This window comes from Nonomuraea sp. AD125B, assembly GCF_041402765.1.
GTDB classification, from domain to species: domain Bacteria; phylum Actinomycetota; class Actinomycetes; order Streptosporangiales; family Streptosporangiaceae; genus Nonomuraea; species Nonomuraea bangladeshensis.
Genome location: NZ_JBGLOU010000005.1, coordinates 1 through 54,107, shown reverse-complemented (window position 1 = coordinate 54,107; position 54,107 = coordinate 1). Strand labels below are relative to the sequence as shown.

59 protein-coding genes, 2 tRNA genes and 1 pseudogene (1 of these 62 running past the window's edge) are annotated in these 54,107 nt (G+C 72.5%); 37 read left to right on the top strand and 25 right to left on the bottom strand.

Going from position 1 to position 54,107, the window contains the following annotated elements; all coding sequences use genetic code 11:
- On the top strand, nt 1-254 hold the final stretch of the coding sequence (gene selD, locus ACBR40_RS14795) for a selenide, water dikinase SelD (RefSeq protein ID WP_371249037.1). 817 nt of this gene lie to the left of the window's left edge; only the last 254 of its 1,071 coding nucleotides appear in the window; its start codon lies off the left edge, out of view; it ends in the stop codon at nt 252-254.
- A 3-nt stretch (nt 255-257) separates the two neighbouring features.
- Nucleotides 258-1,685 carry an L-seryl-tRNA(Sec) selenium transferase gene (gene selA / locus ACBR40_RS14790; RefSeq protein ID WP_371249036.1) on the top strand — a complete coding sequence of 476 codons (1,428 nt, stop codon included), beginning with the start codon at nt 258-260 and terminating at the stop codon, nt 1,683-1,685.
- Here selA and selB read toward each other — a convergent pair.
- Together selB and ACBR40_RS14780 are read right to left on the bottom strand one after the other, a co-directional pair.
- A complete protein-coding gene (selB, locus tag ACBR40_RS14785; RefSeq protein WP_371249035.1) occupies nt 1,669-3,426 on the bottom strand; it encodes a selenocysteine-specific translation elongation factor in 1,758 nt (585 codons plus the stop codon). The genes selA and selB overlap by 17 nt on opposite strands.
- A 24-nt stretch (nt 3,427-3,450) precedes the next feature.
- Nucleotides 3,451-3,543, bottom strand: a tRNA-OTHER gene (locus ACBR40_RS14780).
- Between the two features lie 201 nt (nt 3,544-3,744).
- On the opposite strand from ACBR40_RS14780, the gene ACBR40_RS14775 reads away from it, so the two are divergent.
- The 10 genes from ACBR40_RS14775 (at nt 3,745) to ACBR40_RS14730 (ending at nt 12,675) form a co-directional block, all read left to right on the top strand.
- A complete protein-coding gene (locus ACBR40_RS14775) occupies nt 3,745-4,185 on the top strand; it encodes a hypothetical protein (protein WP_091088510.1) in 441 nt (146 codons plus the stop codon).
- 54 nt (nt 4,186-4,239) lie between these two features.
- Entirely contained in the window at nt 4,240-4,971 is a 732-nt protein-coding gene (locus ACBR40_RS14770) for a DUF6073 family protein (RefSeq protein WP_371249034.1), read from the top strand.
- A gap of 20 nt (nt 4,972-4,991) precedes the next feature.
- Nucleotides 4,992-5,714, top strand: coding sequence for a hypothetical protein (locus ACBR40_RS14765; protein ID WP_371249033.1), 723 nt, complete (start codon nt 4,992-4,994; stop codon nt 5,712-5,714).
- 75 nt (nt 5,715-5,789) lie between these two features.
- On the top strand, nt 5,790-7,058 hold the full coding sequence (locus ACBR40_RS14760) for an ABC1 kinase family protein (RefSeq protein WP_371249032.1): 1,269 nt from the start codon (nt 5,790-5,792) through the stop codon (nt 7,056-7,058).
- Nucleotides 7,059-7,235: 177 nt separating this feature from the next.
- The gene (locus ACBR40_RS14755) at nt 7,236-8,546 is read left to right on the top strand and encodes an MFS transporter (protein ID WP_371249031.1); all 1,311 of its coding nucleotides are present in this window, start codon (nt 7,236-7,238) and stop codon (nt 8,544-8,546) included.
- Nucleotides 8,547-8,578: 32 nt separating this feature from the next.
- Nucleotides 8,579-9,796 (top strand): acyl-CoA dehydrogenase family protein, encoded by a 1,218-nt coding sequence (locus ACBR40_RS14750; protein WP_091088497.1) that lies wholly within the window; start codon nt 8,579-8,581, stop codon nt 9,794-9,796.
- Nucleotides 9,793-10,719 carry a phosphate/phosphite/phosphonate ABC transporter substrate-binding protein gene (locus ACBR40_RS14745; protein WP_371249030.1) on the top strand — a complete coding sequence of 309 codons (927 nt, stop codon included), beginning with the start codon at nt 9,793-9,795 and terminating at the stop codon, nt 10,717-10,719. The genes ACBR40_RS14750 and ACBR40_RS14745 overlap by 4 nt, the downstream gene beginning before the upstream one ends.
- Nucleotides 10,719-11,492 carry a phosphonate ABC transporter ATP-binding protein gene (locus tag ACBR40_RS14740; RefSeq protein ID WP_371249029.1) on the top strand — a complete coding sequence of 258 codons (774 nt, stop codon included), beginning with the start codon at nt 10,719-10,721 and terminating at the stop codon, nt 11,490-11,492. The genes ACBR40_RS14745 and ACBR40_RS14740 overlap by 1 nt, the downstream gene beginning before the upstream one ends.
- Nucleotides 11,480-12,328, top strand: a complete 849-nt coding sequence (phnE, locus tag ACBR40_RS14735) for a phosphonate ABC transporter, permease protein PhnE (protein ID WP_371249028.1) — start codon at nt 11,480-11,482, stop codon at nt 12,326-12,328. The genes ACBR40_RS14740 and phnE overlap by 13 nt, the downstream gene beginning before the upstream one ends.
- Nucleotides 12,325-12,675 (top strand): DsrE/DsrF/TusD sulfur relay family protein, encoded by a 351-nt coding sequence (locus tag ACBR40_RS14730; protein WP_091088489.1) that lies wholly within the window; start codon nt 12,325-12,327, stop codon nt 12,673-12,675. The genes phnE and ACBR40_RS14730 overlap by 4 nt, the downstream gene beginning before the upstream one ends.
- A 53-nt stretch (nt 12,676-12,728) precedes the next feature.
- Here ACBR40_RS14730 and ACBR40_RS14725 read toward each other — a convergent pair whose 3' ends face one another.
- A complete protein-coding gene (locus tag ACBR40_RS14725) occupies nt 12,729-14,000 on the bottom strand; it encodes an aminotransferase class V-fold PLP-dependent enzyme (protein ID WP_371249027.1) in 1,272 nt (423 codons plus the stop codon).
- Nucleotides 14,001-14,615: 615 nt separating this feature from the next.
- Between ACBR40_RS14725 and ACBR40_RS14720 the strand changes: the two genes are divergently transcribed.
- Together ACBR40_RS14720 and ACBR40_RS14715 are read left to right on the top strand one after the other, a co-directional pair.
- On the top strand, nt 14,616-15,170 hold the full coding sequence (locus ACBR40_RS14720) for a hypothetical protein (RefSeq protein WP_371249026.1): 555 nt from the start codon (nt 14,616-14,618) through the stop codon (nt 15,168-15,170).
- Between the two features lie 5 nt (nt 15,171-15,175).
- Nucleotides 15,176-15,682 (top strand): hypothetical protein, encoded by a 507-nt coding sequence (locus tag ACBR40_RS14715; protein ID WP_371249025.1) that lies wholly within the window; start codon nt 15,176-15,178, stop codon nt 15,680-15,682.
- Between the two features lie 56 nt (nt 15,683-15,738).
- Here ACBR40_RS14715 and ACBR40_RS14710 read toward each other — a convergent pair whose 3' ends face one another.
- Nucleotides 15,739-16,077 carry a YciI family protein gene (locus ACBR40_RS14710; protein ID WP_371249024.1) on the bottom strand — a complete coding sequence of 113 codons (339 nt, stop codon included), beginning with the start codon at nt 16,075-16,077 and terminating at the stop codon, nt 15,739-15,741.
- Nucleotides 16,078-16,208: 131 nt separating this feature from the next.
- On the opposite strand from ACBR40_RS14710, the gene ACBR40_RS14705 reads away from it, so the two are divergent.
- Nucleotides 16,209-16,862: a metalloregulator ArsR/SmtB family transcription factor gene (locus tag ACBR40_RS14705; protein WP_364446129.1), complete on the top strand. Its 654-nt coding sequence runs from the start codon at nt 16,209-16,211 to the stop codon at nt 16,860-16,862.
- A 571-nt stretch (nt 16,863-17,433) separates the two neighbouring features.
- Here the strand turns inward: ACBR40_RS14705 and ACBR40_RS14700 are convergent.
- Both ACBR40_RS14700 and ACBR40_RS14695 read right to left on the bottom strand, forming a co-directional pair.
- A tRNA-Ile gene (locus tag ACBR40_RS14700) sits at nt 17,434-17,507 on the bottom strand.
- A gap of 215 nt (nt 17,508-17,722) precedes the next feature.
- Nucleotides 17,723-18,655: a LysR family transcriptional regulator gene (locus ACBR40_RS14695; protein ID WP_371249023.1), complete on the bottom strand. Its 933-nt coding sequence runs from the start codon at nt 18,653-18,655 to the stop codon at nt 17,723-17,725.
- Between the two features lie 96 nt (nt 18,656-18,751).
- Here ACBR40_RS14695 and ACBR40_RS14690 point away from each other — a divergent pair, with 96 nt between their 5' ends.
- Both ACBR40_RS14690 and ACBR40_RS14685 read left to right on the top strand, forming a co-directional pair.
- On the top strand, nt 18,752-18,979 hold the full coding sequence (locus tag ACBR40_RS14690; protein ID WP_344214330.1) for a DUF6158 family protein: 228 nt from the start codon (nt 18,752-18,754) through the stop codon (nt 18,977-18,979).
- On the top strand, nt 18,976-19,212 hold the full coding sequence (locus tag ACBR40_RS14685; protein WP_344214332.1) for a hypothetical protein: 237 nt from the start codon (nt 18,976-18,978) through the stop codon (nt 19,210-19,212). Before ACBR40_RS14690 ends, ACBR40_RS14685 begins: the two co-directional genes overlap by 4 nt.
- 20 nt (nt 19,213-19,232) lie before the next feature.
- On the opposite strand, the gene ACBR40_RS14680 is transcribed toward ACBR40_RS14685, so the two are convergent.
- Together ACBR40_RS14680 and ACBR40_RS14675 are read right to left on the bottom strand one after the other, a co-directional pair.
- On the bottom strand, nt 19,233-19,394 hold the full coding sequence (locus ACBR40_RS14680) for a hypothetical protein (protein ID WP_177240431.1): 162 nt from the start codon (nt 19,392-19,394) through the stop codon (nt 19,233-19,235).
- Nucleotides 19,391-21,022, bottom strand: a complete 1,632-nt coding sequence (locus ACBR40_RS14675) for a sodium:solute symporter family protein (RefSeq protein ID WP_344214336.1) — start codon at nt 21,020-21,022, stop codon at nt 19,391-19,393. The genes ACBR40_RS14680 and ACBR40_RS14675 overlap by 4 nt, the downstream gene beginning before the upstream one ends.
- A gap of 86 nt (nt 21,023-21,108) precedes the next feature.
- Between ACBR40_RS14675 and ACBR40_RS14670 the strand changes: the two genes are divergently transcribed.
- Nucleotides 21,109-21,891, top strand: a complete 783-nt coding sequence (locus ACBR40_RS14670; protein ID WP_371249022.1) for a putative hydro-lyase — start codon at nt 21,109-21,111, stop codon at nt 21,889-21,891.
- A gap of 6 nt (nt 21,892-21,897) precedes the next feature.
- Here ACBR40_RS14670 and ACBR40_RS14665 read toward each other — a convergent pair whose 3' ends face one another.
- The gene (locus ACBR40_RS14665; protein WP_371249021.1) at nt 21,898-22,470 is read right to left on the bottom strand and encodes an AAA family ATPase; all 573 of its coding nucleotides are present in this window, start codon (nt 22,468-22,470) and stop codon (nt 21,898-21,900) included.
- 94 nt (nt 22,471-22,564) lie between these two features.
- Between ACBR40_RS14665 and secY the strand changes: the two genes are divergently transcribed.
- Nucleotides 22,565-23,884 (top strand): preprotein translocase subunit SecY, encoded by a 1,320-nt coding sequence (secY, locus tag ACBR40_RS14660; protein ID WP_371249020.1) that lies wholly within the window; start codon nt 22,565-22,567, stop codon nt 23,882-23,884.
- Here secY and ACBR40_RS14655 read toward each other — a convergent pair.
- Together ACBR40_RS14655 and ACBR40_RS14650 are read right to left on the bottom strand one after the other, a co-directional pair.
- A complete protein-coding gene (locus ACBR40_RS14655) occupies nt 23,865-24,545 on the bottom strand; it encodes a response regulator (protein WP_371249019.1) in 681 nt (226 codons plus the stop codon). The two genes, secY and ACBR40_RS14655, sit on opposite strands and share 20 nt — an antisense overlap.
- On the bottom strand, nt 24,542-25,474 hold the full coding sequence (locus tag ACBR40_RS14650) for a sensor histidine kinase (protein ID WP_371249018.1): 933 nt from the start codon (nt 25,472-25,474) through the stop codon (nt 24,542-24,544). The genes ACBR40_RS14655 and ACBR40_RS14650 overlap by 4 nt, the downstream gene beginning before the upstream one ends.
- An 83-nt stretch (nt 25,475-25,557) precedes the next feature.
- On the opposite strand from ACBR40_RS14650, the gene ACBR40_RS14645 reads away from it, so the two are divergent.
- Nucleotides 25,558-26,265, top strand: coding sequence for a class I SAM-dependent methyltransferase (locus tag ACBR40_RS14645; RefSeq protein ID WP_371249017.1), 708 nt, complete (start codon nt 25,558-25,560; stop codon nt 26,263-26,265).
- Between the two features lie 6 nt (nt 26,266-26,271).
- Here ACBR40_RS14645 and ACBR40_RS14640 read toward each other — a convergent pair whose 3' ends face one another.
- Nucleotides 26,272-27,180 carry an aryldialkylphosphatase gene (locus ACBR40_RS14640; RefSeq protein ID WP_344214349.1) on the bottom strand — a complete coding sequence of 303 codons (909 nt, stop codon included), beginning with the start codon at nt 27,178-27,180 and terminating at the stop codon, nt 26,272-26,274.
- A gap of 161 nt (nt 27,181-27,341) precedes the next feature.
- Between ACBR40_RS14640 and ACBR40_RS14635 the strand changes: the two genes are divergently transcribed.
- The gene (locus ACBR40_RS14635; protein ID WP_344214351.1) at nt 27,342-27,797 is read left to right on the top strand and encodes a TIGR02611 family protein; all 456 of its coding nucleotides are present in this window, start codon (nt 27,342-27,344) and stop codon (nt 27,795-27,797) included.
- 8 nt (nt 27,798-27,805) lie between these two features.
- Here the strand turns inward: ACBR40_RS14635 and ACBR40_RS14630 are convergent, their stop codons facing one another.
- Entirely contained in the window at nt 27,806-28,126 is a 321-nt protein-coding gene (locus ACBR40_RS14630; RefSeq protein WP_020544392.1) for a co-chaperone GroES, read from the bottom strand.
- Between the two features lie 49 nt (nt 28,127-28,175).
- Nucleotides 28,176-29,123, bottom strand: coding sequence for an endonuclease/exonuclease/phosphatase family protein (locus ACBR40_RS14625; RefSeq protein WP_371249016.1), 948 nt, complete (start codon nt 29,121-29,123; stop codon nt 28,176-28,178).
- Nucleotides 29,124-29,161: 38 nt separating this feature from the next.
- Between ACBR40_RS14625 and ACBR40_RS14620 the strand changes: the two genes are divergently transcribed.
- Nucleotides 29,162-30,415 (top strand): ArgE/DapE family deacylase, encoded by a 1,254-nt coding sequence (locus ACBR40_RS14620; protein ID WP_371249015.1) that lies wholly within the window; start codon nt 29,162-29,164, stop codon nt 30,413-30,415.
- Here ACBR40_RS14620 and ACBR40_RS14615 read toward each other — a convergent pair.
- The 4 genes from ACBR40_RS14615 to ACBR40_RS14600 form a co-directional block, all read right to left on the bottom strand.
- Nucleotides 30,366-31,421 carry an NAD(P)/FAD-dependent oxidoreductase gene (locus ACBR40_RS14615; RefSeq protein WP_371249014.1) on the bottom strand — a complete coding sequence of 352 codons (1,056 nt, stop codon included), beginning with the start codon at nt 31,419-31,421 and terminating at the stop codon, nt 30,366-30,368. The two genes, ACBR40_RS14620 and ACBR40_RS14615, sit on opposite strands and share 50 nt — an antisense overlap.
- Before the next feature lie 357 nt (nt 31,422-31,778).
- A complete protein-coding gene (locus tag ACBR40_RS14610) occupies nt 31,779-32,585 on the bottom strand; it encodes an ABC transporter ATP-binding protein (RefSeq protein ID WP_344214360.1) in 807 nt (268 codons plus the stop codon).
- A complete protein-coding gene (locus ACBR40_RS14605) occupies nt 32,585-33,592 on the bottom strand; it encodes an iron chelate uptake ABC transporter family permease subunit (protein WP_344214362.1) in 1,008 nt (335 codons plus the stop codon). Before ACBR40_RS14605 ends, ACBR40_RS14610 begins: the two co-directional genes overlap by 1 nt.
- Nucleotides 33,589-34,680 carry a FecCD family ABC transporter permease gene (locus ACBR40_RS14600; RefSeq protein WP_371249013.1) on the bottom strand — a complete coding sequence of 364 codons (1,092 nt, stop codon included), beginning with the start codon at nt 34,678-34,680 and terminating at the stop codon, nt 33,589-33,591. Before ACBR40_RS14600 ends, ACBR40_RS14605 begins: the two co-directional genes overlap by 4 nt.
- Nucleotides 34,681-34,767: 87 nt before the next feature.
- On the opposite strand from ACBR40_RS14600, the gene ACBR40_RS14595 reads away from it, so the two are divergent.
- A complete protein-coding gene (locus ACBR40_RS14595; protein WP_371249012.1) occupies nt 34,768-35,787 on the top strand; it encodes an ABC transporter substrate-binding protein in 1,020 nt (339 codons plus the stop codon).
- Here ACBR40_RS14595 and ACBR40_RS14590 read toward each other — a convergent pair.
- Together ACBR40_RS14590 and ACBR40_RS14585 are read right to left on the bottom strand one after the other, a co-directional pair.
- Nucleotides 35,784-38,210 carry a helicase-associated domain-containing protein gene (locus tag ACBR40_RS14590; protein ID WP_371249011.1) on the bottom strand — a complete coding sequence of 809 codons (2,427 nt, stop codon included), beginning with the start codon at nt 38,208-38,210 and terminating at the stop codon, nt 35,784-35,786. The two genes, ACBR40_RS14595 and ACBR40_RS14590, sit on opposite strands and share 4 nt — an antisense overlap.
- 78 nt (nt 38,211-38,288) lie before the next feature.
- Complete coding sequence (locus ACBR40_RS14585; protein ID WP_344214370.1) at nt 38,289-38,783, bottom strand: ATP-binding protein; 495 nt, start codon at nt 38,781-38,783, stop codon at nt 38,289-38,291.
- A 230-nt stretch (nt 38,784-39,013) separates the two neighbouring features.
- Here ACBR40_RS14585 and ACBR40_RS14580 point away from each other — a divergent pair, with 230 nt between their 5' ends.
- The 4 genes from ACBR40_RS14580 to ACBR40_RS14565 all read left to right on the top strand — a co-directional run bounded on the left by ACBR40_RS14580 (nt 39,014) and on the right by ACBR40_RS14565 (nt 41,223).
- Nucleotides 39,014-39,835: a helix-turn-helix transcriptional regulator gene (locus ACBR40_RS14580; RefSeq protein ID WP_344215043.1), complete on the top strand. Its 822-nt coding sequence runs from the start codon at nt 39,014-39,016 to the stop codon at nt 39,833-39,835.
- Complete coding sequence (locus tag ACBR40_RS14575) at nt 39,836-40,072, top strand: DUF397 domain-containing protein (protein WP_049559738.1); 237 nt, start codon at nt 39,836-39,838, stop codon at nt 40,070-40,072.
- Between the two features lie 103 nt (nt 40,073-40,175).
- Entirely contained in the window at nt 40,176-40,433 is a 258-nt protein-coding gene (locus ACBR40_RS14570) for a hypothetical protein (protein ID WP_127931727.1), read from the top strand.
- Nucleotides 40,434-40,476: 43 nt separating this feature from the next.
- Nucleotides 40,477-41,223: a hypothetical protein gene (locus ACBR40_RS14565; protein ID WP_344214376.1), complete on the top strand. Its 747-nt coding sequence runs from the start codon at nt 40,477-40,479 to the stop codon at nt 41,221-41,223.
- A gap of 24 nt (nt 41,224-41,247) precedes the next feature.
- Here ACBR40_RS14565 and ACBR40_RS14560 read toward each other — a convergent pair whose 3' ends face one another.
- Nucleotides 41,248-41,832, bottom strand: coding sequence for a histidine phosphatase family protein (locus ACBR40_RS14560; protein ID WP_344214378.1), 585 nt, complete (start codon nt 41,830-41,832; stop codon nt 41,248-41,250).
- Nucleotides 41,833-41,890: 58 nt separating this feature from the next.
- On the opposite strand from ACBR40_RS14560, the gene ACBR40_RS14555 reads away from it, so the two are divergent.
- The gene (locus tag ACBR40_RS14555; protein ID WP_371249010.1) at nt 41,891-42,859 is read left to right on the top strand and encodes a zinc-binding dehydrogenase; all 969 of its coding nucleotides are present in this window, start codon (nt 41,891-41,893) and stop codon (nt 42,857-42,859) included.
- A gap of 84 nt (nt 42,860-42,943) precedes the next feature.
- Here the strand turns inward: ACBR40_RS14555 and ACBR40_RS14550 are convergent, their stop codons facing one another.
- Nucleotides 42,944-43,855: a TIGR03621 family F420-dependent LLM class oxidoreductase gene (locus ACBR40_RS14550; protein WP_371249009.1), complete on the bottom strand. Its 912-nt coding sequence runs from the start codon at nt 43,853-43,855 to the stop codon at nt 42,944-42,946.
- A gap of 79 nt (nt 43,856-43,934) precedes the next feature.
- On the opposite strand from ACBR40_RS14550, the gene ACBR40_RS14545 reads away from it, so the two are divergent.
- The 9 genes from ACBR40_RS14545 (at nt 43,935) to ACBR40_RS14505 (ending at nt 52,210) form a co-directional block, all read left to right on the top strand.
- Entirely contained in the window at nt 43,935-44,702 is a 768-nt protein-coding gene (locus ACBR40_RS14545) for a phytanoyl-CoA dioxygenase family protein (RefSeq protein WP_371249008.1), read from the top strand.
- Nucleotides 44,687-45,643, top strand: a complete 957-nt coding sequence (locus tag ACBR40_RS14540) for a phosphotriesterase (RefSeq protein WP_371249007.1) — start codon at nt 44,687-44,689, stop codon at nt 45,641-45,643. The genes ACBR40_RS14545 and ACBR40_RS14540 overlap by 16 nt, the downstream gene beginning before the upstream one ends.
- Nucleotides 45,640-46,848 (top strand): cytochrome P450, encoded by a 1,209-nt coding sequence (locus ACBR40_RS14535; RefSeq protein ID WP_371249006.1) that lies wholly within the window; start codon nt 45,640-45,642, stop codon nt 46,846-46,848. The genes ACBR40_RS14540 and ACBR40_RS14535 overlap by 4 nt, the downstream gene beginning before the upstream one ends.
- A 32-nt stretch (nt 46,849-46,880) precedes the next feature.
- A complete protein-coding gene (locus ACBR40_RS14530; RefSeq protein WP_371249005.1) occupies nt 46,881-47,657 on the top strand; it encodes an SDR family NAD(P)-dependent oxidoreductase in 777 nt (258 codons plus the stop codon).
- 33 nt (nt 47,658-47,690) lie between these two features.
- Nucleotides 47,691-48,581: a Gfo/Idh/MocA family protein gene (locus ACBR40_RS14525; RefSeq protein ID WP_371249004.1), complete on the top strand. Its 891-nt coding sequence runs from the start codon at nt 47,691-47,693 to the stop codon at nt 48,579-48,581.
- Between the two features lie 206 nt (nt 48,582-48,787).
- Entirely contained in the window at nt 48,788-49,744 is a 957-nt protein-coding gene (locus ACBR40_RS14520; RefSeq protein WP_371249003.1) for an ABC transporter substrate-binding protein, read from the top strand.
- Between the two features lie 2 nt (nt 49,745-49,746).
- Nucleotides 49,747-50,781: a FecCD family ABC transporter permease gene (locus ACBR40_RS14515; protein ID WP_371249002.1), complete on the top strand. Its 1,035-nt coding sequence runs from the start codon at nt 49,747-49,749 to the stop codon at nt 50,779-50,781.
- Nucleotides 50,778-51,551, top strand: a complete 774-nt coding sequence (locus ACBR40_RS14510) for an ABC transporter ATP-binding protein (RefSeq protein WP_371249001.1) — start codon at nt 50,778-50,780, stop codon at nt 51,549-51,551. Before ACBR40_RS14515 ends, ACBR40_RS14510 begins: the two co-directional genes overlap by 4 nt.
- The gene (locus ACBR40_RS14505) at nt 51,548-52,210 is read left to right on the top strand and encodes an adenosylcobinamide amidohydrolase (protein WP_371249000.1); all 663 of its coding nucleotides are present in this window, start codon (nt 51,548-51,550) and stop codon (nt 52,208-52,210) included. The genes ACBR40_RS14510 and ACBR40_RS14505 overlap by 4 nt, the downstream gene beginning before the upstream one ends.
- Here ACBR40_RS14505 and ACBR40_RS14500 read toward each other — a convergent pair.
- The 3 genes and pseudogenes from ACBR40_RS14500 to ACBR40_RS14490 form a co-directional block, all read right to left on the bottom strand.
- On the bottom strand, nt 52,174-53,025 hold the full coding sequence (locus ACBR40_RS14500; RefSeq protein WP_371249329.1) for a hydantoinase B/oxoprolinase family protein: 852 nt from the start codon (nt 53,023-53,025) through the stop codon (nt 52,174-52,176). The genes ACBR40_RS14505 and ACBR40_RS14500 overlap by 37 nt on opposite strands.
- Nucleotides 52,935-53,855, bottom strand: a complete 921-nt coding sequence (locus tag ACBR40_RS14495; RefSeq protein ID WP_371248999.1) for a hydantoinase B/oxoprolinase family protein — start codon at nt 53,853-53,855, stop codon at nt 52,935-52,937. Before ACBR40_RS14495 ends, ACBR40_RS14500 begins: the two co-directional genes overlap by 91 nt.
- A pseudogene (locus tag ACBR40_RS14490) lies at nt 53,852-54,107 on the bottom strand (hydantoinase/oxoprolinase family protein); the annotation flags it as partial. The gene ACBR40_RS14495 and the pseudogene ACBR40_RS14490, both read right to left, overlap by 4 nt.

Genomic DNA, 54,107 nt, shown 5'->3' with positions numbered 1-54,107 from the left:
CGGGCCACGTGCCTGGGGGAACGCGGGCCAACATCGACTTCCTCCAGCCCTGGGTCACGATGAGCGTGGCGGTCGACGAGGAGGTGGCGGTGCTCCTGCACGACGCGCAGACCTCGGGCGGACTGCTCCTGGCGGTCCGCGACGAGACCGACGACGTCGTGGCCAAGCTCCAGGACCGCGGGGTCGCCGCCGCCGTCATCGGCCAGATCGTCGAGGGCGAACCCGGCACGATCGACGTCCGGGCCGGTGTGTGAGGCATGGACCCCACACACCAGGCCGGCCGCACCGGGCAGGCCGAGCGGGGCTCCCGGCGAACGGGCGGCGAGCCGGATCGCGCGGGTGATCCCCGGAGGGCGCTCCCCAAGGTGGACAGCCTCCTGGCCCATCCCCGACTCGTCGAGCGGCTCGGCGTCTGGGGGCGTCCGCTGCTGACCACGATGGCCCGCCGGGCGCTCGACGAAGCCCGCGCCTCGCTCGCCGGAGGAGGGCAGCCCCCGCCGCTGGACGCGCTCGCCGGCGCGGTGTCGGACGCGCTCGACCGCCTCACGAGCGGCCGCGTCCGCGCCGTCGTCAACGCCACCGGCGTCGTCCTGCACACCAACCTCGGCCGAGCCCCGCTCTCCGCCCAGGCACTGGAGGCGGTCAAGGCCGCCGCAGGGTACTCCACCGTCGAGTTCGACCTCACGACCGGTGAGCGCGGCAAACGCGGGAGCACGGTGAGCGCCCTCCTGAGGGAGCTCACCGGCGCGGAGGCCGCGCTCGCGGTCAACAACGCCGCGGCCGCCCTCATGCTCATCCTGGGCGCGTTCGCCCGAGACCGCGAGGTGATCGTGTCGCGCGGCGAACTGGTCGAGATCGGCGGCGAGTTCCGCATCCCCTCCATCCTCGAAGCCGCGGGCGCGAACCTGGTCGAGGTGGGCGCCACCAACAGGACCCACCTGGCCGACTACGCTTCGGCGATCGGGAAGCGAACGGCGCTCATCCTGGTCGTGCACCCGAGCAACTACCGGATCGAGGGCTTCACCGCCCAGCCCGCCCTCGCCGACCTCGTCGAGCTGGCCGGGGCCCACAGGCTGCCGCTCGTCCACGACCTCGGATCGGGGCTGCTGCGCGGCCGTCTCGGCGACGAGCCGGCGCTCGACGAGAGCCTCTCGGCCGGGGTGGACCTGGCCGTCTTCTCCGGCGACAAGCTCTTCGGCGGGCCTCAGGCGGGGCTCGTCGTCGGACGGGGCGAGCTTGTGGCGAGGCTCGCCCGGCATCCGATCGCGCGTGCCGTACGGATCGACAAGCTGACGCTCGCCGCGCTCGAGGCGACGCTGCTGACGCACCTGTCGGGCCGTCCGGACGACCTGCCGGTGCTGCGCATGCTCGCCGTACCGCTCGACGAGCTCCGCCGCAGGGCGGAGCGGCTGGCCACGGGGCTGGGGGAGCGGGCGAAGGTACGCGAGGGGACGGGCGTCGTCGGCGGCGGCAGCCTGCCGACCGAGCGGCTGCCGTCGGTCGTGGTGGAGATCACGCCCCTCGGGCTGACCGAGACGGCCGTGGTCAGCGGGCTGCGCGCCGCCGACCCGCCGGTCATCGTCAGAGCGGAACGCGGACGGGTGCTCGTAGACCTGCGGACGGTGCCGCCCGAGCAGGACGACCTGGTCCTGCGGAGCCTTCAGGAGATCATGAGCGCCCGGTGACACGGCGGGTGGCGGCGTCCACCCGCTCCGTGTGCCCCAGCTCGTCGAGGTGCTCCAGCAGCGGGATGACGACGCGGCGCGAGGTGTCGAGCGCGCTCCTCGCCTCGCTGGCGGTGAAGGGCTGGCGCAGCCCCGCGAGGATCTCGACCGCCTTTCGCTCCGTTTCGCGCGGCAGCACCACGCCTTCGGCGAGGCGGATGAGCATGCCCGCCCTGACCCCGGCGGCCACCGCCTTGCCGGTCAACCCGAGCTCGCCCAGCCGGGCGCTCTCGGGCGCGCGGAAGGGGTGCGTGGCGAGCTCGGCCCGCAGCCGGTCGACGGCGGCGAGCACGCCGGCGGGCAGCAGGGGAGCGGCGTCCTCGACGAGCACCCGGCCCCCGTCGATCCGCAGCGGCGCGCGGACGAGCGCCTCCACCAGCCGCTTGTCGGGCAGGCCGAGCGCCTGCCTGGCCACCTCCACGGACAGGCCGGGCCGCAGCGGATCGCGCTCGGCCCCGCTCCTGGCGAGCTGCTCGAGCTGGTCGCCCAGCGCGGCCCAGTGCGCAGGGTCGACGAGCCAGGTCCCCGCGACCAGGTCGCTCTCGGCGGACCGTCCCATGAGAGCGAGCTCTGCCTCGCGCAGGAAGCGGTGGCGGCGCACGAGGTTCTCACTCGTCGGTACGGCAGGCCACGAGCTCAGCTCACGGGCGGCGCGAGCGGCGGAGCCGCGCTTGACGAGGGAGGGAGGACGCACGTCCAGGACGGTGACGCCGGCGACGGCCCGCGACCCCGGATCCCGCAGGATCGCCCGGTCGCCCACGTGCAGCGGGACCGGGCGGGTCAGCGTCAGCCTGGCGATGTCCTCGCCCAGCCGCCGCAGACGGCCGACGATCGAGGCCGAGCCGATGTGCAGCACACACTCGCGGCCGATGGTCCCGTTCGAGGGCCTGAGCCTGATGTCGACGACCTGCGTCGCCGTCCACCGCTCAGGTGTCACGAGGGCCACGCCCCTGGAGACGTCGGAGAGCTCCACGCCTTTGAGGTTGAGCGCCACGCGCGCGACGCCGGTGACGGAGTCGACCTGGCGCTTCAGTGACTGCAAGCCGCGCACGCGCACCCGCCTGCCCGTACCGCCGAGCAGCAGCTCGTCGCCGACGGAGAGCGTCCCCTGCGGAAGCGTGCCGGTGACGACGGTGCCGAGTCCCTTGACGGTGAAGGCGCGGTCGATCCACAGCCGCACCGGCGCCTCGGGCGAGGGAACGGGCAGGGCGGCGGACAGCCGGTCGAGCGCGGCCACGAGGGCGTCGATGCCCTGACCGGTCACGCTGCTGACGGCGACCGCCTCGGCGTGCTGCAGGCTCGTCCCGTCGAGTTCGAGGCGGGCCTCCTCCTCGGCCAGTTCGGGGTCGGCGCGGTCGGCACGTGTGACGACCAGCAGGCCGTGCTCCACCCCGAGCGCGTCGATCACGGCCAGGTGCTCGGCCGACTGGGGCATCCAGCCCTCGTCGGCGGCGACGACCATCATCACCGCAGGGACCGGGCCGATCCCGGCCAGCATGTTGCCGACGAAGCGCTCGTGACCGGGGACGTCCACCAGGGCGAGCGAGCGGCCCGACGGAAGGGTCCGCCAGGCGAAGCCGAGATCGATGGTCAGCCCCCGGCGGCGCTCCTCGGCCCATCGGTCGGGTTCCATGCCGGTCAGGACCCTCACCAGGGTCGACTTGCCGTGGTCAACGTGGCCTGCGGTCGCGACGACGTGCATGCGTGCTTCCCATCGCTGAGCTGAGCGGAGGCGAACGGGAATCGAACCCGCCGGCGGCGTGAACGCCGCCCCATCGGTTTTGTAGACCGGGAGGGCCACCAGGCACCCAACGCCTCCACGCATGACGCTAGGGATATTGATAGCCGTCGGTCAAGCGTCGATTTCCCCATTAGGCGATGAACTGGCTATTCAAAAGCTCTTTGATTCACGCGAACGCAGAACAAGCCGTTTGTCTTGACTATATGAATTTAAAGCGCTCAACTGTGAACATCGACGCTGGATGGTGTCCTGATCCGCTGCCCAGGTTGGGAGAGAAACATGACCGTCGCAGATCGCGCTCTGACGACATCACCCGATGTCGGCCTCCTGCTCAAGGAGTACCGAGAGCAGTTCATCCCCGCCGCCGTCGACTACCTCGAAAGGAGGATCAGCGCCAACGAGCTCCGCCGCCGGTGGAAGCCCCACTACCTGGGCACCTTCCACGCCTACGACCTCACGGTGGAGCAGGCGTGGCGCGCCTCCAGCGGCTCGACCGGCCGGCTGGAGGCCGGAGGCCCCCCGGCCGACCCGGCCCACGAGATTCCGCTCGCTCACTTCCCGGTGAGCGTCGCGTACAACAACCTCGATCGCCTGATCGAGGTGCTGGCGATCGAACTCGGCGACCACACCGTGGACACGACGAGGCTTCGCGAGCGCACGGTGGACTTCGCGCACGTCATCGAGTCGCTCGATGTGCTCATGGCGTCACTCGACACCTGACGGGTGCCGCTACGGCAGACCGCACGAATCGCTCTCACTCGAAAGGTTTGAACTGTGAGCGAACCTTACGGATTCCTTCAGAAACTCCACGACAGGGGGCTCGCGACCGACTTCGACGCCGCGACCCTCTCGTCCGCGGAGGTCGTGAAGGGCCACGCGTCGGCCTGGGGAGGACCGGGGAATCTCTACCCGATCCGCCCCTATACGCTGACGCCCTCGGCCCTCGAGACCTTCATCGTCCGCGAGCGCATCCACGTGCGCATCGACGGCCTCGGTGAGGACATCGTCGACCTCCACGGCATGGCGATCTACCGTCGCCACGACCCGCACTCCGCGACCGAGATGGACTGGTCGAGCTCCACGATCACGGCGCAGTTCCTGTCGCTGCAGGTCACGGGGCACAGCGAACTCTTCGGCCAGGTCAAGGTCTCGAACACGCCCAGCAAGTCGGAGGGCGCGCGGGTCAAGCCCGCTCCGGACACGGGTGATGGGACCACGATGCCCATCAAGGACTGTATCACCATGATCTATCCTCGGTTCGAGGTGGAGCAGCTCGGCACGACCGTCGACACCGGCGACCAGGTGGTCCGTCTGGAGTCGCGGGTCGCGATGGTTCCCCCCATCGGCGACGTGTCGCGTACGTCGCGGTCGTACGCCCTGTACGACAGCGAAGGCCGTCAGCTCGGCGAGTTGCTCGCCGCTGACATCGAGATCGGGAACCTCCTGCACCACGTTCCCATCGCCAGCGCGGTGGTGCCCGCCGAGCTCGCCAGAATCCTGGCGTAAGCACCGAGACGATGAGTGACGTGCGCGTTGAAGAGCCGGCCCGCGCGAACTACCGAGCGGGCCGGCTCGGCTCCTACGCCTTCAGCGTGGAGGCCGCGATCGGCCAGAACCCGATGCGCTACCTCTTCGCCCGCCGGTTCCAGGACCGGGGATGGAGCGCCACAACCTCGATCTTCGTCATGAAGCCGGACGTGCTCTTCGGCACGTACGTGTGGATCGAGGAGCGCCTCGACCCGGCGGCGTGCCGGATCCACACCTATCTGCCGACGATGAAGCGCCCGATCCAGGTCATGGACCGGCTGATGTTCGACTGCCTGCCGCTCACGGACATCGGCTACCTCGACCTCATGGCCTGGCCCCACCCCGCGCTGCGGCGGGCCGAGGCCGACGCGTGCCCTCCGATCGACGGGCGCACCCGCGCCGAGCGCCGCTGCTTCGAAGGGGCGGGGGCTTTGGCGGGCGTGCACGTGACCGAACTGCTCACGCCTCGTCACGGCCTCGTGGTGACCAGGCTGGTGAGCCAGAAAGGGCAGGTGCTCAGGCGCTGGGACGCCCTCGAACTCGGCGCGGCTTCGGAGGACAGGCTGCCGCGCAGGGTCAGGGTCGAACGGTTGCAGAGCGGCCATCGGACGGATTTCGCCAGGACCAGCGGCATCGTGCCGCTCCCTGGCGACGCCTTCGACGCGCCGCCGGAACTGCTGCGCGACCTGGTGGAGGAAAGCCTGCGCGTCGGGGCCTCCTGAGCGTCGGCGGGCGGGGAGATCGCTGGACGGGGTCTCGTACGGGCGGGAGCCCGTGCACCGGAGGGAGTGAGCGGAGTGGCCGTGTTCCTACGGGTCTGTGTCCGCATGGTGCAGCTCATCGTGCTGAGCGCGCTCGCGGCCCCGTCGCTGCTGGCCGCAGCCCTGGCCGGCCGCCGGCCGCGTAACCGTCTCGCCGCCGGCGTCGCCCGCCTGCTCGAACGCTTCGGCGGCGCCTTCATCAAGGCGGGCCAGCTCCTGGCGACCAGGGCCGACCTGGTCGGAGTCCCCCTGGCCGAGGCGCTCGGCCGGCTGCACGACGAGGTGCGGCCGATGACCGAGGCGCAGGCGAGGGCGACGGTCGCCGCCTCGTTCGCCGAGGCGCCCGCCTTCATCGTGGCCGCGGTCTCGGCACCGCCGGTCGCGAGCGGCTCGATCGCCTGCGTCTACCAGGCTCGCATGGGGGAGAGGGACCTCGCCGTGAAGGTCCGCAGGCCGGGCATCGCCGCCGCCTTCGCGGCGGACATCGCCATCGTCACCTCCATGGCCAGGGCGCTCTCACGTCTTCCCTGGTTGAGACGGGTGCCGATGGCGGAGATCGCCGAACAGCTCGGCGCCTCCCTGATGGGCCAGCTCGACTTCGCCAAGGAACTGCGCCACCTCGGGCGGCTGCGCGACGACCTCGCGGACGTGACGGGGGTCGTCGTGCCCTCGGCGGTGGAGGAGCTGTCGGCGGGCGGCGTCATCACCATGGAGTTCGTGGACGGGCTCGACCGGCGAACGGCAGGCGAGCTGACGGACGGCGCGCGGCAGGCGTGCGTGGTCCGTCTCGTGGGCGCGGTCTACCGGCTGCTTTTCGTGACCGGCTTCATTCACGTCGACCTGCATCAGGGAAACGTCTATTTCCGCCGGGACGGATCGGTGGTCGTGCTCGACGCGGGATTCATGTTCCAGCTCGGCGAAACGACGAGAGAGCGCTTCACGCAGTTCTTCTCCGGGATGATTCGCGGTGACGGCGAATTCTGCGCGAATATTCTGTTGTCGACCGTCAGGCGGATGGAGCCCGACGCCGATCTGGAGTCGTTCCGCAAGGAGGCGGCGGCTCTGGTGGAGCGCAGCGCGGGCGCCGTGGCGGGCGACTTCGAGCTCGCCGCCTTCGCCGTCGAGCTCTTCGACCTGCAGCGCAGGAACCGGCTGTTCGCCGAGCCCGAGTTCGTGTTTCCGCTGCTCAGCCTGCTGTCGCTGGAGGGCGCCGTCAGGCGCTGGTATCCGTCGATGGACTTCCAGATCGAGGCCGCGCCGTACGTGATGCACGGGCTGCTGCTGGCAGATCCGGCCGTCACCTAGCGGAGGTTTCTGTCACGGACGGGGGATTGTCAGCCGGGGGTTGACAGGCCGACTATCTCCGGAGAATATGACTACATATTTCTCAAGTAAATGCGCTTCTGGTGATTGTTTAGGAATCAATATTTACGCTGGGAGTTTCGCATGACCGCGCCCGAATTTCCGCAGAATTCCCTCCAGATGCGCGGTCCTCTCGCCGTTCTCTGCCTGGCGGTCTTCGTCGTCATGGTCGACAGCACCATCGTCCAGGTGATGGTGCCCGACCTCGTGGCCATGGCCGGGGGCAGCCTCGAACAGGCCCTGTGGGCGGTCAACGGATTCGTCCTCGTCTACGCCTCTCTGCTTGTCACCGCCGGTCGGCTCGGCGGACGCTACGGGCCGCGCGCGCTCCTCCTCGCCGGCCTCGCCCTCTTCGGCCTCGCCTCGCTCGCCTGCGGCCTGGCCGCAGAACCGTGGCAGGTGATCGCCGCCAGGCTGGCGCAGGGCGCCGGCGGCGCGATGATCGTCCCGCAGAGCCTGACGATCATCGCCAACGCCTTCCCCCGCGACCGCAGGGGCATGGCGCTGGGCGTCGTCAGCACCACCATGGCGCTCGCGGCCGTCGTGGGACCGCTCGGCGGCGGCCTCATCGTCAGCACGTGGGGATGGCGCTGGGCCTTCCTGGCCAACGTGCCGATCTGTGCCGTGGCGATCCTCCTGGTGTGCGCCCTCGTCCCGGTGGCTCCGCCGTACCGGAGCTCGGCCCTCGACCTCGTGGGCGTGGCCCTGGTCATCGGAGCCCTGGCCGCCCTCACCTACGCCCTGATCGGTACGGCAGGCAATCCGGCGGCCTTCGCCGTGGGCGGCATCCTCACGCTCGTGCTGTTCGCGTGGTGGGAGCGCCGCCACACGCACCCGCTGACACCGCCACGCCTGTTCCGCGACCGCGCCTTCGTCCTGGCGGGCTGGCTGGGCTGCGCCCAGTTCCTCGTCCTGTCCGGCCTGATGCTCGTCATCAGCCTGCACGTCAGGAACGTGCTCGGTGGCAGCGCACTGGACACCGCCCTGGCCTTCCTCCCCATGGCGATCGCCGCGGGCATCCTGTCGCCGCTCGCGGGGGCGATCACCGACCGGACGGGCGGCAGGACCGTCCTCACCTCCGGGATGCTCGCCATGGCGGCGGGCGTGGCGGGCTTCGCCGCCCTGGCCGTGCGACCCGCTCCGCTCCTGGTGCTGGCGATCCCCCTGGCCGTCGTCGGCTGCGGCGTGGGCCTGGTCATGGCCCCCGCGAGCGCGGAAGCCGTCAGCACGCTCCCCCCAGACCTGGTGCCGGTCGCCTCCGGCGTGCTCAACACAGGACGCCAGGTCGCGGCCCTGCTCGGGGTCGCCGTCGCGGGAGGCGCGCTGCGGGCGGGCTCCATGCTCGCCCTGACCCTGCTGGCGGGCGTCGCCGTGCTCGCGGCGGCGAGCGGGCTGCTGCTGAGAAGCCGATCCCGCGTACTGACCACCTGACCGATCCACCAGCCATCACCGAGGAGGACGACGTGCGCCATTGCCTGACCGACCGCCAGCGCTCGATGCTGGCGCTCGCCGAGAAGGTCGCTCCGGCCCTGGCCGAACGGGCCGCCGGACACGACAGGGACAACACCTTTCCCCACGACGGCTACGCGGACCTGCGGGAAGCCGGGCTCCTGCGCCTGACAGTGCCGGAGGAACTGGGCGGGCTCGGCGCCGACCAGCAGGAGCTGCTGCTGGTCCTGGAGCACCTCGCCGCGGCCGACGGGGCCACCGCGCTGTCCTACGCCATGCACGCGGCGCCGCTCGGCTCGTGGGCCCTCACCTGGCGTCGCACCGGCGCCCCGCCGCTGGAACAGGCGTTGCGCCTGGCCGGCATGGGCCGCCTCGTCCTCGCCGCGATCGCCAGCGAGGTCGGCACGCCCAACCTGTTCACCGACGCCAAGACCACGGCGACCCGGGTGCCCGGCGGGTACGTGCTCGACGGCCGCAAGAACTTCGGCACCAACAGCGCCGCCGCGACCATGTGGGCGAGCACCGCCCGCTTCGAGGACCCCGACCTCGGACCCCGGCTGCTGATCCTGCTCGTCGACCCCTCAGGCGACGGGATCACCATCGAGCAGACCTGGGACACCCTCGGCATGCGCGCCACCCAGAGCAACGACATCGTCTTCGCCGGGCACTTCGTTCCCGACCAGGCGGTCGTCCAGTCCATCCCGATCGGCCACCTCGACGCGCAGGTGCTGGAGACGATCATCTGCTGGACCGCTCCCAGCTTCGGTGCGGTCTACACCGGCATCGCCGCCGGAGCCCTCGCCTGGAGCGTCGAGCAGGTCAAACAGCGTGACCAGCAGCACGATCCGCGCATCCAGGACGCCATCGCCGATGCCGAGACCGCGATCGAGGTCAACCGCAGCGTGCTCGCCCGGCACGCCGCCGAGGTCATGTCTGGAAATCTGGTGACACAGTTCGGTGTCCAGGAGGGCTTCGCACGCTGTGCCCTGGTCAAGAACGTCTGCACGAACAACGCCGCCGCCGTCATGACCCGCCTGGTCGACGTCGTGGGCGGCGGCGCGATCAGCAGGCGCCTGCCGTTCGAGCGCATGTGGCGCGACGTCCAGGCGGGGCTGGTCATGCCGATCAACAACAGGACGGGCCGCGAACTGCTCGGCGCCTGCGCGCTCGGCGTCGAGACGGCCCCCGTCGTCCCCCACCCGTTCCTCGACGCGGGAGCCGGGCGAGCATGAGGCGACCATCCGCGACCCTCCCCGTGCTGCTCTCCGTCGTGCTGCTCTCCGTCGTGCTGGGCCTCGCAGGTTGCGGCGGCTCGCAGAACAGCGGCGGCGGGCTGCCCTCGCCGCTGCGCGTCGGCGTCATCCCCAACATCTCCCCGGACAGTCAGCGGGCGCAGTACGAACCCTTCCGCGCCTACCTGGCCGACCGCCTCAAGACGGACGTCGAGCTCTTCGTCGCCACCAACTACGCGGGCGTCGTCGCCGCGCTCGTGGCGGGCAAGCTCGACGTCGCCTACCTCGGCGGGCTGACGATGGTCCAGGCCGAGGCCCAGACCAAGCTCGTCCCCCTTGTCACCGAGGTCGACCGCGAGACCGGCACCCCTGAGTACCTGTCGGCGATCGTGGTCAAGGACGCCTCACCGTACAAGAGCACGAAGGACGTGGTCGGCGCGGGCGGCCGGTTCGCCTTCGGCGACGTCAGCTCCACCTCGGGCAGTCTCTATCCCCGGGTGATGATCACCGACGCCGGAGCCCGCTGCGACACCGGCGACCTGACCCGCTGCCCGCCGCTCGCCTCGGTCGCCTTCACCGGCGGCCACGACGCGGCCGCCCAGGCGGTGCTGTCAGGGACGGTCGACGCCGCCGGCCTCGAACTGAGGATCCTGCACCGCCTGGAGAAGCAGGGGAGCGTGCCGCAGGGAGCGCTCCGCGTGGTGGAGACACGACAGGTCATGGGCTACCCCTGGGTCGCGAGCGACAGGCTGGCCCAGCCGGTACGGCAGGCCGTGACCGACGCCTTCCTGGCGATCAAGGACCCGAAGCTGCTCGACCTCATGCGCGCCAAGCGCTACGTGGCCGTCTCCGACGCCGACTACCAGGAGGTCAGGCAACAGGCCGCGCGCCTGGGGCTGCTGACCGCCCTCAAGGGACAGTGATGCTGCACAGCGCCGCGGAGATCGTCGTCTCGGACGTGAGCGTCATCCTTGGCGGTCGCACCGTCCTGGCGGACGTCACACTGAAGGTCGAGGCGGGCGAACGCCTGGCCCTGCTCGGACCGTCGGGCGCGGGTAAGACCACCCTGCTCAGAACCATCGTCGGCGCGGTGGCTCCCACCAGCGGCCGGGTCAGCGTCGACGAGGCCGACCCCTTCGGACCGCGCCGCGAGATCACCCGGCTGCGCCGGACGATCGGCTGCGTACGGCAGCGCGACGACCTGGTGCCGGGACTGAGCGCCAGAGCCAACATCCTGGCCGGGATCGCGCACCGCTGGAGCCCGGCCGACTGGGTGACGATCGTCTGCGGCCGGGTCCCGCGCAGGTTCGTGCCGAGGCTCCTCGACCTGGCCGCCCTGCACGACATCACCCCGCTGCTGCCGCAACGGGTCGAGCACCTGTCGGGCGGCGAGCGCCAGCGGGTCGCCCTCGCGCGCGCCCTGTTCGGCGAGCCGCGCCTGATCCTGGCCGACGAGTGCACCTCCGGGCTCGACCCCGTCCGCGCGGCCGTCGCCCTGCGGCATCTGCGCGCCAGCGGCTCGACGGTCGTGGCCACCACCCACGACCTCAACGTCGCCGGATGCTGCGACCGGGTCGTGGCCCTGCGCGACGGGCGGATCGTCTACGACGGGCCGCCGCCCGCCACCGAGGAGGTCGAGCGTATCTACGGAACGGCAGGACGAGAGGACATGGTGACCGGGCGATGGACGATCTGAACCCGCGACGCGGCTGGGGACGCCTGGCCGTCCTCGCCGTCGTGGCCTTGCTCGTGGGCTGGTCGTTCGCGGGAACGGACGTCGGGCCTGCCTCGCTGATCCAGGGGAGGGAGGGCGCGCTCCAACTGCTCTCCGGGCTCTTCCCGCCCGACCTCGACGGCGACCTGCTGTCCAGGGTGCTGGCCGCCACCGTCGAGACGCTGCAGATGTCGGTCGCGGCCCTGGTGCTCGGCGTGCTGATCGGCCTGCCGCTGGCGCTCCTCATGGCGGGTAACGTCCAGGCCCCCGCCGGAGTCGCGATGGCGGCCAGGACCGTCGCCACGCTGCTGCGGAGCGTGCACGAACTGCTCTGGGCGCTGCTGTTCGTCGCCACCGTCGGCCTCGGACCGGCGGCGGGGGTGTACGCGATCGCGCTGCACTCGGCGGGCGTGCTGGGGAAGCTGTGCTCCGAGCAACTGGAGGCGGTGGACCGCGGCCCCGTGGAGGCCATGCGGATCACCGGCGGCAGCAGGACCAGCACGGCGCTGCTCGGCATCCTGCCGCAGGCGCGGGCCAACCTCGCCTCCCAGGTGCTCTACCAGTGGGAGTGCAACATCCGCAGCTCCGTGGTCATCGGCTTCGTCGGGGCCGGCGGCATAGGCCAGGCCCTCGGCATCGCCCTGCACCTGTTCCGCTACCAGGAGCTCGCCACCCTGGTCGCCTCCGTCGTGGTCCTCGTCATCGGCGTCGACAGGATCTCGAAGGTCTTCCGGAGCCGCATGGGCGCGGCCTCTGGGCGCACGAGCGACCGTAGGTCGCGTCCCCACCGATCGCTCCTTGAAGGGAGTCCACGATGAAGTTCCTCTTCGTCATGCACGACGCGCCGTACGGCAGCGAACGGACCTACAACGGCATCAGATGGGCCCGCCAGATGCTGGAGGAGGACGGCAACGAGGTCAAGGTGTTCCTCTTCGGCGACTCGGTGTCGTCGGCCGTGGCGGGACAGAAGACGCCCGACGGCTACTACAACATGGGCAACATGATCAAGAGCCTGGTGGCGCGCACTGCCGAGGTCGGCTGCTGCGGCGCCTGCCTGGACGCCCGCGGCATCAAGGAGGACGGCGTCACACCGGGCGCGCGGCGTTCGTCGATGAAGGAACTGGCCCAGTGGACCGCCTGGGCCGACCGCACGATCAACGTCTGAACGCCTGAACGCCACCGGCCGGGCGCCCGTGAGGGCGCCCGGCCGGTGCGTTGTCAGGCCAGCCCGGCCATCGCCTTCACGGCCCTGTCGACTTCCTGCGGGCTGGTCACGATGCTCGGACCGAACCGCACGAACGACTCGCGGTACGGTGTGGCCGCCGCGGAGACCCCCTGCTCGCCCAGGCGTTTCACGACCGCCTCCGGCTCCATGCCGTCGACGGCGCAGCACACGATCCCCGCTGAGACGTCGGCCGCTCTCGGAGTGACCAGCCGCACGTGCCGCAGCGCCGCCAGCCCCTCCTTGAGCTGGTCGGCCTGCGTGCGCACCCGTTCGGCGACGCGGGCGAGCCCGATGCTCCGGTGGAAGTCCACCGCCGCGGCGAGCGCCCACCGGTGCTCGAAGCTGTGGTAGCCGCCGGGCGTGCCGAGCTGGCCAGGCGGTCCGGCGGGCGGCTTGGCGGCGAACCAGCCCATGAAGGCCGGCATCGAGAAGCTCGGGATGACCGGATCCACCCGCTCCCAGCCCGCCGCGTTGCCCCAGACGAACCCGGTGCCGCGCGGGCCGAACAGCCACTTGTGCCCCGAGGACATGAACAGGTCGCAGCCGAGGTCGGCCATGGTGCTGTTCTCGGCGGCGAAGCCGTGCACGCCGTCGACGCACAGCACGATCCTGTCCGCTTGGTCGCGGCTCGCGTTGATCCGGGCGACCGCGTCGGCGATCGCCTTCACCGGCAGCTTCACGCCCGTGCTCGAGTGGACCCACGTCATCGCGAGCACCTGGGTGCGATCGGTGATCGCGTCGGTCACGGCCGCGGCCATCGCAGCGGCCGACGCCTTGGCCGGGTCCTCGTAGACGCGGACGGTCACCTGCTTGGCGCCCGTGGCCGCCGTGCGGAGGCGCAGCGCCTCGTAGGTGGAGTAGAACTCGTGGTCGGTCGTGACGATCTCGTCGCCCTCCTTGAGGCGCAGGCCACCGTAGACCAGGCCGATGCCCATGGTCGCGCTGTCGGTGAGGGCGATCTCGTCGGGGCGTCCACCGAGGTAGCCGGCCAGGGCCCGCCGTACCTTGTCGCTGCGTTCGAAGTCCTGCATGCCCATGCCGTACTGCTGGGGGAAGCTGTCGAGGCTGGCGCGCAGCTCCTCGACGGCGACGCGGACCGGAGCGGGGTGCGAGGCGAGCATGAAGGCGGAGAAGTGGGCGGTGTCACGGGTGAGCTGGAACTGATCCCTGACGGACTGCCAGTCGCCCGGGTCGAAGGGGGCAGGGGCCTTCGCGGACTTGGGCGCGGGCTGCGGGGCGGCCGCCGTGCAGCCCGCGGCGAGCACCCCGGCCGACGCCAGGAGTAATGACCGCCGATCAAAAGCTCTTTTGATAGTTGGATCGTTCTGCGCAGCCATGGTGCCTCCTATTTCAGAGGTGATCGGCGAGCCCTTGCTATATATTTCTCAAGCTTATCATTGGACCTCTTGTCGCCAAAGGGCGCGGGTTTTCGGTGATTCTCGCAAGGGGATGGGTTTCGTTCGTCTCGGTCACAGAGGTGTGCAGCTGAGATTCATGCTGGTCTTTCGCGACGCGGCCGGCCTCGCCCCGAGTGGATGGTTGGCGCTTACGTCGCGCTGACGTGGCGTGGCATCGGTGCTCGCTCAAGCCCATTCATGGCACGACGACGATGCGAGGGCGGAAGCCGCACTTCGTCGACGGCAGGCCGTCGTTCTCGCGGGGAGCCCGCACGGGGGGCGCGGTGGAGATCCGGGCCGCCTATCGATAGGCGACACTTTCGTTAGTGTCAACTGTCAGAAGCTTGGGGCGAACGCGCGATATTCCATGACATTTCCACATAGGAGAAAGTTGGGGGCGATGTCACGATGAGGCCGCGGCGCGCCGGTGCCTGCTCCCGGCGCGGCCCGAAGCCGCTTCCCACGTCATTCCCGGAGGCCCCCGTGACCACTCTGGCGATCCCCGGCCAGTGGATGTCGGCCGCGAACACCGGCCGGCACAAGCTGATGCTCAACCTCTACATGCTGATCGTGATCGGGCACTGGGCCGAGCACATCGCCCAGGCGATCCAGGTGTACGTCCTCGGCTGGCCACTGCCGGAGGCGCGCGGCGTCCTCGGCATCCCTTTCCCCTGGCTCGTCACCTCGGAATGGATGCACTACGGCTACGCGCTGCTCATGCTCATCGGCCTCATCGTGCTGCGTCATGGCATGGTCGGCCGGGCCAGGACCTGGTGGAACATCTCCCTCGGCATCCAGGTCTGGCACCACCTGGAGCACCTGCTCCTGCTGCTGCAGGCGCTCACCGGCAACAACCTGTTCGGGCGGCCGGTCCCGACCAGTCTCATCCAGCTCCTCATACCGCGACTGGAACTGCACCTGTTCTACAACGCCCTGGTCTTCGTGCCGATGGTCGTCGCGGTCTATTTCCACCTCCGTCCGAACGCCGCCGAGCGCGCGGCGATGGGTTGCTCCTGCGCGGCGCCCACGAAGGCGTGACTCCCGTGGCGGTCAGGCGCCGTCCGTCGGGCGTGCACCTGGTGATGGCCCTGATGTCCCTCTTCCTGCTCTACCTGTCGGTCCCGAACATTGCACCCGTCCTGAGGGCGGCCACCGCCGACGGCGCCGCGGGCTGGTTCACTCCCGTACGGCTGGCCTGCGTTCATCACCCGGGGCACGAGCAGTGCACCTGGATGGGCGGCTTCCAGGCGGACTCGGGGGCGGCGCCGCGCGCCGACGTCGCCCTGTACGGCAGCGACCGCGAGTCGAACCGAGTAGGGGAGCGGACCCGCGCGGTCGACGTCGGCCGCCCCTATCAGGTGTACGGTCCGGGCGGCTCGCGCGAATGGATCGCGATCGGGCTCATGCTGCTGGCCGGCGTGGGCCTCCTGGCCTACGCGACCGTCAGTCACGTCCGGCCGAGGACGCGCCCGGCGCGGCCGCCCGCTCATGACCAGGAGCCCGGCCTGGACGAGGGGCCCGGCCTGGACAAGGGGGTGGCGCGCGGCTGATCGGGGTGATCCGGGCCGCCTCCTCCCGGCGGCGGGCGCCAGGAGGGGGCGAGCGCTCAGGCGACCGGCCGGATCTCCACGATCGGGCAGGCGGGCCACGAGCGCGCGACGCGCAACGCCTCGTCCAGATCGGGCACGTCGATCTCGACGAAGCCGCTCACCACCTCCTTGCCCTCCACGAACGGCCCATCGGTGACCACCGGGTCGCCCGCGCCCAGCCGTAGCGTGCTGGCGGTCTCGGCCGGCGCCAGATGCGCGTGATGGATGATCAGGTCGGCGTGGTCGGCGAACCACTGCCCCACCTTCGCGTAGGCGGCCTGCGCCTCCGCCTGGTCCATGGCGGCTAGCGCAGCGGCGTACTCCTCGTTCTCGATGAACATCAGCACGTACTTCATCGTCGTCCCCTCCTGATGGGTATGGTCTTTCACCAGGTAGACGAACGGCGGACCTGCGAATACGACACCCTTCGGTTGCCTGCGGGCGGCGAGAGCTCATACACTATTCCACAAAGTTGTGGAGGAGCTTTATGGGTGACAAGACGCCGTTGTATGAAACCTTCGCCCAGGTGGCCAAGGCACTGGCCAGTGCGAAGCGGCTGGAGCTCCTCGACCTGCTGGCCCAGAGTGAACGCTCCGTCGAGGTCCTGGCCGGTGCCGCCGGGCTCGGGCTGACGAGCGCCTCCAACCACCTGCAGGTCTTGAAGCAGGCGGGCATCGTGGCCACGCGCAAGGAGGGGACGAAAGTCTTCTACCGCCTGGCGGGAGACGACGTCGCCGACCTGTGGATGCGGCTGCGCGGCGTCGCCTCGGAGCACTTGGCGGAGGTCGACCGGGCGCGCACCGCCTACCTCGGACCCGCGGACACCGAGCAACTGACCCGCGCCGAGCTGCTGCGCAGGATCCAGGAAGGCGATGTCACCGTCATCGACGTGCGCCCGCGCGAGGAGTACGCCGCCGGACACATCCCCGGCGCGCTGTCCGTCCCCGTGGACGAGCTCCTCGACCGGCTGACCGAACTGCCGGAGGACGGCACGATCGTGGCGTACTGCCGGGGCGAGTACTGCGTGTTCGCGCATGACGCCGTAAGGGCGCTGGTCGCACAGGGGCGGCGCGCCGTACGCCTGGAAGACGGCATGCTGGAGTGGCGTCTCGCCGACCTGCCCGTGGCCACTGGCGCGTGATCCCTCCGCGGGACCTCGTGGTCGACCCGGCGGCGCCGATCGACCTGCCGGCGTGGTGCCACTGAGGAGGAACGCCTATCTGGGGGACTCCGGGCAACCGATCCCGCAAGCCCATGGCGGATCAAGGGGGCCGGTCGCCGCCGTCGTCGACGAGCGGGCGCCAGCGGATCCTTGTCGGAAGTCTGCCCCGACCATGCTGATCTTGCTGATCCAGCAGGTCGCAGGCGCCCAGACCGCCCGGCTGATCACGCTGCCGAACCAAACCTGAGACGCCACCATCACCTGAACCACCGAACCCAGGCAGGCCCGCCGATTCTTCGGCGGGCCTGATTCTTTGGACGAGGTTTGACGGTGCACAAGGCCACGCTGACCGGCGACGCTGCGCAGACCTTCTGGCTTGATCTTCTGACTGTCGTCATTGAGGTTTGAGCTGACGTTAGCCGCCTAAATGATCTACCGCGATACACGGTCCGTACACAAGAGCAACTGTCGAGCAACCAATCACGATCAAAAACGAGCTCAGAGGCCGACGTGAACCGAGAAACCCCAGGTAAACCGCGGTGTTGGTGAGTAGGGCGGGTGGGACTTGAACCCACGACCCACGGATTATGAGTCCGATGCTCTGACCGGCTGAGCTACCGCCCCTGGATTCAGTTGTGTGGCCGTGGCGTGGTCCTGAGTGGATCATGCTGAGCCTGGTGCATGGCTAAGGCTAGAGCATCAGGACCGGTTGTGGGTGCCATGGGCCGGTGGGAGAGAGGTCTTCGCGGACATCATTCCATGTTCCGGGGGCGGTGGCGATCATCGGGAGGGGCTGATGTGCAGGTCGGGTGCAAGACGTAGGGCGGGCGGTATGCGGGTCAGGGGGTGGTGCCGTAGGAGGGGTTGCGGGTGAGCCAGTCGCTGTATGTCGGGCTGCGGCCGATGGCGTCCCGGTGGGCCTCCTTGGCCTGGGTGAGGACCCAGGCGGCGTCCGCCGCCGTCGGGTGGTGGCCGAGGAGTTGCCGCCAGCGCAGCGGGGCGCCGGCCAGCGGCACCATGACCAGGCCCTGCGCGGGCTGGTGGGTGGCCTGGCAGAGGACCACGGCGCGGCCCACCTGGGCCAGGTGGGTGCAGGTCGGCACGTCCGTCTCGTAGATCGTTCCCGGGGTGAAGCCGGCGCGTGCGCAGGCCATCGCGAAGCAGTCGGCGAAGCAGCCGTCCCCCGGCGTCCCCGCCCAGTGCTCGTCGGCGAGGTCGGCCAGCTCCACCTCCTTCTCCTTGGCGGCGGGGTGGTTCTCGGAGACGAGGCAGAAGACGGGGTCGAGGCTGATGGTGTCCCAGACGAGCGCGCCGGTGGGGGTGCCGGAGTCGCCGCAGGCGCCGGTCAGCACGTAGTCGAGGCGGCCGAGCTCGACCATGCTGATCAGCTCGTGGCTCGACCAGGACGTGTACGTCGAGACGGGCCGCTCCGCCGCGAGCCGGTCCACCAGCCCGCCGAGTATCGGGCCGTTGGTGGCGCCGATGCGGTAGCCGGGGGTCGGGGTGTGGGCGAAGCGTACGGCCTCGTCCTGCAGTTCCTTGGCCGCCGGGAGGAGCACCCGCGCGCGGGCGAGTACGAGTTCGCCGAGCCTTGTGGGCCGGGCGCCGTGGCGGTCGCGCTCGAACAGGGCGCCGCCGAGCACCCGTTCGATGCGCTTGAGCTGGGCGGTCAGGGCCGGTTGTGCCAGCCCGAGCGTCAACGCGGCCTTGCTCACGCTTCCCGCGTCCGCGACCGCGCGGACGATCCTGAGGTGCCGGAGCTCGAGGTCCATAACGGGAAGGTAAAGCGGCGGCATCTTACAGACAATGCCTAAATGTCAGGAATTGTGACAGATATTGTCGGAGGACTCCGGGGTAGAGGGGACCCCATGACGACGATGGGAATAGATCCGGCCCAGCTCAGCGACGACGACCTGATCCGCGAGCTGCGCCAGCTCCACACCACCCGGAGCGACACGTTCTTCCACGGCTCCGACGACGCCCTGTCCCACCACACCTCCCGTACGAACGAGCTGGAGTCCGAGTACCTGCGCAGGTACCCGGACCGGGAGGTGGATCCCGAGCGGCTGCGCGAGGGGGCGAGGCAGCGATCATGACCGAGGGCCACGACGTCCAGGAGCTGTCCGACGTCGACATCCACGTGTACGAGGCCGTCGCCTCCCTCGCGGTCGAGACGGGCGGCGCCGGGCTCGACACGCTGGTGCACACCTCCGGCCTGGAGGAGGACGAGCTGCGGGCGAGCCTGGCGACGCTCATCGAGGAGGGGTACGTCGTCCCCCGGGGCGACGGGTACGGGCTGGGGCCCCACACCTTCGAGGTCGAGTACTGAGATCAGCGGCCCGGGCCCGTTCAGATGCGGCGGGCCCGGGCCCAGGCCACGAACAGCCCGCCGAAGACGGCCATGGCCAGCCCGGTCCAGAGGTTCACCGCCTCGCCCACCACGCCGGCGACGATCAGGATCACGCCGTAGACCAGGAACAGCCCGCCGATCACCATGCGGATGTCGCTCACAGAATCACCCCGTACATCACGGCGGCCAGCACGACCGCGCCCACGCCCAGCACGACCGGCGACCGGTACCACTTGCGGTCACCGGCCAGCGCGTCGTCCTCCAGGTCCACCGCGCTGAGCCCCCATACGAGCCCGCGCAGCTCCTCCTCCGGTTTCTGCGTGGTGACCAGCGTGACCACCACGGACACCAGCACGTCCACGGCGAAGGCGATGCCCGCGCCCCAGAAGCTGGCGTTCAGCTCGGTGCCGAAGTCGATCACCCCGGCCTTGTAGAGCACGTACGACGCGAACGCCGCCAGCGTCCCGGACAGCAGCCCCCAGAAACCGGCCCACGGCGTCATCCGCCGCCAGAACAGGCCGACCACGAACGTGGCGAACAGCGGCGCGTTGAAGAACGAGAACAGCGCCTGCAGGTAGTTCATGATGTTGGAGTAGCCGGCCGCGATGAACGCCGTCCCGACGCCGAGCGCGACGCCGGCCACCGTCGCGATCCTGCCCACCTTGAGGTAGTGCCGGTCGTCGCGGCCGGGACGTACGTGCGCCGCCCAGATGTCGTTGGCGAAGACGGTGTTGAAGCCGCTGATGTTGGCCGCCATGCCCGCCATGAACGAGGCCAGCAGCCCGGTCACCGCGATCCCGAGCACGCCGTTCGGCAGCAGGTCCCGCATGAGCAGCGGGATCGAGTAGTTGTACGCCTGCCCCTTGCCGAGGTCGCTGAAGAGCACCAGCGCGATCATGCCGGGCAGCACCGTCACCAGCGGGATGAAGATCTTCGGGAACGCGGCCACGATCGGCGTCAGCCGGGCCGCGTTCGTGTTCCTGGCCGACAGGGCCCGCTGGATCTCGGCGAAGTTCGTCGTCCAGTAGCCGAACGACAGCACGAAGCCGAGCCCGAACACGATGCCGATCCAGTGCGCCTGCATCGGGTTCTGGCCCGCGGTGTCGGCCCAGGTGTGCAGGCCGGGCTCGCCGAGCGGACCCTGGCGGATCTTGTCGGCCAGCCCGCTGAACCCGCCCACCTTGATCAGGCCGAGCACGGTCAGGGGGATCAGCCCGGCGAGGATGACGAAGAACTGCAGCACCTCGTTGTAGATGGCCGAGGAGAGACCGCCCAGGGTGATGTACGACAGCACGATCACCGCCGACACCACCACCGACACCGGCAGCGGCCAGCCCAGCAGCAGCTCCATCACCAGCGCCAGCGCGTACAGGTTCACCCCGGCGATGAGGATCTGCGCCACCGCGAACGTGATCGCGTTCAGCAGCTGCGTCGCGCCGTTGAACCGCCTGCGCAGGAACTCGGGGACGCTCCGCACCTTGGAACGGTAGTAGAAGGGCATCATCACGATGCCGAGGAACACCATCGCCGGGACCGCGCCGATCCAGTAGTAGTGCACGGTCATCGCGCCGTACTGGGCGCCGTTGGCCGCCATGCCCAGGATCTCGATCGCGCCCAGGTTGGCCGAGACGAAGGCGAGGCCGGTGATCCACGCCGGCAGGCCGCGTCCGGCCAGGAAGAAGTCCAGGCTGGAGCTGATCCGTTTGCGGGCCGCGATGCCGATGGCGAGCACGGTCACGAAGTAGAGGGCGATGAGCACATAGTCGAGGAGGTTCACATCGAGCCGCACGGCGAGACCCGCTACCCCGGAAAGCACGGCACTCACGCCCGTCCGCGCGGTGGACCACATGACCAGGGCCGACCTACTGTCGAAGGGTGGAGGACGTCGCCGAACTGAGCCCCGCGCGGGCGCGGGAGCGCTTCCGCGCCGGCGAGCGGGCGCCCACCGCCGGCTGGTGCCGGGGCTGGACGCAGGCCAACCTCATCGCCGTGCCGGCGGCGCTCCGTTACGACCTGCTGCTGTTCGCCCACCACAACCCGCGCGCCTGCCCGGTGCTCGACGTGGGGGAGCCGGGCGCGTGGTCGACCGCGCTGTTCGGCGGCGACCTGCGTACCGACCTGCCGGGCTACCGGCTCTACCGCGACGGACGGCCGGTCGCCGACCTCGGCGAGGTGACGGCCGAGTGGCGCGAGGACCTGGTGCCGTTCCTCATCGGGTGCAGTTTCACGTTCGAGCGGGCGCTGCTCGCGGCGGGGGTGCCCGTACGGCATCTGGAGCTGGGGACGAACGTGCCGATGTACGTCACGAACGTCCCCTGCCGGTCGGCCGGCCGCCTGTCGGGGCCGCTGGTGGTGTCGATGCGGCCGGTGCCCGAGGAGCTGGTGGGGACCGCCGTCGAGGTGAGCGGCCGCTACCCGCGCGTGCACGGCGCGCCCGTGCACGTGGGCGACCCCGCCGGGCTCGGCATCGGCGACCTCGCCCGGCCGGACTTCGGCGACCCGGCCGAGGTACGCGAGGGTGAGGTGCCGCTGTTCTGGGCGTGCGGGGTGACGCCGCAGGCGGCCGTCATGGCGAGCGGCGTCGAGTACGCGATCGGCCACCTGCCGGGGCACATGGCGATCCTGGACGCGCGGGACGACGACTACCGCGTGGGCTGACGGCGGCTACCGGGTCGGCGGACGGATGCCCGCCGCGGTGAGCTGGTCGGCGACCGGCCGCGCGCCGGGCCGGTTGTCGATCTCCAGGTGTGGCACCGCCGGCGGCTCGTCCACGCGGATGTCGCGCAGGTAGCGGGCGAAGTCCGCCAGCTTGCCCGCGTCCCTGGCGTGGCCACGGGCCGTGAGACGGGCGCGCAGCGTCGGGCCGTCGGAACGCACCCACAGCAGCCGCACCGGCGCGCCGCCCAGCTCCGCCACCCACTCCGCCCACCGCTCCGCGTCGTGCACCTGCGTGGTGAACGGGCCGTCGAGCAGCACCGGGCAGCCGTGGCCGCGGATCTGGCGGGCCAGCCGGGTCAGGCCGGCGTACTCGAAGCGCTTGACGTGCTCGTCGTACCAGGGGCCCTCGCGCTCGCCGCCGGGACGGCCGTGCGCGCGCAGGACCTCGGCCACGAAGTCGCCGTAGACGGTGTCCTTGTCGAGCAGGGCGGGCACGGGGGACAGGCGGGCGAGCAGCTCGGCGGCCACCGTGGACTTGCCCGCGCCCGGTGGCCCGCTGATCACCCACACCGCGCTCATGGGGATCAACCTACGGGATACGCGGATTCGCGTACGCCGGAGCCTCGTCACGGCGGACGACCCGGCCCCGGCGCGGCGGACAGACTCGGCGACCATGCTGACCGTCTTCGCCAGGGCGTTCCGGATTCCGGAGCTGCGCAGGAAGCTGCTGTTCACGCTCGCGATCGTCGCGCTGTTCCGGCTGGGGCAGGTGGTGCCCGCGCCCGGGGTGGACGTGGCGGTGATGCGCGCGTGCGCCGGGTCGGCCTCCGGAGGGCTGTTCGACCTGGCGCAGATGCTCAGCGGGGGTGCGATGCTGCAGCTGTCGGTGTTCGCGCTCGGCGTCATGCCGTACGTCACCGCCAGCATCGTCATGCAACTGCTCGCCGTGGTGGTGCCGCGATTGGAAGCGCTCAGGAAGGAGGGGCAGAACGGGCAGGCGAGGATCACCCAGTACACCCGCTACCTGACCGTCGCCCTCGCCGTGCTGAACGCCGGCACGGTCGTCGCGCTCGCCCGCGGCGGCGGGCTCCTGCCCGGCTGCCCGCGGCCGCTGCTGCGGGACGACGGGCTGCTGCCGTCGGCCGTCCTCGTCGTGACCATGGTGGCCGGGGCGTGCGTGGTCATGTGGCTGGGCGAGCTGATCACCGGCCGGGGGGTCGGGAACGGCATGTCGCTGCTGATGTTCACGCAGGTCGTGGCCGTCTTCCCCGGGTACATGTCGAAGATCTTCGTGCTGACGCCGGCCGGGGCCGTGGTGATGGTGGTGGCCGGGCTGTTCCTGGTGGCGGCCGTGATCTTCGTCGAGCAGGCGCAGCGCCGGGTCCCGATCCGGTACGCGCGGCCCGTCGGGCGGCGGGCGTACGGCGGGGGCGGCTCGTACATCCCGCTCAAGGTCAACCAGGCGGGGATCGTCCCGGTCATCTTCACCTCGTCGCTGCTCTACCTGCCCGCGCTGGCGGCACCGCTGCTCGGCGACGGGGCGCAGGGGTGGGTGGAGCGCAACCTCGCCGCAGGGGCACACCCGCTCTACATGAGCGTGTACGCGCTGCTCGTCGCCGCCTTCGCCTACTTCTACGTGTCGATCACCTTCAACCCGGACGAGGTGGCCGACGGCATCCGGCGGCACGGCGGGTTCGTGCCGGGGCTGCGGCCGGGGAGGCCCACGGCGCGGCACCTGGCGTACGTGCTGTCCCGGCTGACCGCGGCCGGGGCCGTCTACCTGGCGGTGCTCGCGCTGCTGCCGCTGGTGGCGTTCGCGGTCCTGCGGGACCCCGGCACGCAGCAGAACTTCCCGTTCGGCGGGACCAGTGTGCTGATCATGGTGGGGGTCGGGCTGGAGACCGTGAAGCAGATCGAGGCCCAGCTCCAGCAGCGCGACTACGAGGGGTTCCTGCGCAAGCCGGTCAAGCCGGTCAAGCCGGCGGCAGCGTGAGCCCGGCGCGCATCGCGAACACGACGAGCTGCGCCCGGTCACGGGCCCGCAGCTTCACCATGGCCCGGCTGACGTGGGTGCGGACCGTGTCGGGGCTGATCACCAGCTCCTTCGCGATCTCCTCGTTCGACCGGCCGGTCGCCACCCAGGCCGCCAGCTCCCGCTCGCGCGGGGTGAGCGTGGCGATGCCCTCGACCGGCTCCGTGCCGTGCCGGCCGAACAGCCCGATGACCTTCCTGGTGATCGCCGGGGACAGCAGCGCCTCCCCGGCGGCGACCACCCGTACGGCGTTGACCAGCTCGTCGGGGGCGCTGTCCTTGAGCACGAAGCCGCTGGCGCCGGCCTGGAGGGCGGCGAAGACGTACTCGTCGACGGCGAACGTCGTGACGACCACGATCCTGGTGCCGCGCAGCTCCGGGTCCTCCGCCATCGCGCGCAGCGCGGCCAGGCCGTCCATGCCGGGCATGCGGATGTCGAGCAGCAGCACGTCGGGGCGCGTCCTGCGGACCAGGGCCAGGGCCGCCGCGCCGTCCACGGCCTCGCCGACGCACTCCATGCCCGGCTCCCGCTCCAGGAGCGCCCGCAGGCCCATCCGGACGACGGCCTGATCGTCGGCGATCGCGACCCGGATGTCCGCGACGCCCGCTCCGTGCTCGGTCATGCCTGTCCCCGATCCGGCGGGTGGGGGAAGCGGGCGGTCACCTGGAAGCCGCCGCCCTCGCGCGGGCCGGCGGCGAACTGGCCGCCCGCCTCGGTGACGCGGGCGCGCATGCCCCGCAGGCCGCGCCCCTCTTCGGCCGGTCCGGCGCCGGGGCCGCGGTCGGCGATCTCCAGGACGTACGCGGTGGGGGCTTCGGTCATCCGGACCAGGGCGCGGGTCGGGCCCGCGTGGCGCAGCACGTTGGTGAGGGACTCGCGGACCACCCGGTAGACGGTGTCGCGGAGCTGCGGGGGGACGGGAAGGCCAGCGGGCTCGACGTCCACCGGCAGGCCCGCGGCGCGTACGCCGTCGATCAGGGCCGCCAGGTCGCCCGCGGGCGGGTCGATGCCGTCGAGCGCGGCGCGGAGCTGGGCCAGCGCGGCCGTGCTCGTCTCCTTGATCGCCCGCAGGGACGCCCGCGTCTGCTCGGGGTCGTCGTCGAGGGTCACGAGCGCGAGCCCGGCCTGCATGGCGATCGCCGCCAGGCCGTGCCCGGCGGCGTCATGCACCTCCCCGGAGATCCGCGCCCGCTCGGCCGCGATCGCCCACTCGGCAGTGCCCTCCGCCGCAAGCACGGTGGGGAGCCGCGGGGCGGAGACGGCGGGGAGCCCCCACGCGGCCCGCGCGACGCCGGCGGACAGGGGCGCGGTGCCGGTGGCGAGGGTTTCCAGCCGGGGCGGCTCGGCGTCGGCGGCGGCAGCGGCGGCTGCCGCCCTGGCCTGGGCGAGGCCGGAGAAGGACCACGGAACCGCCAGCCAGCCCGCCCACGCCAGCATCACGACGACCGGAATGTCACCCGCCCGCCGCAACCGCGTCAGCGCGGACAACGGCCTCCGCAGCCGCCCGCCGCCGCGCTGGTGCACGTTCCCGTGCGTGTGCTCAGTCTCCATCCCCCACCCGGCCCGAGGCTCGCGTAGCCCAGATCCTAATGGCCCGCGACACGGCCGGAGCCGCCATGGATAGCTTCTACGACGTGACGCACGCAAAGGTGAAATACAACGACTACGACGGGTTCGCCCGTTCGTACGCCAGCGACAACGAGATCAGCCCCTACAACGACCTCTACGAACGCCCGGCGATCCTGTCCCTGGCCGGCGAGGTCGCCGGGCTGCGCGTGCTGGACGCCGGCTGCGGCGCGGGGGCGCATGCCGCCGAGCTGATCGCCCGTGGCGCCGCCGTCACGGGCGTCGACCTCAGCGTCGGCCTGCTCGCCCTCGCGCGCGAGCGGCTCGGCCCCGGCGTGCCCCTGCTCCAGGCCGACCTGAGCCGCCCGCTCCCCTTCCCTGGCGGCGCGTTCGACCTGGTGCTGTCATCGCTGGTCATGCACTACCTGGAGGAGTGGGAGCCGACCTTGCGCGAGTTCGCCAGGGTGCTCGCGCCCGGCGGCCGGGTGGTGCTGTCCACCCACCACCCCTTCATGGACATGCGGATCAGCGGCAGCGACGACTACCTCGGCACGTACGCGTACACGGACGCCTGGGAGCGCGGCGGCCGGACGATGGCCATGCGGTTCTGGCACCGTCCGCTGCGGGCCATGCTGGCGGCGTTCCGGGACGCGGGGCTCACGGTCGAGGACATCGTCGAGCCCGACCCCCTGCCCGAGGCGGCCGAGATCGCCCCCGACGCCTACCGCGGCCTCTCCCGCAGGGCCCAGTTCCTGCTGTTCGCGCTGAGGGCGTGAACGCGGTCAGGCGGAGCCGGAGGTCAGCCAGCGGAGGGGGTTGTCGCGGGTGATGAGGCGGATCGTGTCCTCGGCGGTGCCCGCCTCGCGCAGGCGCGGCAGCAGGGCGTGGAACAGGTGGGCGTACCCGTGGCCGTCGTACTTGCGGAGCTGGGCGACCCGGCTGAGGCCCGTGCTGAGCAGCAGGCGCTCGGCGTGGCCGTCCTCGATGAGGGCGAGCGCGATCCTGGCCGCCTGGTCGGCGCCGAGGCCGAGGGCGGCGAGGCTCACGTACGCGCCCGCTTCGGCGATCTTGCGGGCGGCGCCCAGGTCGGTGCCCGCGTACCCGACGGCCACTCGCGCCGCCGGCAGGCCGCGGCCGAGAAGGATCTCCAGCAGGGCCGGGGCGTTGCGCCCGTGCGTGGCGACGGGCAGCCGGGACTGGAGCGCGGCGTGCGCGGCGGCGATCAGGCACCGCTCCTCGCGCGGCGTCGGCTCGGGGCCCCAGGAGCCGATCTCGCCGATGACGCCGGGGAAGACGCCGGTGCCGTCGAGGCCGCTGGAGATCTCGTGCATGAGCCGCCGGGTGAGCTCCTCGACGCCTTCCTCGCGTACGCCCGCGAACGGCTCGGCGAACAGCCCGGTCGAGGCGATGACCGGCACCCGGGCGCCCGCCGCGACGCGGGCCAGGGACGCGGCGTCGCGGCCCATGCCCATGCAGGTCAGGTCCACCACGAGCCCGAGCTCGTCGGACTGGCGCAGCTCGCGCAGCTCGGCGGTGACGGCCTGTTCCTCGTCGAGCCAGCGGTGCGGGTCGGAGTCGACGCCCACGCCCCAGCGCAGGTCGGTGCGCAGGTGCTCATGGGGGAGTACGGCGCCGGTGACGGCCGCCGCTCGTACGGGGCCGGTGACGGTACGGAGCAGGACTTCGGGCATAGGAGACATTAACCGATATTTGCCGGAAGAAGCTGATCAGCGGCGGGATCAAGCCGGAAATTTTACGGTTTGTCGTGTTTAGTGCACTGCTAGTCGTTTGCAAGTGAATCACGGCGCCGGACCCGTATCCTGAATGGCAGACCGACTGCCCGGGGGAATCTGTGCCGACCCAGAACACCGACACCGGCGAAGCCGACCTGATCAAGGACGCGGCCGCCGCCCGTTCCGACATGCCCGAACGCCGCGGCGGCCTGCACGGCTGGCTGGACGGCATCCGGGCCACCCGCACCGGCGCGATGACGCTGAAGATCGTGGTCGGCGTCATCGGGACGATCATGGTCGTGGGCGGGCTCATCATGGTGCCCTTCCCCGGCCCCGGCTGGCTCGTGGTCTTCGCGGGCCTCGCCGTGCTGGCCACGGAGTTCCACTGGGCGCACAAGCTGCTGGAGTTCGGCAAGCGCACGCTGCACGCCTGGACGCAGTGGTACAAGCGCCAGGGCTGGACCGTCCGCATCGTCGTGCTGCTCGTCACCGTGGCCTCGGCCGCCGTGATCGTCTACTTCGGGCTGCGCACGATCGGCGTCGACGTGATCGAGCTGGCCCAGCGCTTCGTCTGAGCTCCGGATCAGAGGTAGAGGCCGGTGCCGTGGTCGGTCTCCTGGGTGGCCACCGCGTGCAGGTCGCGCTCGCGCATCACGAGATAGACCTGGGCGTGCACCTCGACCTCGAACTGGTCCTCCGGGTTGAACAGCACCTTGTCGCCGACCTTGACCGCGCGGACGTTCGTCCCGACGCCGCACACCTCGCCCCACGCCAGCCGGTTGGCCAGCTTGACCGTGGCCGGGATGACGATGCCTGAGCCGCTGCGCCGTTCCTCCGCCTCCGCCTCCAGCTTGATCATGACCCGGTCGTGCAGCATCTGAATCTCGAACTTGGGCTGTTCCACGGCTCAAGTCTATGAGCAGCCGCCCCCGCGAACGCCTTCCGGAAGCCGATCAGGGCAGGGCGAGCTCGGCGAAGACCGGGCGGTGGTCGGTGCGGCCGAGCGAGAGCACCGCGAAGTCGCGCACCGCCATCCGCCCGTCGGCCAGCACGTGATCGATCGCCACCCCTGGCAGCCGCTGCTGCGACCCCTCCTGCGGCCAGGTGGCGGTGAGCCCCCGGCCCATCACGTCGGCCGCGTCCCGGTAGCCGGACGCGAGCAGCTCGCGCATCGGCAGATGGTCGAGCGTGGCGTTGAAGTCCCCGGCCAGCACCCGCAGCGCGCCGCCCCCGCGCGGCAGCGCGTCCAGCCCGTCCTCCCAGCAGGGCTGGCGGCCGTACCGTTTGGGCGCGCACGGGTGCACCGAGACGATCTCCACCCGGTCGCCGCCGGGATGCCGCAGCCACGCCCTGGCCTGCCCGAACCCGCCCAGCGAGATCGCCCGTCCGGCGGTGAGGGGGTGCCGGGCGTACACGGCGGACCCGCCGACGCCCTCGCGGGCCCGCGTCACCGCGTACGGCAGCGCCTCGCGCACCCCCGCCTCCTCCAGCCGCCGCATCGCGCCGGGCGTGAACTCCTGGAGGGTCAGCACGTCCGGCCGCAGCCGCCGGACCAGGCCCATCAGCTCCGCCGTGTCGGCCCGCCCCACCAGCAGGTTGGCGGCCAGCACGCGCAGCGCGGGCCCGCCGGCCGCCGGGTTGCCGTCGGACAGCGCGCGCGGCAGCACCGCCGCGCCCAGCACCACCAGCGCCCAGAACGCCGCCCCGACCGCGACCGGCCGGCGCAGCGCCAGCGCGAGCAGCCCGCCCAGCGCCGCCGCCCCGGCCGCGTACGGCGTGTACGCCACCACCGGCACCCACGGCCAGTCCGGCTCGAACCCGCTCACCCGCACCGCGGCCCACAGGACGAAGGGCGTCACCGCGATCCAGCTCATCCACGTCCGCACGACCTGTATCGCCATGAGGCCCGCGAGGGGTTCACTGCCCTAGGGTGTGCTCCATGCACGACGTGGAAGCCAGGGTCCTCGACGCCATCGACGAGGCCGAGACCGTCAGCCTGCTCGCCGAGACCGTACGCGTCCCCAGCGTCACCGGCACCGACGCCGAGTCCGAGCTGCAGCACCGCTTCGCCCGCCTGCTCGACGAGGCGGGCATGGACGTGGACGTGTGGAAGCTCGACCTGCCCGGCCTCACCGCCAGGCCCGGCTTCCCGGGCACCGAGGCCCCGCGCTCCGAGGGCTACGGCGTCGCCGCCGTGACCCCGGGCGAGGGCCCGCCGGCGCTGGCGCTCCAGGGCCACGTGGACGTCGTGCCCACCGGCGACCTGGCCAAGTGGGCGGGCAGCGACCCGTTCTCCGCCCGGATCGAGGGCGACGTGCTGTACGGCCGGGGCGCCTGCGACATGAAGGCCGGCCTGGTCGCCAACCTGGCCGTGGCGCGGGCCGTGCGCCGGGCGGGGGTGCGGCTGGCCAGGCCGCTCGCGGTGCACTGCGTGATCAGCGAGGAGGACGGCGGGCTCGGCGCGTTCGCCACCCTGGCGCGCGGCCACACCGCCGAGGCGGCGGTCATCACCGAGCCGACCAGCGGCGCGGTCATCACGGCGAACGCGGGCGCGCTGACCTTCCGGCTGGAGATCGCCGGCCGGGCCGCGCACGGCGCGACCCGCTACGAGGGGGTCAACGCGGTCGAGGCGTTCTGGCCGGTGTTCGAGGCGATCAGGCGGCTGGAGGCCGAGCGCAACCGGGACGCGCACGAGCTGTTCGGCGGCAACCCGATGCCCTACCCGATCGAGATCGGCGTCGTCCGCGCGGGCGACTGGGCCAGCACCGTGCCCGACCTGCTGGTCGCCGAGGGCCGGCTGGGCGTGCGGCTGGACGAGGACCCGGCGGCGGCGCGGGCGGCGTTCGAGGAGGCGGTCGCCGGGGTCGCGCACCCGTGGCTGCGGGACAACCCGCCCGCGGTGACCTGGCCGGGCGGCCAGTTCGCCAGCGGGCGGCTGCCGGCCGGGCACGAGCTGCTCGGCCAGGTCGCGGGGGTGGTCGCCGACGTGACCGGCGCGCGCCCGGCGGAGTCGGCCGCCCCCTACGGCAGCGACCTGCGCCTGTACGCGGCCGGCGGCATCCCGACCCTGCACTACGGCCCCGGGGACGTACGGTACGCGCACGCCCCCAGGGAGCAGGTGGACCTGGGCGAGCTGCGCGCGGTCACGCGGGCACTGGCACTGCTCGTGGTGCGCCGCTGCGGAGCACTTTGACCAGCGCGGGCGGTTTCATCAGCGCCGGCGGCGGGTCGTACAGATGCGCCACCCGCAGGAACCGCCTGGCCAGCTCGGGATCGTGCGCCGCGGCGGCGAGGAAGCGCCCCAGATAGGCGTTGACCATCCGCACCCGCGGCGACGGCTCGCCCGCGACCACGGGCAGCTTCAGGTCGCCGCCGACGGTGATCTCCCAGGGGGCGTCCACGATCCGCGCGATCCGCCGGAAGAACGCCCGCGGCGTCAGCTCCGCCTCCAGCAGGACCTTCGCCTCCAGTGCGGCCACCGTCATGCCCTGCCCGTAGAGCGGGTTGAACGCGCACACGGCGTCGCCGGTCACCAGCAGCCCCTCGGGGAAGCGGGCCAGCCGCTCGTAGCGCCGCCGGATGCCGGCCGGGGTGTGGTAGGCCCGCGGCTCCCCGACCGGCTCGGCGGTCGCGAGCAGGTGCCGCAGGTCGGGGGCGGGCAGCGTGTCCGCGAACGCGGTGAACTCCGGCAGGGCGGGGCCGGGGGCGTCGCCGTAGCCGCCCATCGTGACGATCCAGCGGTCGCCCTCCAGCGCCAGCGCCACGCCGAACCGCGGGCGCTCCGGCGTGGGGCCGATGATGACGAGCAGGTCGCCGTCGAGGTCGCCGGGGCGGCGGCGGAACTCGCGGGTGCTGTAGCGCAGGTCGAGGGCCATGCGCTCCTCGTGGGGCGGCCGGTAGCCCAGCTCGCCGAGCCAGTGCGGGGTGCGCGAGCCCCGGCCGGAGGCGTCCACGACGAGGTCGGCGGGCAGCGGCTCGCCGCCGGCCAGCCGTACGCCGGTGACCCGGCCCTCCTTGGCGAGCAGGCCGGTGACCGCGCGGCCGTCCGCATCCGGATCCCCGGCATGGCCGCGACCCGGCGTCTCACCTGGCCTTCGAGCAGCGGCCGGCTCACCAGCAGGCCGTTCAGCACGCCGCCGGCGCCGCGGGCCAGCCGGTGCCCGTCGTGGATGTTGCGGCCCTGGTTCATGGCGTCGCACGGCAGTGCGCCCCGCGCGATCAGCTCGGCCGAGATGCCGGGCAGCAGTTCGTTCATGGTCGCGCAGCCCCTGGAGAGCAGGCCGTGGGCGTGGCGGCTCTGCGCGGTGCCCTTGCGATGGGCGTCCGCTGCGGGCAGCGTGTCCCGGTCGAGCACCGTGACCTTGGCGAACAGGCGGTGCAGTGCGGCGGCGGAGAGCAGTCCCGCCATGCTGGCGCCGATGACGACGGCGTGGTCCATGAGTCTTCCCCCTGGGATCGTGTGGACGTCGGCAGAAGGGTCGCCCGTGCGGCGGCACCGTTCCACGTCTTTTGGTGCGTTCCGCGACGTTCCATCCAGAAGGGAAGCCCGGCTCCGGTCAGCCGGCGGGGGCGGACACGCGGCGGCGCGCCTCCGGCACGATGAGCGGGGTGCCCGACTGCGGATCGACGATGATCTCGCAGCGCAGGTCGAAGACCTCGTGGACCAGCTCGGGGGTGACGATCTCGCCGGGATCGCCCTGCGCCACGACCCGGCCGGCGCGCATGACGATGAGGTGGGTCGCGTACCGGCACGCCTGGTTCAGGTCGTGCAGCACCGCCACCATCGTGCGGCCCTCCTCGTGCAGGTCGGCGCAGAGGTCGAGCACCTCGATCTGGTGGGAGATGTCCAGGAACGTGGTCGGCTCGTCCAGCAGCAGGATCGGCGTCTCCTGCGCCAGCGCCATGGCCAGCCACACCCGCTGCCGCTGCCCGCCGGACAGCTCGTCCACGATGCGGTCGGCCAGCTCGGCGACGTCCGTGGCGCGCATCGCCTCGGTGACGGCCACCTCGTCGGCCTTCGACCACTGCCGCATGAGCTTCTGGTGCGGGTAGCGGCCCCGGGCCACCAGGTCGGCCACGGTGATGCCGTCCGGCACGATCGAGGTCTGCGGCAGCAGCCCGAGCCGGCGCGCGACCTCCTTCGACGGCAGCGAGGTGATCACGCCGCCGTCCAGGTGGACGGCGCCCGCCTTGGGCTTGAGCATCCGGGCCAGCGCGCGCAGCAGGGTGGACTTGCCGCACGCGTTCGGGCCGATGATCACGGTGAAGGACTCGTCGGGGATCGCCACGCTGAGGTCCGTGGCCACGACCCGCTGGTCGTAGGCGAGGGTGAGGCCGGTGCCGGACAGGCGTACATCGGGCATCAGTGGCGGTCCTTTCGCAGAAGCAGGGCGAGGTACGTGCCGCCGATGGCGGCGGTCAGCACCCCGACGGGTAGCTGGGTGGGCGCGAGCAGCCGCTGGGCGGCGAGGTCGGCGCCGGTCAGCAGCACGGCGCCCATCAGCGCCGAGGCGCCCAAGGTGACGCCGGGGGAGCGGGTGATCCGCCGGGCGAGCTGCGGCGCGGCCAGCGCGACGAAGATGACCGGGCCGGCCGCGGCGGTCGCCACGCCGGACAGCAGCACGCCGGCCGCGATCGCGACCGCGCGCACCGGCTCGACCCTGATGCCCATGGCCTTGGCCGCGTCGTCGCCCATCTCCAGCATGCGCATCGGGCGGGACAGGGCCACGCACACCGGCACCAGCACGGCCAGCGCCAGCCCCACCGGCCTCGCGTGCTCCCAGCCGCGCCCGCCGAGGCTGCCGGTCAGCCAGGCCCCGGCGGTGGCCGCGTCGTTGATGTTGGCCCGGGTCAGCAGGTAGGAGTTGACCGCGAGCAGCAGCGCGTTGGCCCCGATGCCGACGAGGACCAGCCGGTAGCCCTGCACGCCGCCGCGGAAGGCCAGCCCGTACACGAGGGCGGCGGTCAGCACGCACCCGGCCAGCGCGCCGCCCGCGATCGTCATGGCCGAGCCGCCCGCGATCACCGCGAGGATGCCGCCGGTCGAGGCCCCGGCGGTGAAGCCGATGAAGTCGGGGCTGCCGAGCGGGTTCCTGGTGAGCGACTGGAAGATCGCGCCGCTCAGCCCGAACGCCGCCCCGACCAGCAGCCCGGTCACCACGCGCGGCGCGCGCAGCTTGCTCACGATGAGCTCGGCGACGGGCGTGCCCTCGCCGAACAGCGCCTTGACGATGTCGGCCGCGGGCACGGCCAGCTCGCCCGTGGACAGCGCGGCCACGGTGACCCCGAAACCGACCAGGATCAGGCAGACACCCACGACCAGGGCGCGGGGCGCGAGCCGTACCGAAAAGGGGCCGACGCGGACGTTCACAGCGCGGCCACCCGCCTGCGCCGGGCCAGCAGGATGAAGATCGGCGCGCCGATCACCGCCCACACGATTCCCACCTGCACCTCTCCCGGCCGGGCGATGAGCCGGCCTGCCACGTCCGCCCCGAGCAGCAGCACCGGAGCGGCCAGCGCCGAGTACGGCAGCACCCACCGCTGGTCCGGCCCCACCAGGGCGCGCACCGCGTGCGGCACGATGAGCCCCACGAACCACAGCGGCCCGGCCGCCGCGGTCGCCGCCCCGCACAGCAGCGTGACGGCCACGCCGGTCAGCGCGCGGGTGCGGCCGATGGAGACGCCGAGCGCGCGGCCCGCGTCGTCGCCCAGCGCGAGCGCGTTGAGCGGCCGGGCCAGCGCCAGGCCGAGCACCAGCCCCGCGATCATGAACGGCGCCAGCCGGACCAGCACGTCGGAGGTCTGCCCGGCCAGCGACCCGGTCAGCCAGAACCGCATCCGGTCGAAGGTCTGCTGGTCCATGCGCAGGATCGCCGACGACAGCGCGGTGGCGACCATGCCGAGCGCGACGCCGGCCAGCGTGAGCCGGACCGGCCCGGACCCGGACCGCCCGCTGGAGGCCAGGCCGTAGACCATGACCGCGGCCAGCGCGGCCCCGCCGAAGGCGAACCACACGTAGACCGCCGGGTCGGTGAGCCCGAACACCCCGAGCGCCAGCGTGACGCCGAGCGCCGCGCCCTCGTTGACGCCCAGCAGGCCGGGGTCGGCGAGCGGGTTGCGGGTCAGGCTCTGCATGAGCGCGCCCGCCAGGCCGAGCGTGGCGCCCACGCCGAGGCCGAGCAGGGTGCGCGGCACGCGCAGCTCGCGGATGACCGTGTGGTCGTTGGAGCCGTCAGGGGCCAGGAAGGCGTCGATCACCGTGGAGAACGGCACCGCCCGCGCCCCGAGCGCGATGCTCGCCAGCACCATGAGGGCCAGTGCGGCCACGACGACCACGAGCCCGGCGACCAGCACCGGGGGCCGCGCCCACGCGGGCCTCGCGACGGACGCGTCCGTCTCGGCCTCCGGGTCCGGGCCCGGCGCCGCGCGCCTCGCCGTCGTGTTCTCAGCCGGGCGCACCCGACCCCCTTCCGTCACGGTCAAACTTAGGCAAGGCTAATCTAATGGCTCGGTAACCAGGCAAGCCTAACCTTAGAGGAGACGTACATGTCGGGACCGGTACTGGCGCGCAGGGGCTTCCTGTCGGCCACGGCAGGACTCGCGGCGGCCCTGACACTGGCGGCGTGCGGCGGCGACGGCGGCACGACGGCGGCCCCCTCGGGCTCGGCCGTGCCCTCGGGCTCCGCGGCCGCGCAGGGCTGGAGCTTCACCGACGACCGGGACAAGAAGCTCGACCTGCCCAAGGTCCCCGCCAGGGTCGTCGCCCAGGTCGGCTCCGCCGCCGCCCTGTGGGACTTCGGCGTGCGCCCCGTCGGCGTCTTCGGCCCGCACAAGCTCAAGGACGGCAGCAAGGACCCGCAGGTCGGCAACGTCGACATCACCCAGGTCCAGGGCCTCGGCAACGTCTGGGACGAGTTCAACGTCGAGCAGTACATCGCCCTGCAGCCCGACCTCCTGGTCAGCAACATGTACGTCAAGGGCACCCTCTGGTACGTGCCCGAGAAGTCCAAGGACACCATCGAGCAGGTCGCCCCCACGGTCGGCATCATGCTCACCGGCAAGAGCGCCACCGAGGTCATCTCCCGCTACGAGGAGCTGGCCAAGTCGCTCGGCGCGGACATGGCCGGCGTGCCCGAGGCGAAGGCCCGCATGGAGGCCGCGACCAAGGAGCTCGCCCAGTTCAAGGACCTCAAGATTCTCATGGTCTCGGGCGGCGCGGACGCGTTCTGGATCGTCAACCCGCCGGAGTACCCGGACATCAAGCACCTCACGGCGGCCGGACTCGACGTCGTCACCCCGGAGAAGGTGGACGAGGGCGGCTTCTTCCAGACCCTGAGCTGGGAGAACGCCGACGAGTACGAGGCCGACGTCATCCTCTACGACACCCGTACGCAGGCGCTGAAGCCGGAGGAGATGATGAAGAAGCCCACCTTCGCCAAGCTCCCCGCCGTCAAGGCCGGCCAGCTCTACCCGTGGAGCGCCGAGACCCCCTTCAGCTACCAGGGCTACGCGACCTTCCTGGAGGAGCTGGTCGCGAACCTGAAGAAGGCCAAGCCGCTCGGCTAGAACGCGCCGCGCACCTCGACGATCTCGGCGAGGGGGAACTCCAGGTAGTCGCCCGCCTCCTCGCACCAGGCGTCGAGGGCGCCGCCCTTCAGCTCGCCGTGGCTGATCGTGGCGGTCAGGCCGTCGGTGAGGGTGATCCCGGCCCGCACCCCCCGGTCGACCACGAACCCGAGCAGCGACTGCTGGGCCGTCGGCAGCCGGGTGGCCATGCGGCCGATCACCGCCCACGTCCGGCCGCCCCTTTCGGCCCCGGCCCGCCCGGCCGCCATGAGCCTGCGGGCGTGCTCGCGCGGGTCGGGCGGCGGCTCGGCCAGCAGGTGGGGCGGGGTCTCCAGGCCGGGGTCCGACAGCTCGGCCACCTGGCCGCCGGGCAGCAGGATGAGCTTGCCCGCGCCGGGTTCGGCGCCGCCGGCCAGCTCGGCGGGACGGGTGCGGCGGATGGTGATCTCGCCGGTGTCGGAGACGGGCACCGGCGCGTAGCCGGCCTCGCGCAGCGCCGCCAGCGTGCGCTCGGCCCCGGCCGCGCTGACCAGCACGGTGGGGGCGAGCAGGCGCAGGCCCAGCCGGGTCAGCCGGCGGTGGGCGGTGATCTCGGCGAGCAGGGCGGGGTCGCCGGCCTGGATGACGCAGCCGACGGTGGTGACGGTGACCTCGCCGTGCCGGCGGGCGGTGTCGCGGACGAGGTATTCGAGCGGCTGCGGGATGGCGCCGACCGCGGCCAGCTCGTCGAGCAGCTCGTCGGGGTCGTGGCCGCGGTCGAGGGCGCGGCGTACGCTCTCGGCGGTGAAGCGCCACACCGAGGCCGCGCCGCGTGACTCGCGCTCGGCGACCCGGTCGAGCAGCGCGGCCAGCTCCGCCGAGGGCGGCCCGGTCACCACGGCGGTCAGGTCGGGGCCGAACAGGGCGCTGCGGCGCACGCTCGCGAGGGCCCGGGTGGAGACCTCGACGAGCACCGGGTCGTGCTCGACCATGGGGACGGAGTCGTCGCCCTCGTCGCCGGGGTGGGCGGTCAGCTCGGCGAGGGCGCGGCCGAGGTCGGTGAGCGCGCCGTTGACCAGCAGGCCGAGCAGGCTCGCCTCGTCGAGCGCGGCGGGGCCGCAGTCGAGCAGGAGCCGGCGTTCGATGAGCGGGGCGTGCCAGTGGACGGCGGCGAGCAGGCCGTCGCGGTCGGCGTACGCGGTGCCGGCGGGCAGGCAGGCCAGCACCGGCAGCACCGCGCGGCGGACCCGGGCGACCGCGGCTCCCGCGGGGTCGTCGCCGAGCACCGTGCCGTAGCGGCCGTCGGACCTGCGCAGCGACGAGCGCTCCATGCGCCACCAGGCCGACAGCAGCACGCGCAGGCGGGCCGCGCCCTCGTCGAGCCGCCAGCGGTCGAAACGCTCGGTGGGGACCAGGCCGCCGGCCTGCTCGTCCCAGGCCAGCAGCCGGGCGACCGTGCAGATCTCCAGCAGCAGGCGGGTCTCGTCCTCGTCGCAGCCGGTCTCCTTGGCCATCCTGCGCACCTCGCGCACGCCCACGCCACCGGTCTTGAGCAGCGGCAGCGGGCTCTTGGAGGTGTTGTCGAGCAGGGCCGCGGCGCGCTCGACGACGTGCGGGGCGGCCAGCGTCATGAGGTGGTCGACCTCCTCGGGGTCGACCGGGATGGTGGGGACCTCGGGCGGCTCGGGCGCGAAGGGCGGGTGGTAGTCGGCGCCGCGCAGGCACAGCGCGACCTCGCGGGGGATCTCGGCGACGTGCCAGCTCGGCCGGAACAGCAGGCCGTGGTCGGCGCACCACTTCTCGGGCGTGCCGGGCGCGACGAAGCGGCCGCCGTCGACGGGCAGCGCGGGGCCGTCCCAGGCGAAGCGGTCGAGCAGGGCGGCGGTGCCGTCGGGGGCGTCGCGCAGCAGGCCGTGGACGCGGGCGGCGTCGCCGAGCGCCTCGGCCACGCGGGTGATCGTGCGGCGTTTGTGGCCCTGGGCGGGCAGGCCGAGGTTGCGGGCGAGGGCGCGCAGCGCGTCGTTGCTGATGGTCCAGGAGTTGAGGTAGTGGTCGAGCGGCTCGCCGAGGCCGAGCGGGGCGGCCCACCAGCGGGTGACGCCCTCGGCCAGGCGGATCACGCCGTCCTCGCCCGGCCAGGCGAGCGCGTGGTCGTAGAGGTGGCCGAGCCAGGGGTCCACCTCGGCGGGCGGGGCGTCGACGAAGGCGGCCAGGCGGCCGGCGGTGGGCAGGGGGAGGGCCAGCGCCGCCTCGGCGAGCTGGAGACAGGGCAGGGGGAGCCGCTGAAGGGTCTGCATCACGGCGAACCCGTCGCCGAGACGCTGGGCGAGGGTGTCGAGCCGGCGCGGCCACGGCGGCGCGATGGCGTCGGGCCTGTTCGCGAGGATGCGGGCAAGCCTGTCTTCGTCTAGTGTTCGCAGCCAGCCGAGCAGGTGATCTTCCATCTGTCAGCACTCTCATGGGGTCGCGCGCGGGACTCACCGTGAGCCATGAGCATCCACGGTAATGCAGATCACCCCCGGTCAGGAGAGGACTGCCCAGACGATCTTTCCGTGAGGGGCGAGGGCCGACCAGCCCCAGCGGAGACTGAGCGATTCGACGATGTGGAGTCCGAGGCCGCCGGTGTCAAGGGGGCCAGGGTATCGCAGCACCGGCACCGAGGAGCCTGGATCGGTGAAAGCGCTGGTCACCAGGGACCCCTGGCGGACCAGTGACATGTGGACGGGGCAGGGGCGGCGCTGCTCGTCGAGGCGCAGGCCGTGGCGCAGCGCGTTGGTCGCCAGCTCCGAGACCACCAGCTCCATGTTCTCGGCGAGCTCGGACAGTCCCCAGCCGGCCAGGACGCCGGTGGTGTAGCTGCGGGCGGAGTGGACCGACGCGGGGGTGGGAGGGAGCACGAACGTGGCGCTCGCGGACGGGCCTGCGCCCAGCAGATCGCGAGCCGCCTCCGGCCACCAGCCGACCGGGGGCCACCAATCGAACGTGGTCCACTGGCTCGGTGCCGTGGTGGATTGCACGTGATCATTCTGCGTCAAACTCTCGTGCAGGTGCAAGAGCGAATGCACGTGCAGACACACCGTGCACACGCTACGGTTGCCCTCAAATGGTCAATGAGGGGGAAAGGGGATCTTGTCCGCGGCCCATGATCTTTCGGCCGTGAAGTGACAGACTGTGGCGCAAGGAAACGACCAAGGAGCAGCACGTGTCCATTGATCCGCCCGGATCCGGTTCGACCGTTCGGCGCATCATGCTGGGGGCGAGTCTCAGGCGCCTGCGTGAGGCCAGCGGACTCGACCGTGCACAGGCCGGATTCCACATCCGCGCCTCCGAGTCCAAGATCAGCCGGATGGAGCTCGGACGCGTCGGATTCAAGACACGTGACGTGGAGGACCTGCTCACCCTGTACGGCGTCGTCGACGATGCCGAACGCCGCGCCCTGCTGGAGATGGTTCGCGAGGCCAACACCCCCGGGTGGTGGCACAAGTACTCCGCCGAGCTGCCCTCGTGGTTCACGACGTACGTGGGCCTGGAGGAGGCCGCGAGCGTGATCCGTACCTATGAGGTGCAGTTCGTGCCCGGACTGCTGCAGACGGCCGCGTACGCGCGATCGGTCTACGAGCTGGGCAACCCCGATGCGAGTCCGGACGGCATCGAACGCCGCGTGCACGTGCGCATGCAGCGCCAGGAGCGCTTCACCCAGAAGGACGGCCCCAAGTTGTGGGCGGTCATCGACGAGGCGGCGCTCATGCGGACCATCGGCGGGCGGGAGGTCATGCGCGAGCAGCTCCAGCACCTGCTGGAGGTCGCCGCTCTGCCCAACATCACCATTCAGGTGATGCCCTTCAGGTACGGCAAGCACGCCGCCGAAGGGGGTGCGTTCAGCATCTTGCGGTTTCCCGAGTCCGACTTGTCGGACGTTGTCTACGTCGAGCAGCTCTGGGGTGCCCTGTACCTGGACAAACGTGAGGACATCGATCCGTACCTCACGGCCATGGAGCAGTTGTGCGTGGAGAGCACCACGCCAGGAGGCACCGTCGAGCTCATCGGCGGTCTTCTCAGAAAGATGTAGATGAACCAGACCTACAACGGCATGCCCGCGACCGACCTGACCCAGGTCGCGTGGCGCAAGAGCCGCTACAGCAACTCGCAGGGCAACTGCGTCGAGCTCGCGGAGCTTCCCGACGGCGGGATCGCGGTCCGCAACTCGCGCTTCCCCGACGGCCCTGCGCTCATCTATACCCGTGACGAGATCCGAGCCCTGGTGCTCGGGGTGAAGGACGGAGAGTTCGACGGCCTGCTCGTTTGACACCTGCTCGTTTAACACGCTGTTCACATCCGGCGCGCCCGCTTAACGGCGGCGCGCCGACGGCGTAACCGCCCGGCCTCGTCGTTCGGACAGGATTCACGTCATGCTCGACCAGATGACGTTGTATCCGATCGCCGACGACGTGCTGTTCGCGCCGGGCGGCAAGGTCGTGATCCGCACTTATGGCGTCGCGCCCGCCACGACGGGCGCCTCGGTCTCGTACCGCACGTGGGTGACCGGCATCCGCGACCAGCCCCGTTACTGGCACTGGGGTCACTTCGAGGACGCCACCTCCGGGCATCGCCGGGTGCTGGAGTGGCTGACCGGGCGGGGGCCGCAGCCTTCCCAAGCGCCCGCCTGATCGCTAAGCTCGGGCCAAGCAACCGCTTGGTAGAGGAGGCGGCGTGGTGCGGCGCGCGATCCACCTGCTCGAAGAGGTCGACTTCCGGCCCATGAACTCCAGGCGGCCGCTGGACTACCTCACCTGGCTGACCGCGTACAAACGCGAGGACGAGACCCGCGAGGCTCCCTCGCTCACCGCCGGGACGTCCATCAGGTCGCGCGACATCGACCTCGTCGGCGCCTTCTACGCCGTCGGCATCACCGGCCATCCGCAGTTCAAGGCCGTCACGCTCTGGGACTGCCACGGCGGCTGGGACGGCGGCTGGCGGCAGATGATGGAGATCTACCGCGGGGTGGACGAGCGGCTGTTCCTGTCCGACATCGACGACCTGCGCTTCTCCGCCTTCTCGCGCCCGCTCGGCGCCGTGCCCGGCTGCCCGCCGCTGGCCGAGGCGCCCGCCGCCGAGCTGTTCCTGTTCGAAAGCGCCCGCGTCCGGCCCGGCGCCGCACTCGACTACCTCGCCGCCGTGCGCGCCGAGCGCGCCCCCCTGCTCGCCGAGCACGGGCACACCCTGGTCGGCCTGTACGAGGTGCTGTTCTGCGACACCGAGGCGGTCACCGTCTGGGCCGTCTCGCTGGACGACCACCTCGCCACCCAGCGGGCCCGCGACGCCGCCCTCGGCCTCGACGACGAGGCCGCGCCCGATCCCCGGCTGCTGGACTGGGCCAGACGGGCGCGCGACCATCTCGACGGCCCCTGGCGTGAGACGCTGCTGGCGCCGTTCCCCGGCTGCCGCCTGGCGCCGTGAGGGTGCGGGCCGGCGGCTGACGGGCTAGTGGACCGGCGCGTTCCAGGCCAGCAGCACCGGCTCGGCGTGCTCGTGGCCGAGCCGCGAGTAGGTGCCGGTGTCCAGCCTGAACAGCCGGCCCTCGGAGGGGTCCAGCCCGAGCCAGCGGGCGGCCAGGACGCGCAGGAAATGCCCGTGCGCCACAAGGACCACCCGTCCCTCCGCCGCGCGGGCCCGCTCGATCACCCGGTCGGCGCGGGCCGCCACCTGGGCGGCGCTCTCGCCGGGATGCTCGGCGTCGCCGGGGATCACGCCGTCGCGCCACAGGTACCAGCCGGGGCGGTCCTCCCGGATGCGGGGCGTGGTGACGCCCTCGTAGCCGCCGTAGTCCCACTCCCACAGGTCGGGGTCCACCTCGTAGCCGGTCAGCCCGGCCAGGTCGGCGGTGCGGCGCGCCCGCTCGGCGGGGGAGACCAGCACCAGGCCGAAGTCCCCCTTCTCGACCAGAGGCGCGAGCGCCCTGGCCTGCTCCTCGCCGCGCTCCGTCAGGGGCAGGTCGGTGCGCCCGGTATGCCTGCCCGCCTTGCTCCACTCGGTCTCACCGTGCCGGAGCAGCAGCATCTCGTCCATGGTGACCATCATCCCGGACGCTTGACCTCAAGGTAGCTTGAGGTAGCAGGGTGGGGTCATGGACGCGATAAGACTGCATGCGTACGGACCTGCCGCCAACCTCCGGCTGGAGACCCTTCCCGACCCCGTGCCCGGCCCCGGCGAGGCGCGCGTCGCCGTGCGCGCGGCCGGGCTGCACTTCATCGAGACCCTGCTCCGTCAGGGGCGGGGCGTCGGGCCGCACCCCGCGCCCGAGCTGCCCGTCGTGCTCGGCTCGGAGGTGGCCGGGGTCGTGGAGGCGGTGGGCGAGGGCGTGCCCGCCGGGCTGGTGGGCCGCCGGGTGGTGACGGCCGAGGTGAGCACGGGCGGCTACGCCTCGCGCGCCGTGGCGCCCGCCGCCGCGTTGACCGAGCTGCCCGACCAGGTGGGCTTCGGCGCGGCCGTCGCCATGAACACGACGGGGGCGACCACGTACGGGCTGCTGGAGCTGGCCCCGATCGGGCCGGGGGACGTGGTGCTGGTGCTGGCGGCGGCCGGCGGCGTCGGGACGCTGCTCGTGCAGTACGCCCGCCGCGCCGGCGCGACCGTGGCCGGGGCGGCCGGCGGGCCCGCCAAGGCCGCGCGGGTCGCGGAGCTGGGGGCGGACCTCGCCGTCGACTACCTGGAGGCGGGCTGGGACAAGTCGGTACGCGAGCTGTCCGGCGAGGTCACCGTCGTCTTCGACGGGGTGGGCGGCGAGCTCGGGCGGGCCGCGCACGGGCTGCTCGGCCGGGGTGGGCGGCACGTGGTGTACGGGTCGGCGTCGGGGGAGTGGTTCCAGCCGGACCCCGCCGAGGTGGAGGCGCGGGGCATCACCGTGCTCGACGGCATCGGCCATCTGCTCGGGCGCGACGGTGGCGTGACCGAGCTGCGGACGCGGGCACTGGAGGCGGCGGCCGAGGGGCTGCTGACGCCGGCGGTGCAGGAGTTCCCGCTGGCCGAGGCCGCCGCGGCGCACGCGGCCCTGGAGAACAGGGACACGATGGGCAAGGTCGTCCTCACCGTCTAGCCGGGTCCGGGCGACAGGGACCGGGCCACGGGGACGAGTGCGGGCGGTCCCGCCTTCGGCCGTTCCGCGCAGGCGCGCTCCCCCTCACCTCCCGGCCAGTTCCTCGGCGACGGGGGCGAAGGCGGCGAGGTCGCGTTCGTGGTGGATGACGAAGCAGGAGACGTCGTGCTCGTCGCGCCAACGACGCAGGGTGTCGGCGATGTCGTGGCGGGTGCCGAGGAGGACCTGCGGGGTTCCGTCCAGCGCGGCCGACCTGGCCGCGCTCCACGGCTCCTCCGCCTTCCTCTCGCCCACCTGCAGGACGCTCGTGCCCAGCTCCAGCCGGTCGTAGCGGTCGCCGGCCGCCGCGCGTACGCGCCGCAGCCGGGCGAGGAACGCCTCCGCCCCGCCGTCGCCGGGGTCGGGGCCGGTGCCGTCGGGGCGTACCCGCATCGTGAGGTTGACGTGGTCGGCCTGCTCGGCGGCCAGGCGCAGCACGCGCGGCCCGCCGCCCCCGACGATCAGCGGCGGGTGGGGCCGCTGCACGGGCCGGGGCCGCTGGTCGAGCCCGTCGATCCGGTAGTGCCGGCCGGTGAAGTGGCACGGCCCGTCCGCCCAGAGGCCCTTGAGCACGGCGATGGCCTCGGCGAGCCGTTCGACGCGGACCCCGGGCGGGTCCAGAGGCAGGCCGGCGCCCGCGTAGTCGGCCGCCATCCAGCCGGTGCCGAGCCCGACCTCCAGCCGGCCGCCGGACAGCAGGTCGAGGGTGGCGGCCTCCTTGGCCAGCACGGCGGGGTGGCGGAAGTCGTTGGCGAGGACGAGCGTGCCGACGCGCAGCCGTTCGGTGGCGCAGGCGGCGGCGGTGAGGGCGGGGATCGGCGCGAGGCGGTCCCCGGCCAGGTGGTCGGGCACCAGCAGCAGGCCGAACCCGGAGTCCTCCAGCCGGCGGGCCTTGTCGGCCCACGCCCTGCCGGACTCCGCCTCGCGGAGCACCGCCCCGAACCTGAACGGCCGCACGGCTCCTCCTGCGAGTCCGATCCAGCGCCTGTGCCCGGCACTCTAGCAAGCGCTTGCTACAGGTGCGAGACTGAGGGCCATGGAGATCCCCGTGCGCGAGGCCACCGACAACGAGGCCGCGTTCTTCCGCGAGCACGGCTGGGTGCGGCTCGGCCGGCTCATCGACCCCGGCGCCGTCGCCGACCTGCGCGAACGCGCCCTCGCCCACCTGCGCGACCGGGACCGCGCCGGACGCACCGCGGTCGACCGGGCGTTCGGGCAGTCCAGGGACGTCGCCGCCGCCGACGAGGCGTTCGGCGCGCTCGCGCTCCACCCCAGGATGGGACGGACCGCCGTCCGGCTGCTGCGCGGCGTCCGCGCGGTACGCGTGCAGGTCACCAACCTGCTGGTCAAGGAGGCGGGCGAGCACGGCGCCACCGAGTTCCACCAGGACTTCCCCTGGATGCCGATGGACCGCTCGGCCATGCTCACCGTCTGGCTCGCGCTCGCCGACGTGCCCGCCGACATGGGAGCGCTGCGCTTCTACAGCGGCTCCCACCGCCACGGCCTGCTCGGGCGCAGCTTCACCCGGCCCGGCGACGACCAGCTCAGCCAGCACCCGTGGCTCAAGGAGCTGGAGCTGTCGCCGCCGCTCGACCTCGCGGCCGGCGACGCCACCGCGCACCACGCCCTGACCGTGCACGGCGCGCCCGCCAACCGGCACGACCGGCCGCGGCTGTCGTTCACGGTCACCTACTTCGACGCCGACGCCCTCTACACGGGCCTGCCGTACGCGCAGACCGACGGGCTCGGCCTGGAGGTCAACCGGTCCTTCGAGCACGAGAGGTTCCCGTGCCCGAGACCCTGAGAGGACCGGTCGCCGACCTCGGGGCGACGCTCATGCACGAGCACGTCTTCGGGCTCAGCCCGGAGATCCTGTGGAACTGGCCGGACATCCCCGAGGGCTGGGACCCCGAGACGCGGGCGCGCGAGGCCGCGGCCAAGCTCGACGCGCTGAAGGCCGAGGGCATCGACACCGTCGTGGACCTCACCGTGCTCGGGCTCGGCCGGCACATCCCCTCGGTACGGCTGGTCGCCGAGCTGACCTCGGTCAACATCGTGGCCGCGACCGGCCTCTACACCTACGACGCGCTGCCGCCGTACTTCGCCAACCGGGGGCCGGGGTCGCTGTTCGGCGGGCCGGACCGGCTGGCCGGGTTCTTCGTCCGCGACCTCACCGAGGGCATCGGCAGGACCGGCGTCCGCGCCGCCATGCTCAAGTGCGCCTCGGACCACCTCGGGATGACCAAGGGCTGCGAGCGGGTGTTCCGGGCGGTCGCCGAGGCGCACCTGGAGACCGGCGCGCCCATCACCACGCACTCGCACAGCGCCTCCAGGGGCGGGCTGGAGCAGCAGCGGCTGCTCGTCTCGCTCGGGGTGGACCCGGAACGGGTGGTGATCGGGCACGCGGGGGACTCGGCCGACCTCGCGTACCTGGAGGAGCTGCTGGCGGGCGGCTCCTACCTCGGCATGGACCGCTTCGGCATCGACACGATCGCGCCGTTCGAGCAGCGGGTGGCCGTGGTGGCGGAGCTGTGCGCGCGCGGGCACGCGGACCGGCTGGTGCTGGGGCACGACTCGTACTGCTTCAACGACCGCTTCGACGCCGAGGTCGTGCGCCGCCGCCACCCCGACTACCACCTGCTGCACATCTCCCGCGACGTCCTGCCCGAGCTGCGCAAGCGGGGCGTCACGGACGACCAGATCCACCAGATGCTCGTCGGCAACCCGCGGAGGATCCTGCGATGACCACCCTGCCGGAGGCCCGGGACTTCGACGTCAGCGCGGACTGGCACGTCGCGGACCCGTACCCGTTCCTCGCCCGGCTGCGGCGCGAGTCGCCGGTGTTCTGGAGCGAGCACCTGCGGGCCTGGGTGCTGACCCGCTACGCCGACGTGCGCGCCGCCTACGGCGACCCCCGGCGCTTCTCCTCCCTGGGCTCGCTCACCGTCTCCCGCAGCCTGACCGCCGCGACCAGGGAGAAGCTGGGCGAGCACGGCTCGTTCCTGTCGAGCTTCGTCGCCAACGTGGACCCGCCCGTCCACACCCGGCTGCGCCGGTCGGTGTCGCGGGCGTTCACGCCGCGCGCGGTCGCCGCCATGGAGGACGCCTTCCGCCGGCTCAACGAGGACCTGCTCGACCGGGTGGCCCCGCGCGGCGCGGCCGACTTCGTGACCGAGCTCGGGCACGAGCCGTCCGTGAAGCTGACCGCCCGCTTCATCGGGGTGCCGGAGGCGGACGAGGCGTTCGTGCAGGCGCGGGTCAAGGACTGGTTCCAGCTGTTCCTGTCGCCGCAGCCGCCCGAGCGCCAGCTGGAGCTGGCGGGGAGCTTCCTCACCTACCTCGACTACGTGGACCGGCTGGTCGCCGCCCGCGCCAAGGACCCCCGCGACGACTTCACCTCGCTCATGACCGCGCTCATCGGCGACGAGCTGACCCACCGCGAGGTCGTCGAGCTGATCTCCACGATCCTGCTCGGCGGCAACGACACCGTGCCCAACCAGCTCGGCAACACCGTCCTGCGGCTGCTGCGCGAAGGCGCCTGGCCGGTGCCGCCGCCGCTGATCGGCGCCGCCGCCGAGGAGTGCATGCGCATCGACGGCGCCTCGCTCGGCTCCTTCCGCCACACCACCGAGGACGTCGTCCTGCACGGCGTGACCATCCCGGCCGGCGCCCTCGTGCTGCTGTCCACCGACTCCGCCGGGCACGACGAGAGCGTCTTCCCCGAGCCTGAGCGCTTCCTGATCGACCGGCCGAACGCCGCCGACCACCTGGTCTTCGGCTACGGCATCCACTTCTGCGTGGGCGCGGCGCTCGGCCGCCTGCAACTGCGGACCGCGCTGGAGGTGCTCGGCCGCCGCCTGCCGGGGCTGCGGCTCGCGCCGGGGGAGCCGGTGACGTACCGCAGGTCGCTGGTCGGGCGCGGGCTCACGGCGCTGCGGGTGGAATGGTGACGGGCGGACGGTTATCCGGGCGGGTCGCGCTGGTGACCGGGGCAGGGTCGGGGATCGGGGCGGCCTGCGCGCTGCGGCTGGCCGCCGAGGGGGCGCGCGTGGGCGTGCTCGACGTACGCGGCCAGGCCGCCGAGGACACCGCCGCCGCCGTACGGCGGCGCGGCGGCGACGCGCTCGCGCTGGAGTGCGACGTCTCCGCCGAGAAGCAGGTCGCGGCGGCCGTCGGGGCGCTGATGGCGGCGTACGGGCGGGTGGACGTGCTGCACTCCAACGCCGCCGCGCTCGGCCCCGACGTGTACGGGCGCGACCGCGGCCTGGAGGACCTCGACGTCGCCGTGTGGGACCGCACCATGGAGGTCAACCTGCGGGGCGCCATGCTGCTGGTCAAGCACGCGGTGCCGGCCATGCCGGACGGCGGCTCGATCGTCCTGACCTCGTCGGTGTCGGCGTTCGTCGGGGACGGGGCGCACGCCGCGTACGGCGCCTCGAAGGCCGCCCTGGTCGGCTTCGCCCGGCACGTCGCCACCATGTACGGCGCCCGCGGCGTCCGCTGCAACGCCGTCGCCCCCGCGCTCGTCCTCACCCCGGCCGCCGAACGCGCCCTGACCCCCGCGCAGCTCGCCGACAAGGCCGCCGAACGCCTGCTCCCCTGGCCCTGCTCCGTGGACGACGTCGCGAACCTGGTCGCCTTCCTGGCCTGCGACGAGAGCCGCTGCCTCACCGGCCAGACGCTGATCCTCGACTCCGGCACGCTCGCCCACCGCCCCCAGCACGCGATCCAGCGGTGGCGCGAACAACGCCCCCGATGAGGAGTGCGTACGTCAGGATGTGGGGGCAGTGGGATGTCCGTTGATGTGGGCGTGGAAGGGGTCTTCATGGAGCCGGTGGCGGTCGGGCTCGTGGGCGCGGGACCGTGGGCGAGGATGGCGCACGCGCCGATGCTGGCCAAGGGCCCGCACACGCGGCTGGCGGGCGTCTGGGCGCGGCGTCCCGAGGCGGCGGCCGAGCTGGGCGCCCCCGTGTACGAGCGGATCGAGGAATTGTTCGACCACTGCGAGGCGGTGGCGTTCTGCGTGCCGCCCGGCGTGCAGGCCGAGCTGGCCGTGCGGGCCGCCCGAGCCGGCAAGGCGCTGCTGCTGGAGAAGCCCCTCGCCGACTCGCTCGACGGGGCGCGGCGGCTGGCCGGCGCCGTGGCGGAGGCGGGCGTGGCCAGTCAGATGGTGCTGACCCTGCGCTATGCCGTACAGACCAGGACGTTCCTCGCCAGGTGTGGCGAGATCCAGCCGTTCGGCGGGCACGCGGCGAACATCTCCGGCGCACTGCTCGGCGACCATCCCTTCGCCACGCCGTGGCGGCTGGAGCGCGGCGCGCTGCTCGACGTCGGGCCGCACGTCGTCGACCTGCTGGACGCCGCGCTCGGCCCCGTGGTGGGGGTGCGCGCCCACGGCGACCCGTTCGGGTGGATCGGGCTGCTGCTGGAGCACGAGGGCGGGGCGGTGTCGGAGGCGTCGCTGTCCATGGCGGCCGTCGGCGACCTGCCGCCCGCGACGTTCGCCGTGTACGGCAGGAAGGGGAACGCGGTCCTGCTGCCGTTCGACGACGATCCCCTGGACGCGATCGCGGAGGAGTTCGCGCGGACGGTGCGTGAGGGCGGCGGCCACCCCCTCGACGCCGCCCACGGCCTCCGCCTGCAGCAGGTCGTCGCCGACGCCGACTCCCAGCTGCGCCGCTGACCCTTGACGTTACGGTTCTTTGGGGCATTGATAACGTTTGTCCGACGCGCAGTGCTGCAGCGAAGTCCGGTGCGAGTCCGGCGCTGTCCCGCAACTGTCATAGCCAGGTCGCCTGCCGCTGCGCCGACGCCATCAACCCTCGTGGAAAAGGGTGATCCGTCGCTCATCGCGGGTCTCTCGGTTCCGACAGTGTGAAAGGACATCTCGTGAGGCCCGTACGCACGGTCTTCGCGGGCGCGCTGCTGGGAACGCTGGTGCTGGCCGGATGCGGTCAGAACAGCGGGACCACCGCCACCCCCGCCCCCGCCGCCCCTTCCGCGTCCGCGTCCGCCGCCGGTGACGGGTTCCCCGTCACGATCGAGGCGGGCAACGGCAAGGTCACCATCGACAAGAAGCCCGAGCGCATCGTCTCGCTGTCGGCCAGCCACACCGAGACGCTGTTCGCCGTCGGCGCCGGCCCCCAGGTCGTCGCCGTGGACGACCGCTCGAACTTCCCGCCCGAGGCCCCGAAGACGAACCTGTCCGGCTTCAAGCCGAACGTCGAGGCCATCGTGGCCAAGAAGCCCGACCTCGTCGTCCTGTCCGACGACCTCGACAACGTCGTGGCCGCGCTCGGCAAGGTCGGCGTGCCCGTGCTCCTGGAGCCGGCCGCGAAGACGCTCGACGAGGCGTACGAGGAGATCGCCGAGATCGGCGCGGCCACCGGCAACAAGGCCAAGGCCGACGAGGTCGTCACCGGCATGCGCGCGGCCATGGACAAGCTGGCCGCCGAGGCGCCCAAGGACAAGAAGCTCACCTACTACCACGAGCTCGACCAGACGCCGTACGCGGCCACGTCCCAGACGTTCATCGGCCAGGTGTACTCGATCTTCGGCCTCACCAACATCGCCGACCAGGCGCCCGACGCGGCGGGCGGCTATCCGAAGCTGTCGGCCGAGTTCGTCGCCCAGGCCGACCCCGACCTGATCTTCCTGGCCGACGTCAAGTGCTGCAAGCAGGACAAGGCGGCGCTGACCAAGCGGCCCGGCTGGGCGGGGCTGTCGGCCGTGAAGAACGACCGGGTCGTCGAGCTCGACGACGACATCGCCTCCCGCTGGGGGCCGCGCATCGTCGAGCTGGCCGAGAGCATCGGCGCCGCGGTGGCCAAGGCCGGCACGAGCTGACCGTGACGGGACAGGCCGGCCCGTCACGGGCCAGACCCCTGTGGCTGGCGGGCGCCGCCGGCGTGCTGGCCGTCTCCATGGTCGCCGGGCTGCTCGGCGGGGCGGCCGACATGTCGCCCTGGCAGGTGGTGCTCCAGGCGGTGGACTGGCTGCCGTTCGTGCACGTCGACTCGGGGCTCACCCCGGTCGAGCAGGGGCTGCTGTACGAGCTGCGGCTGCCGCGCGTGCTGGTCGCCGCCGTGGTGGGCGGGCTGCTCGCCCTGGCGGGGGCCGGTTACCAGGGCGTGTTCCGCAACCCGCTCGCCGATCCGTACCTGCTGGGCGCGGCGGCCGGGGCGGGGCTCGCGGCCACGGTCGCCATCGTCGCGCTGCCGGCGGTGGCGGGCGGCATCCCGGTCGCGGCCTTCATCGGGGCCGTGGGCGGGGTGCTGCTGGCGTACACGCTGGGGAACACGGCCGGGCGCTCCGGCGGCACGGCCACGCTGGTGCTGGCGGGGGTGGCGGTGACGTCGTTCCTGACCGCGATCCAGACGTTCGTGCAGCAGTTCAAGGTGGAGGAGCTGCAGCGGATCTACTCCTGGATTCTCGGCGACGTCGGCGGCGGGTGGGAGCAGTTCTGGCTGGTGCTGCCGTACGCGGTGGTCGCCGCCGTGCTGCTCCTGCTGCACGGGCGGATGCTGGACGTGCTGTCCGTCGGCGACGAGGAGGCCGTCAGCCTGGGCGTGGCCGCCGCCCGGGTACGCCTGATCGTGCTGCTGGCCGCCTCGCTGGCCACGGCGGCGGCGGTGGCGGTGAGCGGGCTGATCGGGTTCGTCGGCATCGTCGTGCCGCACGTGGTGCGGCGGCTGGCGGGCGGCTCGTACCGGATCGTGCTGCCGCTGTCGCTGCTCGGCGGCGCGGCCTTCCTGGTGCTCGCCGACCTCGTGGCGCGCACCGTGCTCGCCCCGGCCGAGCTGCCGATCGGCGTGGTGACGATGTTCGTGGGTGCGCCGTTCTTCGTCGGGGTGCTCAGGATGACGCGGCGGGCGGAGACGTGATCGAGACCCGGGGGGTGACCGTCCGGCTCGGCGAGCGGGACGTCGTCCGCGACGTGGACATGCGGGTGCGCCAGGGCGAGTGGGTGGCCGTCATCGGGCCGAACGGGGCCGGCAAGTCCACCCTGCTGAAGGCCGTGATGGGGCTGGTCGCGCACGGGGGCGAGGTGCTGCTGGACGGACGTCCCTCGGCCGGGCTGAAGCCGCGGGCGCGGGCGAGGCTGGTCGCGTACGCGCCGCAGACGCCGTCCCTGCCGCCCGACATGTCGGTCTTCGACTATGCGTTGCTGGGGCGGACGCCGTACATCCCCTATCTGGGGCGCGAGAGCGGCCACGACCGGGAGGTGACCGCGTCCGTGCTGGCCAGGCTCGACCTGTCGGAGCTGGCCGGGCGGCGGGTCGGCGAGCTGTCCGGAGGGGAGCGCCAGCGCGTGGTGCTGGCCAGGGCGCTCGCCCAGCAGGCCCCCGTGCTGCTGCTCGACGAGCCGACCACCGCGCTCGACCTCGGCCACCAGCAGCAGGTGCTGGAGCTGGTGGACCGGCTGCGCCGGGCCGACGGGCTGACCGTCGTCACGACCCTGCACGACCTGACCGTGGCCGGCCTGTACGCCGACGCGCTGCTCCTGCTCGCCGCCGGCCGGGCGGCCGCCTCCGGACTGCCCGCCGAGGTGCTGACCGAGGAACTCGTGGGACGGCACTTCGGCGCCCATGTGAAGATCGAGCCGGGGCCGGACGGCCGGCCGGTCGTGCACCTGGTGAGGAGTGGGTCGTGAGGCTGACGTACCGCACGGAGGAGGGGACGCGGCTCGGGGCGCTGCTGTGGGAGTTCGGGCCCGGCTGGCGGATGATCTCCTCGGCGGTGCTCGGCGGCGGCATCGGCGAACGCGCGTGGGTGCTGAACGCCCAGGTCGTCGCCGGGTACGCGCGCATGGACCCGATCGAGCACCTGACGTCGTTAGGCCCGGGCGGCGCCGGCGTCGGGATGATGACCGCCGCCTCCGTAGACCGCTGCGTCCAGGCGTCCGACGGCGGCGTGGACGCCTGGGCGACCGTGGGGCTGCGCGTCCCCACCTGGGCCGCCGCGCCCGAGGGCGCCCCCGATCCCGAGCTGGCCCCGGTCCGGGTCGGCACCGTCAACATCGTGACCGCGCTGCCGGTCGCCATGACCGACGCCGCCCTGGTCAACCTGGTGATGACGGTGACGGAGGCCAAGACCCAGGCGCTGGTCGAGACCGGCTACGCGGGCACGGGCACGGCCTCCGACGCGGTCTGCGTGGCCGTGCCGGCCGACGGTCCCCCGGAGCTGTTCGGCGGGCCGCGCTCGGAGTGGGGCGCGCGGGCCGCCCGCGCCGTCCACGCCGCCGTCCGGCGCGGCGCCGAGGCGTGGCGGACGCGTCACCTCAGCCCGTCGGAGGACGGGTCGAGGCCGTAGTCCTCGGCCGCGCCTCTCGCCGTCACCCGGCCCGCCGCGAGATCGGCGCGGACCGCCGCCGGGTCCCGCTCGGCGGGCGGGCCGAGGCCGCCGCCGCCCGTGGTCTCCACCACGAACGCCTCCCCGGCGGCGAAGCGCACGTTGTTCACCTTCGAGGCGAGCCGTTCCAGGCGGCCGTCGAGATGGCGCCGGTAGAAGCCGCCGAGCCGGCCGGGCAGGCCGCCGTCGCGGCCCGGGGGAGGCAGGCGCAGGCGGTCGCCCCTGGTGGTGACGTGGCAGTCGGCCAGGAAGCGGTAGACCGTGCGCGAGCCGAGCCCGCCCCGCCACCGGCCGGGCCCGCCCGAGTCCGGGATCGTCTCGATCGACTCCACGACGAGCGGGCAGCGGCTCTCCACGGGCTCGGCCTGCGGCACCGAGTTGCGGCCGACGCCGAAGTGCACGCCGGTCGCGTCCGGGCCGTCCAGCCCGCGTCGCGCGCCCACCCCGCCGAAGTCGTAGGCGAGATGGATCCAGTACGGCGCCCCCACCGCCGCGATCGAGAACGGCTGCAGGATCCCGCTGGCCGCGATCGCGCGCTCGGGCACCGCGTCCGACATCGCCTGGAACACGGCCTCCATGGCGGCGTAGATCGGGACGTACCGGCCGCCGCACGGGTACGGCGAGCGGGCGTTCAGCAGCGACCCCTCCGGCAGGCGGACCTCGATCGCGCGCAGGCAGCCGTCGTTCATGGGGATCGCCGGGTCCAGGAAGCAGCGGATCGCGAAGACGGCGGCGGCCAGCGACTGCGAGGCCGAGGCGTTGATCGCGGCCGGCACCTGCGGGCCGGTGCCGGCGAAGTCGAGCACGGCGCGGCCCTCCCCGAGGGTGACCGTGTGACCCGCACGTCGTGCGTCCTGCCGAGGTCGATCCCGTCGTCGTCGATCGGGTACGCCGCCGCGTAGCGGCCCTCGGGCAGCGCCGCGAGCGAGGCGCGGGTACGGGCCTCGGTGTGGTCGAGGTAGTCGTCGATGCCCGCCGCCAGCCCCTTCTCGCCGTGCTCGGCCAGCAGGGATTCCAGGCGGGCGGCGGCCACCGCGGTCCCGGCGACGAGCGCGCGGACGTCACCCATGACCTTGTCCGGGGTGCGGCTGTTGGCCCGCAGCACGGCCTCGATCGCCGGGTCCAGTCCCGCCTCGGTGGCCAGGCGGACCGGCGGGAGCTGCAGGCCCTCCAGGAAGATGTCCGTGGCCAGCGGGGCCATGCCGCCCGCCGACAGGCCGCCCAGGTCGGAGACGTGGATCATGGTGGCGGTGAAGTACGCCGGCGCGCCCCCGACGAACACCGGCCGGTAGACCAGCAGGTCGTTGGTGTGGACGCCGCCCCGGTAGGCGTCGTTGAGCGCGTACACGTCGCCGGGGCGCATGGTCTCGGGCGGGAGGTCGGCGAGCAGCTCGGGCAGCGCGGTGCGCAGCGCCATGCTGTTCATGAGCGTGGTGGCCATGGACTGCGCGACCAGCCGGCCGCGGGCGTCCAGGACGGCCGCCGAGGCGTCGGACCCCTCCACGATGAACGTCGAGTACGCCGAGCGCACCACGACGATGCTGGCCTCCTCGGCCGCCACGACCAGCGCGTTGCGCAGCACCTCGGCGGTCAGGGCGTCGCTCACGCGCGGCCTCCCCGGGTGAGGTGGACCGCGCCGGCGGGGGCGGGGGCGGCGGTCCAGGAGGGCGGGACCACGATCGTGGACTCGGCGTCCTCGACGATCGCCGGCCCGGGCAGCCGCTCCGGCAGGCTCGCCCGGGTGTGCACGGGCACCTCGACATAGCCCCCGCACTCGGCGAAGTACGCCCTACGGCTCCCGACCACCGCGCCGGGAGCGGGTGGGGGGCGCTCGGGAATCCCGGCGGGGGAGGGGGGC

Bases quoted from the DNA above. Each gene is read 5' to 3' on its own strand.
- selA (WP_371249036.1), top strand. From the start codon at position 258: ATGGACCCCACACACCAGGCCGGCCGCACCGGGCAGGCCGAGCGGGGC.
- selB (WP_371249035.1), bottom strand. From the start codon at position 3,426: ATGCACGTCGTCGCGACCGCAGGCCACGTTGACCACGGCAAGTCGACC.
- ACBR40_RS14775 (WP_091088510.1), top strand. From the start codon at position 3,745: ATGACCGTCGCAGATCGCGCTCTGACGACATCACCCGATGTCGGCCTC.
- ACBR40_RS14755 (WP_371249031.1), top strand. From the start codon at position 7,236: ATGCGCGGTCCTCTCGCCGTTCTCTGCCTGGCGGTCTTCGTCGTCATG.
- ACBR40_RS14745 (WP_371249030.1), top strand. From the start codon at position 9,793: ATGAGGCGACCATCCGCGACCCTCCCCGTGCTGCTCTCCGTCGTGCTG.
- ACBR40_RS14740 (WP_371249029.1), top strand. From the start codon at position 10,719: ATGCTGCACAGCGCCGCGGAGATCGTCGTCTCGGACGTGAGCGTCATC.
- phnE (WP_371249028.1), top strand. From the start codon at position 11,480: ATGGACGATCTGAACCCGCGACGCGGCTGGGGACGCCTGGCCGTCCTC.
- ACBR40_RS14730 (WP_091088489.1), top strand. From the start codon at position 12,325: ATGAAGTTCCTCTTCGTCATGCACGACGCGCCGTACGGCAGCGAACGG.
- ACBR40_RS14710 (WP_371249024.1), bottom strand. From the start codon at position 16,077: ATGAAGTACGTGCTGATGTTCATCGAGAACGAGGAGTACGCCGCTGCG.
- ACBR40_RS14705 (WP_364446129.1), top strand. From the start codon at position 16,209: ATGGGTGACAAGACGCCGTTGTATGAAACCTTCGCCCAGGTGGCCAAG.
- ACBR40_RS14695 (WP_371249023.1), bottom strand. From the start codon at position 18,655: ATGGACCTCGAGCTCCGGCACCTCAGGATCGTCCGCGCGGTCGCGGAC.
- ACBR40_RS14690 (WP_344214330.1), top strand. From the start codon at position 18,752: ATGACGACGATGGGAATAGATCCGGCCCAGCTCAGCGACGACGACCTG.
- ACBR40_RS14685 (WP_344214332.1), top strand. From the start codon at position 18,976: ATGACCGAGGGCCACGACGTCCAGGAGCTGTCCGACGTCGACATCCAC.
- ACBR40_RS14665 (WP_371249021.1), bottom strand. From the start codon at position 22,470: ATGAGCGCGGTGTGGGTGATCAGCGGGCCACCGGGCGCGGGCAAGTCC.
- secY (WP_371249020.1), top strand. From the start codon at position 22,565: ATGCTGACCGTCTTCGCCAGGGCGTTCCGGATTCCGGAGCTGCGCAGG.
- ACBR40_RS14655 (WP_371249019.1), bottom strand. From the start codon at position 24,545: ATGACCGAGCACGGAGCGGGCGTCGCGGACATCCGGGTCGCGATCGCC.
- ACBR40_RS14650 (WP_371249018.1), bottom strand. From the start codon at position 25,474: ATGGAGACTGAGCACACGCACGGGAACGTGCACCAGCGCGGCGGCGGG.
- ACBR40_RS14640 (WP_344214349.1), bottom strand. From the start codon at position 27,180: ATGCCCGAAGTCCTGCTCCGTACCGTCACCGGCCCCGTACGAGCGGCG.
- ACBR40_RS14625 (WP_371249016.1), bottom strand. From the start codon at position 29,123: ATGGCGATACAGGTCGTGCGGACGTGGATGAGCTGGATCGCGGTGACG.
- ACBR40_RS14620 (WP_371249015.1), top strand. From the start codon at position 29,162: ATGCACGACGTGGAAGCCAGGGTCCTCGACGCCATCGACGAGGCCGAG.
- ACBR40_RS14610 (WP_344214360.1), bottom strand. From the start codon at position 32,585: ATGCCCGATGTACGCCTGTCCGGCACCGGCCTCACCCTCGCCTACGAC.
- ACBR40_RS14595 (WP_371249012.1), top strand. From the start codon at position 34,768: ATGTCGGGACCGGTACTGGCGCGCAGGGGCTTCCTGTCGGCCACGGCA.
- ACBR40_RS14590 (WP_371249011.1), bottom strand. From the start codon at position 38,210: ATGGAAGATCACCTGCTCGGCTGGCTGCGAACACTAGACGAAGACAGG.
- ACBR40_RS14580 (WP_344215043.1), top strand. From the start codon at position 39,014: ATGCTGGGGGCGAGTCTCAGGCGCCTGCGTGAGGCCAGCGGACTCGAC.
- ACBR40_RS14575 (WP_049559738.1), top strand. From the start codon at position 39,836: ATGAACCAGACCTACAACGGCATGCCCGCGACCGACCTGACCCAGGTC.
- ACBR40_RS14570 (WP_127931727.1), top strand. From the start codon at position 40,176: ATGCTCGACCAGATGACGTTGTATCCGATCGCCGACGACGTGCTGTTC.
- ACBR40_RS14560 (WP_344214378.1), bottom strand. From the start codon at position 41,832: ATGGACGAGATGCTGCTGCTCCGGCACGGTGAGACCGAGTGGAGCAAG.
- ACBR40_RS14555 (WP_371249010.1), top strand. From the start codon at position 41,891: ATGGACGCGATAAGACTGCATGCGTACGGACCTGCCGCCAACCTCCGG.
- ACBR40_RS14545 (WP_371249008.1), top strand. From the start codon at position 43,935: ATGGAGATCCCCGTGCGCGAGGCCACCGACAACGAGGCCGCGTTCTTC.
- ACBR40_RS14535 (WP_371249006.1), top strand. From the start codon at position 45,640: ATGACCACCCTGCCGGAGGCCCGGGACTTCGACGTCAGCGCGGACTGG.
- ACBR40_RS14525 (WP_371249004.1), top strand. From the start codon at position 47,691: ATGTCCGTTGATGTGGGCGTGGAAGGGGTCTTCATGGAGCCGGTGGCG.